At 62.8% G+C, this 56,582-nt stretch carries 52 protein-coding genes and 1 pseudogene (1 of these 53 running past the window's edge); 20 read left to right on the top strand and 33 right to left on the bottom strand.

Translation table 11 applies throughout. The annotated features are described in order from the left end of the window. The first annotated feature begins 11 nt into the window (after positions 1-11). Positions 12-1,523: an efflux transporter outer membrane subunit gene (locus DWV00_RS10375; protein ID WP_115533493.1), complete on the top strand. Its 1,512-nt coding sequence runs from the start codon at positions 12-14 to the stop codon at positions 1,521-1,523. A 76-nt stretch (positions 1,524-1,599) separates the two neighbouring features. Next, positions 1,600-2,013: a DUF2384 domain-containing protein gene (locus tag DWV00_RS10370; protein ID WP_425452755.1), complete on the top strand. Its 414-nt coding sequence runs from the start codon at positions 1,600-1,602 to the stop codon at positions 2,011-2,013. Positions 2,014-2,109: 96 nt separating this feature from the next. Here the strand turns inward: DWV00_RS10370 and DWV00_RS10365 are convergent, their stop codons facing one another. The 19 genes from DWV00_RS10365 to DWV00_RS10280 all read right to left on the bottom strand — a co-directional run bounded on the left by DWV00_RS10365 (position 2,110) and on the right by DWV00_RS10280 (position 18,806). Then, positions 2,110-3,024: a LysR family transcriptional regulator gene (locus DWV00_RS10365; RefSeq protein ID WP_115533492.1), complete on the bottom strand. Its 915-nt coding sequence runs from the start codon at positions 3,022-3,024 to the stop codon at positions 2,110-2,112. Continuing rightward, positions 3,021-3,821: a BPSS1780 family membrane protein gene (locus DWV00_RS10360; protein ID WP_115533491.1), complete on the bottom strand. Its 801-nt coding sequence runs from the start codon at positions 3,819-3,821 to the stop codon at positions 3,021-3,023. Before DWV00_RS10360 ends, DWV00_RS10365 begins: the two co-directional genes overlap by 4 nt. 146 nt (positions 3,822-3,967) lie before the next feature. Continuing rightward, a complete protein-coding gene (locus DWV00_RS10355) occupies positions 3,968-5,119 on the bottom strand; it encodes a DUF1700 domain-containing protein (RefSeq protein WP_115533490.1) in 1,152 nt (383 codons plus the stop codon). 16 nt (positions 5,120-5,135) lie between these two features. Further along, entirely contained in the window at positions 5,136-5,456 is a 321-nt protein-coding gene (locus DWV00_RS10350; RefSeq protein ID WP_115533489.1) for a PadR family transcriptional regulator, read from the bottom strand. A 210-nt stretch (positions 5,457-5,666) separates the two neighbouring features. Continuing rightward, positions 5,667-6,701 carry a hypothetical protein gene (locus tag DWV00_RS33990; RefSeq protein WP_181885419.1) on the bottom strand — a complete coding sequence of 345 codons (1,035 nt, stop codon included), beginning with the start codon at positions 6,699-6,701 and terminating at the stop codon, positions 5,667-5,669. Positions 6,702-6,813: 112 nt separating this feature from the next. Then, on the bottom strand, positions 6,814-7,875 hold the full coding sequence (locus DWV00_RS33630) for a hypothetical protein (RefSeq protein WP_147297867.1): 1,062 nt from the start codon (positions 7,873-7,875) through the stop codon (positions 6,814-6,816). A 302-nt stretch (positions 7,876-8,177) separates the two neighbouring features. Beyond that, the gene (locus tag DWV00_RS10340) at positions 8,178-8,726 is read right to left on the bottom strand and encodes an AidA/PixA family protein (protein WP_115533488.1); all 549 of its coding nucleotides are present in this window, start codon (positions 8,724-8,726) and stop codon (positions 8,178-8,180) included. 86 nt (positions 8,727-8,812) lie between these two features. Next, a complete protein-coding gene (locus DWV00_RS10335; protein WP_115533487.1) occupies positions 8,813-9,361 on the bottom strand; it encodes an AidA/PixA family protein in 549 nt (182 codons plus the stop codon). Between the two features lie 109 nt (positions 9,362-9,470). Further along, complete coding sequence (locus DWV00_RS10330; protein ID WP_115533486.1) at positions 9,471-10,040, bottom strand: AidA/PixA family protein; 570 nt, start codon at positions 10,038-10,040, stop codon at positions 9,471-9,473. Positions 10,041-10,088: 48 nt separating this feature from the next. After that, complete coding sequence (locus tag DWV00_RS10325) at positions 10,089-10,643, bottom strand: AidA/PixA family protein (RefSeq protein ID WP_115533485.1); 555 nt, start codon at positions 10,641-10,643, stop codon at positions 10,089-10,091. Between the two features lie 110 nt (positions 10,644-10,753). Next, complete coding sequence (locus tag DWV00_RS10320; protein ID WP_115533484.1) at positions 10,754-11,314, bottom strand: AidA/PixA family protein; 561 nt, start codon at positions 11,312-11,314, stop codon at positions 10,754-10,756. A 211-nt stretch (positions 11,315-11,525) separates the two neighbouring features. Continuing rightward, positions 11,526-12,728, bottom strand: a complete 1,203-nt coding sequence (locus tag DWV00_RS10315) for an ROK family transcriptional regulator (protein WP_115533483.1) — start codon at positions 12,726-12,728, stop codon at positions 11,526-11,528. Positions 12,729-12,849: 121 nt separating this feature from the next. Next, complete coding sequence (locus tag DWV00_RS10310; protein ID WP_115533482.1) at positions 12,850-13,644, bottom strand: ATP-binding cassette domain-containing protein; 795 nt, start codon at positions 13,642-13,644, stop codon at positions 12,850-12,852. A gap of 95 nt (positions 13,645-13,739) precedes the next feature. Then, positions 13,740-14,675 carry an ABC transporter permease gene (locus DWV00_RS10305; RefSeq protein ID WP_115533872.1) on the bottom strand — a complete coding sequence of 312 codons (936 nt, stop codon included), beginning with the start codon at positions 14,673-14,675 and terminating at the stop codon, positions 13,740-13,742. Positions 14,676-14,853: 178 nt separating this feature from the next. After that, positions 14,854-15,807: a sugar ABC transporter substrate-binding protein gene (locus DWV00_RS10300; RefSeq protein ID WP_425452754.1), complete on the bottom strand. Its 954-nt coding sequence runs from the start codon at positions 15,805-15,807 to the stop codon at positions 14,854-14,856. Between the two features lie 314 nt (positions 15,808-16,121). Continuing rightward, a complete protein-coding gene (locus tag DWV00_RS10295) occupies positions 16,122-17,063 on the bottom strand; it encodes a LysR family transcriptional regulator (RefSeq protein ID WP_115533480.1) in 942 nt (313 codons plus the stop codon). 12 nt (positions 17,064-17,075) lie between these two features. Further along, positions 17,076-17,639, bottom strand: coding sequence for a flagellar transcriptional regulator FlhC (gene flhC, locus DWV00_RS10290; RefSeq protein WP_115533479.1), 564 nt, complete (start codon positions 17,637-17,639; stop codon positions 17,076-17,078). 17 nt (positions 17,640-17,656) lie between these two features. Further along, a complete protein-coding gene (flhD, locus tag DWV00_RS10285) occupies positions 17,657-17,974 on the bottom strand; it encodes a flagellar transcriptional regulator FlhD (protein WP_115533478.1) in 318 nt (105 codons plus the stop codon). A gap of 394 nt (positions 17,975-18,368) precedes the next feature. Continuing rightward, positions 18,369-18,806 (bottom strand): diacylglycerol kinase, encoded by a 438-nt coding sequence (locus DWV00_RS10280; protein ID WP_115533477.1) that lies wholly within the window; start codon positions 18,804-18,806, stop codon positions 18,369-18,371. 453 nt (positions 18,807-19,259) lie between these two features. Between DWV00_RS10280 and bcsB the strand changes: the two genes are divergently transcribed. The 9 genes from bcsB to DWV00_RS10235 all read left to right on the top strand — a co-directional run bounded on the left by bcsB (position 19,260) and on the right by DWV00_RS10235 (position 34,086). Next, the gene (bcsB, locus tag DWV00_RS10275; RefSeq protein ID WP_115533476.1) at positions 19,260-21,527 is read left to right on the top strand and encodes a cellulose biosynthesis cyclic di-GMP-binding regulatory protein BcsB; all 2,268 of its coding nucleotides are present in this window, start codon (positions 19,260-19,262) and stop codon (positions 21,525-21,527) included. A 63-nt stretch (positions 21,528-21,590) separates the two neighbouring features. After that, on the top strand, positions 21,591-22,766 hold the full coding sequence (gene bcsZ / locus DWV00_RS10270) for a cellulose synthase complex periplasmic endoglucanase BcsZ (RefSeq protein WP_425452753.1): 1,176 nt from the start codon (positions 21,591-21,593) through the stop codon (positions 22,764-22,766). Further along, positions 22,763-26,662, top strand: coding sequence for a cellulose synthase subunit BcsC-related outer membrane protein (locus DWV00_RS10265; RefSeq protein ID WP_115533871.1), 3,900 nt, complete (start codon positions 22,763-22,765; stop codon positions 26,660-26,662). Before bcsZ ends, DWV00_RS10265 begins: the two co-directional genes overlap by 4 nt. A 7-nt stretch (positions 26,663-26,669) precedes the next feature. Continuing rightward, complete coding sequence (gene bcsE / locus DWV00_RS10260; RefSeq protein WP_115533474.1) at positions 26,670-28,709, top strand: cellulose biosynthesis protein BcsE; 2,040 nt, start codon at positions 26,670-26,672, stop codon at positions 28,707-28,709. Continuing rightward, a complete protein-coding gene (locus tag DWV00_RS10255; RefSeq protein WP_115533473.1) occupies positions 28,706-28,939 on the top strand; it encodes a hypothetical protein in 234 nt (77 codons plus the stop codon). The genes bcsE and DWV00_RS10255 overlap by 4 nt, the downstream gene beginning before the upstream one ends. Continuing rightward, positions 28,936-29,715: a cellulose biosynthesis protein BcsQ gene (gene bcsQ / locus DWV00_RS10250; protein ID WP_115533472.1), complete on the top strand. Its 780-nt coding sequence runs from the start codon at positions 28,936-28,938 to the stop codon at positions 29,713-29,715. The genes DWV00_RS10255 and bcsQ overlap by 4 nt, the downstream gene beginning before the upstream one ends. Continuing rightward, on the top strand, positions 29,712-32,255 hold the full coding sequence (gene bcsA / locus DWV00_RS10245) for a UDP-forming cellulose synthase catalytic subunit (RefSeq protein ID WP_115533870.1): 2,544 nt from the start codon (positions 29,712-29,714) through the stop codon (positions 32,253-32,255). Before bcsQ ends, bcsA begins: the two co-directional genes overlap by 4 nt. Before the next feature lie 29 nt (positions 32,256-32,284). Beyond that, positions 32,285-33,838: a cellulose biosynthesis protein BcsG gene (bcsG, locus tag DWV00_RS10240; protein WP_115533869.1), complete on the top strand. Its 1,554-nt coding sequence runs from the start codon at positions 32,285-32,287 to the stop codon at positions 33,836-33,838. Next, positions 33,820-34,086: a hypothetical protein gene (locus DWV00_RS10235; protein WP_245964814.1), complete on the top strand. Its 267-nt coding sequence runs from the start codon at positions 33,820-33,822 to the stop codon at positions 34,084-34,086. The genes bcsG and DWV00_RS10235 overlap by 19 nt, the downstream gene beginning before the upstream one ends. Positions 34,087-34,120: 34 nt before the next feature. Here DWV00_RS10235 and DWV00_RS33985 read toward each other — a convergent pair whose 3' ends face one another. From DWV00_RS33985 to DWV00_RS10205, 7 genes and pseudogenes are all read right to left on the bottom strand, one after another. Beyond that, on the bottom strand, positions 34,121-34,273 hold the full coding sequence (locus tag DWV00_RS33985) for a hypothetical protein (protein ID WP_181885418.1): 153 nt from the start codon (positions 34,271-34,273) through the stop codon (positions 34,121-34,123). After that, the gene (gene cydB, locus DWV00_RS10230; RefSeq protein WP_115533471.1) at positions 34,251-35,252 is read right to left on the bottom strand and encodes a cytochrome d ubiquinol oxidase subunit II; all 1,002 of its coding nucleotides are present in this window, start codon (positions 35,250-35,252) and stop codon (positions 34,251-34,253) included. The genes DWV00_RS33985 and cydB overlap by 23 nt, the downstream gene beginning before the upstream one ends. Positions 35,253-35,338: 86 nt before the next feature. Further along, complete coding sequence (locus DWV00_RS10225; RefSeq protein WP_115533470.1) at positions 35,339-36,730, bottom strand: cytochrome ubiquinol oxidase subunit I; 1,392 nt, start codon at positions 36,728-36,730, stop codon at positions 35,339-35,341. A gap of 342 nt (positions 36,731-37,072) precedes the next feature. Next, positions 37,073-37,351: a BrnA antitoxin family protein gene (locus tag DWV00_RS10220; protein ID WP_115533469.1), complete on the bottom strand. Its 279-nt coding sequence runs from the start codon at positions 37,349-37,351 to the stop codon at positions 37,073-37,075. After that, positions 37,314-37,610 (bottom strand): BrnT family toxin, encoded by a 297-nt coding sequence (locus DWV00_RS10215; RefSeq protein ID WP_115533468.1) that lies wholly within the window; start codon positions 37,608-37,610, stop codon positions 37,314-37,316. The genes DWV00_RS10220 and DWV00_RS10215 overlap by 38 nt, the downstream gene beginning before the upstream one ends. Positions 37,611-37,876: 266 nt before the next feature. Continuing rightward, a pseudogene (locus DWV00_RS10210) lies at positions 37,877-38,089 on the bottom strand (trehalase family glycosidase); the annotation flags it as partial. Positions 38,090-38,507: 418 nt separating this feature from the next. Beyond that, a complete protein-coding gene (locus DWV00_RS10205; protein WP_115533466.1) occupies positions 38,508-38,708 on the bottom strand; it encodes a DUF3562 domain-containing protein in 201 nt (66 codons plus the stop codon). A 908-nt stretch (positions 38,709-39,616) separates the two neighbouring features. On the opposite strand from DWV00_RS10205, the gene DWV00_RS10200 reads away from it, so the two are divergent. Further along, entirely contained in the window at positions 39,617-40,078 is a 462-nt protein-coding gene (locus DWV00_RS10200; protein ID WP_147297866.1) for an energy transducer TonB, read from the top strand. A 71-nt stretch (positions 40,079-40,149) separates the two neighbouring features. On the opposite strand, the gene DWV00_RS10195 is transcribed toward DWV00_RS10200, so the two are convergent. Further along, positions 40,150-41,484: a glutamine synthetase family protein gene (locus tag DWV00_RS10195; protein ID WP_115533464.1), complete on the bottom strand. Its 1,335-nt coding sequence runs from the start codon at positions 41,482-41,484 to the stop codon at positions 40,150-40,152. 766 nt (positions 41,485-42,250) lie between these two features. Here DWV00_RS10195 and DWV00_RS10185 point away from each other — a divergent pair. Continuing rightward, positions 42,251-42,661: a response regulator gene (locus DWV00_RS10185; RefSeq protein ID WP_115533462.1), complete on the top strand. Its 411-nt coding sequence runs from the start codon at positions 42,251-42,253 to the stop codon at positions 42,659-42,661. Positions 42,662-42,915: 254 nt separating this feature from the next. Next, entirely contained in the window at positions 42,916-44,505 is a 1,590-nt protein-coding gene (locus tag DWV00_RS10180; protein ID WP_181885417.1) for a PAS domain-containing hybrid sensor histidine kinase/response regulator, read from the top strand. 99 nt (positions 44,506-44,604) lie between these two features. On the opposite strand, the gene DWV00_RS10175 is transcribed toward DWV00_RS10180, so the two are convergent. Then, complete coding sequence (locus DWV00_RS10175) at positions 44,605-45,231, bottom strand: glutathione S-transferase family protein (RefSeq protein WP_115533460.1); 627 nt, start codon at positions 45,229-45,231, stop codon at positions 44,605-44,607. Positions 45,232-45,338: 107 nt separating this feature from the next. On the opposite strand from DWV00_RS10175, the gene DWV00_RS10170 reads away from it, so the two are divergent. Continuing rightward, positions 45,339-46,991, top strand: a complete 1,653-nt coding sequence (locus tag DWV00_RS10170) for an ATP-binding domain-containing protein (protein ID WP_115533459.1) — start codon at positions 45,339-45,341, stop codon at positions 46,989-46,991. A gap of 647 nt (positions 46,992-47,638) precedes the next feature. Further along, complete coding sequence (locus DWV00_RS10165; protein ID WP_115533458.1) at positions 47,639-47,950, top strand: YodC family protein; 312 nt, start codon at positions 47,639-47,641, stop codon at positions 47,948-47,950. 25 nt (positions 47,951-47,975) lie between these two features. Here DWV00_RS10165 and DWV00_RS10160 read toward each other — a convergent pair whose 3' ends face one another. Then, a complete protein-coding gene (locus DWV00_RS10160) occupies positions 47,976-48,287 on the bottom strand; it encodes a superinfection immunity protein (RefSeq protein ID WP_115533457.1) in 312 nt (103 codons plus the stop codon). Positions 48,288-48,473: 186 nt separating this feature from the next. Here DWV00_RS10160 and DWV00_RS10155 point away from each other — a divergent pair, with 186 nt between their 5' ends. Next, positions 48,474-49,934, top strand: coding sequence for a M20 family metallopeptidase (locus DWV00_RS10155; protein WP_115533456.1), 1,461 nt, complete (start codon positions 48,474-48,476; stop codon positions 49,932-49,934). A 112-nt stretch (positions 49,935-50,046) separates the two neighbouring features. Beyond that, entirely contained in the window at positions 50,047-50,625 is a 579-nt protein-coding gene (locus DWV00_RS10150; protein WP_115533455.1) for an NnrU family protein, read from the top strand. Positions 50,626-50,740: 115 nt separating this feature from the next. Here the strand turns inward: DWV00_RS10150 and DWV00_RS10145 are convergent, their stop codons facing one another. Both DWV00_RS10145 and DWV00_RS10140 read right to left on the bottom strand, forming a co-directional pair. After that, a complete protein-coding gene (locus DWV00_RS10145) occupies positions 50,741-51,436 on the bottom strand; it encodes a DUF2968 domain-containing protein (protein WP_181885416.1) in 696 nt (231 codons plus the stop codon). A 136-nt stretch (positions 51,437-51,572) separates the two neighbouring features. Next, positions 51,573-52,784, bottom strand: a complete 1,212-nt coding sequence (locus DWV00_RS10140; RefSeq protein ID WP_115533453.1) for a winged helix-turn-helix domain-containing protein — start codon at positions 52,782-52,784, stop codon at positions 51,573-51,575. A 282-nt stretch (positions 52,785-53,066) separates the two neighbouring features. On the opposite strand from DWV00_RS10140, the gene DWV00_RS34530 reads away from it, so the two are divergent. Further along, positions 53,067-53,552, top strand: a complete 486-nt coding sequence (locus tag DWV00_RS34530; RefSeq protein WP_245964813.1) for an HVO_A0114 family putative DNA-binding protein — start codon at positions 53,067-53,069, stop codon at positions 53,550-53,552. A gap of 53 nt (positions 53,553-53,605) precedes the next feature. On the opposite strand, the gene DWV00_RS10125 is transcribed toward DWV00_RS34530, so the two are convergent. After that, positions 53,606-54,868 carry an MFS transporter gene (locus DWV00_RS10125; RefSeq protein WP_115533867.1) on the bottom strand — a complete coding sequence of 421 codons (1,263 nt, stop codon included), beginning with the start codon at positions 54,866-54,868 and terminating at the stop codon, positions 53,606-53,608. 111 nt (positions 54,869-54,979) lie between these two features. Here DWV00_RS10125 and DWV00_RS10120 point away from each other — a divergent pair, with 111 nt between their 5' ends. After that, the gene (locus tag DWV00_RS10120) at positions 54,980-55,909 is read left to right on the top strand and encodes a LysR substrate-binding domain-containing protein (RefSeq protein ID WP_115533451.1); all 930 of its coding nucleotides are present in this window, start codon (positions 54,980-54,982) and stop codon (positions 55,907-55,909) included. A gap of 119 nt (positions 55,910-56,028) precedes the next feature. On the opposite strand, the gene DWV00_RS10115 is transcribed toward DWV00_RS10120, so the two are convergent. After that, positions 56,029-56,582: the 3' portion of an MFS transporter gene (locus tag DWV00_RS10115; protein ID WP_115533866.1), read on the bottom strand. 844 nt of this gene lie beyond the right edge of the window; 554 of the gene's 1,398 nt are visible here — the last part of the coding sequence; its start codon lies beyond the right edge, outside the window; the stop codon is at positions 56,029-56,031.

Genomic DNA, 56,582 nt, shown 5'->3' with positions numbered 1-56,582 from the left:
AGAAACATAAGATGAAACGGTTTGATTCGATTGGCGGTAGTTCGCGCCTTGCATTGCGGGCATTGGCGGGCGGCCTGTTGATGGCACTCGTCGCAGCCTGCTCGACGGGCCCGACCTATAAGCGGCCCGACGTCGATACGCCCACCGCGTTCAAGGAAGCGCCGCTGCCGGCTTCCGAGGCGGGCACGTGGAAGAGCGCTCAGCCTTCGGAAGCGCTCCAGCGCGGCCAATGGTGGACGGTCTTCGGCGATGACACGTTGAACAAGCTCGAAGACGAAGCGCTGGCTCAGAACCAGAACTTGAAGGCGGCTGCCGCACGGGTGCGCGAATCGCGTGCCTCGCTCAATGCCGCGCGTTCGGCCTGGTTCCCCGAGATCGACGCCGGCTTTGGCCCGACACGCGAACGTGTCTCGCCCGCTTCGCAGGGCCTGCCGGAAAACGCGTATCTGCCGCCGCAGACGATTTGGCGCGCGCAGACGACGGCATCGTATGAAGCTCCGTTGTTCGGGCGCGTCAGCGACAACGTCGCGGCTTCGCGTGCCGATTCGCAGCAGCAGGAAGCGCTGTTCCGTTCGGTCCAGCTCGCGCTGCAGGCCGACGTGGCGGCAAACTACTTCGCGCTGCGCGAACTCGATACGGAGCTGGACTTGTATCGCAAGACGGTGGCGTCGCGCGAAGATGGGCTCAAGCTAGTCAAGAGCCGCTACAACGCGGGCGAAGTCAGCGAACTCGATCTGCAGCAGGCGACGAACGCGCTCGCGTCGGCGCGCGCCGATGCAGCCGGTGTCGAACGGCAGCGCGCGGCATCCGAGCATGCGCTTGCCGTGCTGCTCGGCAAGCCGCCCGCGGACTTCACGTTCCCGCAAACGCCGCTTGTGCCGGTGGTGGCACGTGTGCCGGCCGGCTTGCCCTCCGCGCTGCTCGAACGCCGTCCGGACGTTTCGGCCGCCGAGCAGGCGATGGCCGCCGCGAATGCGCGTGTCGGGCTGGCGAAATCGGCGTTCTTCCCGCAGCTCGATATCACGGGTGCGTTCGGATACGAGTCGGTGGGTTTGGCTCAGTTGTTCAAATGGTCGAGCCGGACGTTCCTGCTCGGGCCGTTGGCCGGCACGGCGCTCACGCTGCCGCTGTTCGACGGCGGCCGGCGCAAGGCTGACCTGGCGCAGGCCCGGGCGCAATACGACGAGCAGGTCGCGAACTATCGGTCGCAAGTGCTGACTGCGTTCCGCGAAGTCGAAGATAGCCTGTCCGATTTGCGCTTGCTCGACGATCAGATCCGTGCGCAGACCGATGCGGTAAACGCGGCTGCGCGCGCGGAGCATCTGTCGGACGACCAGTATCGCGAAGGGCAGGTCAACTATCTCGACGTGCTCGACAGCCAGCGCACGGTGCTGCAAGCGCAGCGTCAGGCGAGCCAGTTGGCCGGTGCGCAGGCGGTGGCGACGGTCAACCTCATCCGCGCATTGGGTGGCGGCTGGGGCGACATGAAGGCGGGCGATACGCAGCAAGTGGCCAAGCAGTAACGGAGTGCGCCGCCTCGGATCCTCGGATCGCAGGGGCGGCGCGTCGCGGATGCACGAAGGATGCGAGGTGGTGAACATGATGAACTCGACGGCGATCGCCGACGACATCGCGCAAGGCGAAAGCTTTGAACAATTCATGAATTCGCTGCGGGATCCGGCTTTCGCGGCGCCGATCGTCTCGGCGCGGCGTTATTCGGAAGCGCTGCACATCGATATGCAGACGTTAGCTAAGCAAGCGGGTGTCCATCGCAACACGCTGAGCCGGACGCCGGCGTCGGAAAGCGTTCAGCGCTTTCTGCGCGAGGCGCTGCGCGTCATTCGCGCGGCGACGGATGCGAACGGCTGCGTGCAGCATGCGCTGTTCTGGTACCGGAACGAGCCGCTGTCGGAATTCGAGTACAAGACGGCGGAGCAGCTCGTTTCAGGTGGGCGGACCGAGGATGTGTTGCGGTATATCGTTTCGGTCGAAACGCGGGCGGCGGCCGCGTGATAGGTCGCGCTCGATCGCGCTAGCGTTTTCGGATCGAGCGCAGCGGGGCGGTCAAGCAAGTGAGAGGTACTTCTTAGTACTTCTTAGTGCTTCTTGTTACTTAGCCGTCCGATCCGCGAGATACGCCTCCGTCCTCGCCTGCAGGAAATCCCGTAGGTGCCCGAGCGCCGGAGTCAGTGCGAGCCGATGCGTGCTGACGAGATTGACCGGCGCGTGCTCGCCTTGCCAATCTTCCAAGGCCGCTTCAAGGCGTCCGGCGCGCAAATCGGCCAGTACATCCAGCCTCGATTTGTACGCGAGCCCGTGTCCGGCGAGCGCCCAGCGTCGCACGAGTTCGCCGTCGTCGGCAATTCGGTTGCCGGTTACCTTGACGACCTGCTCGTCGTCCCCCTTCTTGAACGTCCAGCGATCGTGCATCGTTTCGCTGAGCGCCAGTCTCAAGCAGTTATGTCGATGTAGCTCGTCGGGCGAAGCGGGTTTGCCGTGATGCGCGAAGTAGGCCGGCGACGCGCACAGCACCCGCCGATTGCCGGGCGCGAGCGGTGCCGCGACGAGCGTCGAATCGTCGGGCACGCCGTAGCGAATGGCCGCATCGACGGGTTGGCGGAACATATCGACGCGCGTATCCCCGATTCGCACATTGAGCGCCAGTGCCGGGTGGCGCGACATGAATTCGTCGAACCAATCGACGAGCACGCTTCGACCCAGGTCCGACGGAATCGAAAGCGTCAGTGTCCCGTGCAGTTCGTCGCGTTCCTGCATCAAGGCATCTTGCCCTGCCCGCAACTCGGACAGCGCGTTGCGGGCGAATTCGACGTACCGGGCGCCGTCGGATGTCAGCCTTAAACTGCGCGTCGAGCGAGCGAACAGCCGTACGCCCAGTTCGCTCTCGAGCCGTTTGATCGCGGCGCTTGCGACGGCGGGCGCGATGTTGAGCAACCGTGCGGCGGCCGATAGGCTGCCGTTGTCGGCGGCGAGAACGAAGACCGTGAGATCGTCGAATCGAATCATCGTGCGGCGTGGCAGCGAGGGGTGGCGAACAGATCGCGATAGCCTCCGTAGATCGACAGCAGCATCAACGGCAGCAGCGCAAGCGAAGAGAATAACAGCGGAATCCGGCGCGCGAGCAACACGGCATCGGCTACCGCCACCACGTAGATCAGCGTGGTGCGCCAATTGCGAACGGCGCCGTGCAGGCTGGCGGCCATCGCGTCGAGCGGACCGGCATCGCGCAGGATGACGAGTGCGGGAGCGAACCAGGCGGCAGCCAGCGCGAGCGTGAAGATCGGCAGCGCGACGAGCGTGGCGATCGTTCCGCGCGGGCCCCGGCCGCCGTAGGTAATCGACAGGTGATGTACGCCGCTCGTCACGAACGATTTCAATACCGAGGCATCCACGACCATCGCGGACAGCACGTACCCGACGACGATCAGCGCCGCGCTGGCCAGACCGATCGCGAGCAGGGCGTAGTAGTGCTGCGCGACGGCGGCGGCGATATCGCCCGGTCGCGCGGGCCGGCCGATCCTCACGCGTTCTTGCGCCACCATCAGCGCGCCGACGACGAGCGGCGCGGTCAGCACGACGGCCGGACGCAGTAGCGGTACGAACTTGCAGGCGACGGTGAACGCCACGCAGGCAAGCAGCGTTCCGAGCCACAGCAGCGGTTGCGTGCGCGCCGCACGCCAGCCCGTTTCGAGCCAGTCGAGGATGAACATGGCGTCGAGCTGAAAGCCCTCCAGGTGCGCGGGCGTCGGGGCAGGCCGCTTGTGGGCGGCTTTGGAAACATCGGTGAGATAGTTCAGGCTCATGGCGATTCCTTTCTTTCGATGCTGCATGAATGTCAGTGATAAGGACTGCTAATCAATATATCTAGTGGTCTCGGCGATGCGATGACCCGGTGCCACTGAATGAAGGCGCTTCAGGTGCTTAGTGCGATGAAAACGCCGAGGGTGCGTTACGACGGTTGTTCGTGCTCATGTTCGTCGAGCCGTGCCGAGATCGCGTCGATTTGGCGATGAACATAGCGGGACAGCGCGCGCCACGTGAGACGAGTCAGCCAGATGCAGACAATGAGGCCGAGCACGCCGCCGATCAGCATCATCAGCGCGTAGCGGAACGTCATGGCACCCAGGGACCATCCCATCGGCGCGACGATGCGCACGACGTTGTCGTCGTCATCGTTCAGGGTGATGCCTTTATTCGCATCGATGACGACCGAATCGGTACCGCTGCGTAGAGAGAGGCGGGGCGTCTTGCCGTTTGCGTCTTGCTCGAACTGAACGTGCTCGGCGTCGGACCCGTCGTCGTCGCGGATGTCCCAGACGAGTGTCGAGTCGTTGCCGCCCGCATGCTTGACCTTGACGGACTTGCCGTCGTCGTCCTTCACGACCATGGTCGTCACGTCCTTGGTCGCGATGCGGTACGTGTGGTCGTCGGCCGGCGTGAGCAGCTTGTCGGCACCGCTGCCGAGTGCGACCATTTTCGTTTCACCGTCCTCGTTCTTGAGCACAACGAGACCGGCACGCGTGGTGATCAATGCCTTGTCGCCGTCGTCGAGCTTCAATACGAAGTGATCGCCGTCTACCTTGACGTCGCCGAAGTCCGGGGCTTCGTCGCTCGCGTTTTTAGCGGTGGTGGAGATGCCCGACGCCGCACGGTTCGACTTGGTGCTGATATGAATGGACGGCTGTTCCGTGGGCGGCCATCCGAACGCGTGGTGGCTGCACAGCGAGACGACCGTGACTAGGCCGCCGATCGCGAAGGCGCCCGACACCAAGTAGCCTGCCGTCAGCAGCAACAGATAGATCAGGAACGGCAAGAGCAGGATGAGGTTCAGCAGCCCGAGCCCGGCGACCGAGGCGACGACGCGCGCGAGATTGCCGAACGAGCGGCGCGCCTGCCACTGGCGATAGGTGGCCTGAGCCTTGATCTCGCGAGCGAGCTTGGCGGGATCTCCGAGCGCGGCGACGACTTCTTCTTCGTTGCGGCCGGCGGCGATCGCATCGCCAATGTACTCGCGGTAATCGGCGACGATCTCTTCCACTTCCTGCTTGGGCAGACTGGCTAGGCCTTGCCGCAGCTGCTGAATGAATGCGTCCTGCTTCATCGAGGTTCCCCTTTTCTTATTTGATGCCGGGCCAGCCGAGCACGCTGTTCACTTCGTCGACAAACCCGCGCCATTCCACTTGCATTGCCTCCAGACTTCGACGGCCCAAGTCCGTCAACGTGTAGTACTTGCGGGGCGGGCCGGAACTCGATTCGACCAGATACGTCGAGACCCAGGCTTCGGCCTGTAGCCGGCGCATGAGCGGATAAATCGTGCCTTCGCTGATTTCCATCGTTTCCGACAATGTCGACACGAGTTCGTAGGCGTAGCTGTCGCCGCGGGCGAGCACGGCTAGGACACACATATCAAGCGTGCCTTTCTTCAGTTGAGTCTTCATGCTGCGCGGCGGTGTCCTGGGTGCTCTGTCCTATGCATCGCAAGGTACTTGGTATGACATGGTTCGAACTGTAGCAGCCGGTAGTGTTTTATGCAAGGTACTGGTTTAAGCAAGGGAGAGGGGAAAGGAGCGGTGGGATGGTGCGGACAACGGCCGAAGCAGGTCCCGGGCGAGGTTCGTCCGGGACTGCGTGTGTAGATGCTGGTGCTGTCAGCTATTGGTGGGGGTGTCGGGCTGGTGCTTGGGAGCCTGGCATCCGCAGCCGTGATGCTTGTGCTTGTGGCCGCCCCAGCCGGCGCATCCGTCGGGATAAGGCTGGGTGGGCCACGAGGACTGCGGGTAGCAAGCGTCGAGCGCCTTGTGCATCAGGACGGTCAAACTGCAGATCGTCTTCATGATGTTGGGTAACTCGTCGCACAGCGGGTTGGGCGAGAGGATGGGGTCCGGGCCGTGGTGACCATGGTGGCCGTGATGATGGTGGTGATGGTGGTGAACCGGGGGCGGCGGGGGCGGAACCATTGAAGCTTCCACCCGCGTCGCGGCGTCTATCGTCCAATCGACTTGCCAGCCTTGCCACATGTGCTTCAGGGGCGTGAAGATTTGGCTGTCGATGAACGTGCACTGATAGGTGTTGTCGTTCGTGTTGCCGTCCGGGCGCATGTCCTTGACCAGCATTGCTGGCGTTAGCTGCCCCGTCCCTCCCGGAATGCTCGTTGGCCAGAAAACGTGTGAGGCGGCAACTTCCGCGTGCCCGGGAATTTGCTTCCAGCCTTGATCTTGTTGGATGGGCGTCGGGCCGCCAAGGTTGGTGGGGGTTACCTGGTCCGTAAGGTCTCCCGGAGACCCCGTCATGTACTCCAAATTGTCGCCGGAGTACGCGTGCAATCGAAGTGGAGGTTTTCCAACGGAACTGTCAAAGTACCCGTCAAACGACCCGCAGATACGTATGCCATCAAGGCCACCGTCTTGGTTTTGAATTATGTTAAAAAATTTCGTGAAGAGACCATTCGCCCATGTGCTTCTTCGGAAGTTATTGACCGCGCATTGAGCCCCCTTGAAAAAGATGAATTGACCGTTGTTATCGTCGCGACACACGGCGTCGAGATTGCTGCTCATCTCATCCGGCAGCCCCGGCCAGATCGTCTTGATTGGTATGGTTTGTTGAACTTGCTGATTGAAATCATCGACGATGATGCAATCGCTTCCGCTAAATATGCACAGCAGTGTGCCGTCGGAGGTTGCCATTTCCGTTTCCTAGATGCGATGTCCGAGGCCACGGCGGCCAATGGCTTCGAAGTCTTCGGCGGCCTCACATCGTCAGTTTGTCGGCGATCTCTGGGGAAGGCGTGCATCCGTGCTATTGCACGGGACCATTTCCCAGAGGCCCTACAGGTCCTCCCGCCGGCTCTCCTCCGTAAGACGTTCCCCCGGGTTGGCCCTTGCATCCGCACGGATGACGCTTATGGCCCGAACTCGAGCAACCGTCGGGATACGGTTGCGTCGGCCACGAGGAAGGCGGATAGCACGCGTCGATGGCTTTATGCATCAAGAGGGTCAAGCTGCAGACCGACTTCATGATGTTGCCGAGTTCGTCGCACAGCGGGTTCGGAGTGAGCACAGGGCCAGGGCCTTGGTACGGGTAGGGGGTGGGTACGGGGACTGGAAGCGGCTTGGCATTGGCGACAATCGAAGCATCTACGCGCGTCGCGGCTTGGATCGGAAATTCATTGTCGCTATATTGCGGCCACAGTTCCGTTAGCCGCATTACGCCTTTAACGGGGGTAAAGCCGGGAACACCATTTTGTTCGAATGTAAATTTGTAATGACCATCGCTGGTATCGTGAACAATGAGGCAGCGCTCCAGCTTTCCATCACCTTGGGCACCGTATGCGGTTAGTTCTGCCACGAGGGTGGAAGCGACCAAGTCCTGGTTGCTGCTCAGATTCCAGCCATTGCTGACTATATCGGATGGCCCTTGACTTAAATTAACTTTGGTGACTTGAAATGGATCTTGATTGGCGATCGGGCCGTTAATGAAATTTCTTCCGCTGTAAAACGCATAATTAACATGGTTCACCCCCGTGCTGGCGGCGGTGAGGTTGCTGTAAAAAGTTTCACCTGTCGAAGTCGGCGCGGAGAAATGGTCGCTTATTTTTCCCTGAAGCCATTTGTTTGATCCGTAATTGTAAATTGCACATTGATCAGCCTTAAAAAATGCAATTTGCGTATATTCCGGACAATAATATGCGGCATCCAAATTGTTGCCCATATTAACAGAGGGTGCTGTGTTGTATGTGGCGAGATTAGGCCAGACGTCTGTGATTTTGTATATTCCTTTTAATTCGCGATAAAAATCGTCAATTAAAAGTAATTTTTCATTACTGAAAAGGCATAGCAATGTACCGTCGGGGGCTGGCATTTTGATTTTCCTATAAAAATTATTGATGATTAAAACAATTATTTGGTGATGTTTTTTACTTTTTGAGGATTGGCTGTTTCGTATCAAATCGCAAGGCCGAGGGGTGCGATGTGATGTTCTCGCGGTTTCAATTTAACGATAGTTGAAATTTCGTCGACAATGCTGATGTTTTTGTGTGATCCTTGCCGAGAAAGATGGTTGGCCATCGTGTAATTCAATATTTGATTATTATTCGATAAATTTGTAAATAAATTCCGAGTGCACTCGCATCGATCGACCATCAAGCTGATGGAACAATCGACTTACCCCACGGCGTATCTGCTTGTTCCGGGGATCTCGATATTTGGGTCAAGCGTGAGTATTGCGATGCGTACGCCCGTGCTGTCGAATACAGAAAATGACACTCTATACGACACATGCCCGGGCCCCGTGACCTGGGCTTCCAAGTGATAGTCGTCGATCTGTTTCACAACGACCTTGCCCGCCTGGTCCCGGACAGCCACGAGCCTGCTGCTCGCCACCGGCTTGGCATCCGACACGATGCGTGAATCGCTAAACGAAAAGGGGTGTATGAAGCACTGATATTCAAATCCTAGTGAGAGGCCTATTGCCCGGAAGTGAATGCAGTCGCCGGCTGCGGCCTTGATGTCTATCCAGCAACTGCCCTCGTCGGCGCTTTTGCCGGCGGAACGTACGCCATAGGGCCCCCCGAAATTCACATCGCTCCAATCGGTCACGAAAAAAATGTATTTTTCGAAGCCCTCGATGCAGGTATCGGTCGACCCGCTCACGGGGTAGTTGCGAAGGATCCCGATGATATCTACGAACATGGTTACATTAATGATGCTCATTAATGTCTCCTTCGAAAGATGAGGCGCATTTTACAGAGCGTTGTCTTGCGGTGCCGCTGTGCACAGGTGATGGTGAAGGCGCTTATTTACTGAATGGAGTACGGGGATTCACCTGGCCAATTCACGTAGAGATAGGTGAAGAATCCTCCTATGCGAGTGGCATTGCTGTCGAATATGGAGAAATTGATCGTGCATTGCTCATATCCGAGCTTGTCGCCGACGGTAAGTTCCCAGTAATCGTCGAAAACCTGGGTCACGGCCACTGCGCCGGTTGTTGTCCTAGATGTGGCGGGAATGGCCTCGCATTTGTGAGCGCTTGCCGTGATGCTTTTTTCGTAAAGAGCGATGGATTGAATGAAGCATTGATACTTGAATCCAGCCGTCAACGAATTTGTGCGCAGTCTGACTTTATCGTTGGGCTGAACCCGGATGTTCAAGTTGACTCCGCCTTGATTGTTGCTGGCCGTGTTTGGATATCCGGGCCAATATGGTCCGGCGTTTTCATTGCTTGATCGGGTTAATCCAAAAACTAAACCCTGGCCCGCGACGGATGCGTTGTAATAAGAAGTTGCGCTAAAAAGCGAGCTTTGGAAGATTCCTTCTAGATTCGGAATATAGGTTACGTCGATGTTCATATGTAGCCTCTTCGATTGAGGTAACGACGGCGCCGGAGTCAAGAAATGCTCGGTGCATGTGGCCGCAACGCCGTGCGCAAGCGGAGCGGAAGCGCTTGGCCGAACCCTGTTACGGCTGCACCATATACCAGATCGTGCAGACGAAATTCCCTCGAAGCACTGCCTTGTCGTCGTAAATCCGAAACTTCATGTTGGCGGCCGCCAACCCTGCCTGGGTGGCCGTAAACTCCCAGCAACTATCGATAATATCCGTGGGTTTCACTTGATCCAGAGTGGACACCGAGGCGTCCACCATCGTCGAAACCGATGCACGTTGTTGTAGTGTCGGTTCGGTGATGCATTGCGCTCCACTGGCAATATCGATTTGCTCCACAAAGCATTGATGATCGCAACGTAGGGCTAAGCTGGCTACTCGAAAACGAAGAGTATCGGCAACTTTGGCGATGATTCGCAAATCATTGCTGGCCTCCAGGGCGTCCTGACTGCTCGTGGTCGCGACGTTAGCGGAGGGGGCCAGGAAGAATACATAGGAACGGCCGCTGTATTTGAGTGGAATCCAGCTATCGGTCGAGCTGGTGCCGGATGAGACCGAATGCGGCAATTGCGCGGAAGGCGAGGTGTGATCTTGAAGAATCTTTACCGGGTCAAACACTGCAGCGCAGTCAATGACGTTTGGCATGATGGCTCCATTTGAGTGACGTGATTGCGATATCGATTGACGCACAGTTCACGTGATATAAGGATCGTGCGAGAAGATTCCTCTGTTCGAGCCGTTATTGTCGACGATCGTGTATAGCAGGTTGTAAGGTTGCCGATTCGAATTTTGAACGGTGGACTCCCACCAATAATCGTTGGCTGGTACTATCGTCATCCCGCCGGACGGGGGCGCACCCGGAGTCGCGACTGTGTAGGCGAGAGGTTTTGTTTTGGATTGAGGTGCCGTGATATTCGACCAGCTACCGTACTCTAGGCCTTTGAGATAGCACCGATACTGAAATGGCGATGTCAAAGAAACCGCTCGCCACTGAACGATGTCGCCAGCTTTTGCTCTGACGTTTAATGAGTAGCCGCCTTCTTCTTGATCTTGCTCGTTTACCCAGCCGCTTTTAAACGTGGTGGTGCCTTGATATTGATCGGTATCCGACCATTCGGTTAGCAGATATGCATAGCCCTTTCCTGCGTTCTTGAGCGGAACCGGTTGGGATCCATTGGGCGTATGGTCTCGAAGGATTCGTTCCGCATCGATTACCACTAATATTTTGATGATTTCAGAATTCGGCATTATGGTTCCTTCGATAAGATAAAGGGTAACCAATGGAGTGATGTCAGTTCGCGTAGTCGCGGTATTGAAATATATAGCGTATGTACACCCGGTATGAGGTGGGCGGGGGATTAGGCTTCGACTTTTATTTGAGATCGAAGGCTGTATCCGCCCAATCTCCGCAATTTATCGTCGTAAATGGAGAAGTTGACGGTGAATTTCGCCGTTCCGGAGCAAATCGTCGTCGCTTCGTGGTAATGGTCGACTTCGGAAGCGAGGGTATATTGTGTAAATAACGTTGCCGTTGGATCAAGCTCGGTGCTGCTTACGGACCGACAAATTTTGGTGGGCGATGTGATGATCTTATTGCCAGGCGTATCAAAGACAATTTTGTCGATGAAGCATTGATGATCGCTTCGCCATCCCAACGGCAGAGAGCGAAAGCGGGCAACATCGCCGACATTGATGATGAGCTCCGCTTGGTCCCCACCTTCCTCTTGCTGGTGGTCTTGCGCTTGCTGCGCGTCTACTTCGCTTTGATCCGTACTCTGCGCAACATCTGAGAAAGGCGCCACTGCGAATACGTAGCCGAGGCCTTCGTTATTCAGTGGCTTATAACCATCGTTGGTCCCGTGGTCTGTCAGAATCTTGGTGGGATCGAGGACAAACAATGCATCGGTGACTTTCGGCATTCTGTTCTCCCAGCATAGATGGAGCTTGCTGACGATTCACAGCGTTAGTGTCACCGAAATTGTCTTGCCGGACGCGTCTAGAAATCACACGCCGCTAGTGGGAGAGGTGCGGATCTCAAATGCTGACGATTTTGATTGATTTGATGAATTCGAGACCGCGGGGCGGCGGCGAGCCGGAAGTGGAGGTCTCCCTTGCTCGCGTCGCGTCGCCCTAATCCTTCAAAAACAACTCATGCATCGGCGCAAAATGCGCGTAGAGCGGCAGAATCGCCCCGCCCATCGCTCTTGCATCCGCCCCGATCGTCCCTTCGATCAGTTGCGGCCTGACCATCCCTTCCCATTCGATGCGATCGAGCGCACCTTGCGTGCGTCGAATGAGTTCGCGCATGAGTTGCCGATCGACTTCTCCGTCGATGACGACGGCCTCAAGATCGAGCAGCGCCGTCGAACCGGCGATCGTCATTGCAATGGCGGGACACGCTTCGTCGAGCCACCGCTCGGTAACCGCCCAGACGTCGGCCCCGAGCGCTCGATGATCGTGCGCGGCGGCTGCCGGCACGCCTGCGGCGACGAAGCGCTGCTCGAGAACGAACCCCGATGCGGTATGCAGCAATTGTCGTGGCGCGCGCCCATCGCCGATCGAGAGGGGCATCGAGCCCACTGCACCCGCGTTGCCGTGCGGCCCGCCGTGCAAGCGGCCGTCGATGACCAACCCGCCGCCGATGAATGTCCCGACGAACAGGTAAAGAAACGAGCGAATGCCGCGCCCTTGTCCCATCACGAGTTCGGCCGCGCACGCGGCAGTCGTGTCCTTGGCGAACTCGACGGGGAGTCCCGTCATCGTGGCGATGCGCGTGCGAATGTCGATGGCGTTCCACGATTCCAACGCGGCGGGCGGCGCACCCAAAAAGTCTCGCCATCCGCCCAGCCATAGCGGCGCGGCGACACCGACTCCGACGACCTTGTCGGCGTGCGCCCCCAAAGAATCGATCACCCGGGCGATCTTGCTTTCCAACGCAGGAAACAAGATGTCGGGATCGGGATACGCATACTCGAGGACATCGCGCGTGCAGACGTGCCCGGTGAAATCCATCGCGAGTACGTCGAGACTGCGACGCCCGACCTTGATGCCGATCGTGTACGCCCCTTCGGGCTTCAGCGCAATGGGCACCGACGGTTGCCCAATGCGGCCCCTCACACGCGCCTGCTTGGCGAGCAGCCCATCGTCGATGAGCCGGTCAACGATCATCGATACGCTTTGCATGCTGAGCCGCGTGAGCCGAGCAACGTCGGCTTTGGGCAGTGGCCCATGCAAGCGGATCGCCTGCAGCACGATCCGCTCGTTGAATTGCCGCATGCCGACTTGATTCGAGCCGACCGTTCTCGTCGCATGCGGATGCGTTCGCGCGTTCATTTCAGTAGATCCTCATGCGTCCGCATTCCATCCGCTTCGCGAGCAACGTGCGAACGCAACACAACGCGGCACGGCACGATACGACACGGCGCGACGTGACGGCAACGCCACACGCCGGTCATCACGCAATGGCCCGAACATCCGCCTGCTTGGCACCCGTCATGATCGCCACCGCGTCGGACATATGAATGTCCTTCGTATTGACGAGCGCGGCGCGTTTCCCTAGCCGCTGAATATGAATGCGGTCGGCGATCTCGAACACGTGCGGCATGTTGTGGCTGATGAGAATGACCGGCAATCCACGATCGCGCACGCGCCGGATCATCTCCAGCACCATGTTGCCTTCCTTCACGCCGAGCGCGGCGGTCGGCTCGTCGAGAATGACGACATGCCGCGCGAATGCCGCGCTGCGCGCGACAGCAACGCCTTGGCGTTGTCCTCCCGATAGCGTCTCGACCGCCTGGCGCATCGATCGAATCCCGATCTGCAGATCCTTCATGTGCGAGGTGGCTTCGTCGAGCATGCGGCGTTTGTCGATCATCCTGAGCACCGAGCCGCGCCAGCCGGGCAAACGGCGCTCACGCCCGAGAAACAGATTCTCGGCGATCGTCATGGCCGGGGCGACAGCCAACTCCTGATAAACGGTCTCGATGCCTTTCTCCCGCGCGTCGAGCGGGCTGCGAAATTTCACGGGTGCGCCGTCGAGCAGGATGTCGCCTTCGTCGGGGACGGTCGCGCCGGAGAGCGCCTTGATCAGCGAGGATTTACCGGCGCCGTTGTCGCCGATGACGGCGAGAATCTCGCCGGGCATGACTTCGAAATCACAGCCGTCCAGCGCGGTCACTTGTCCATAGCGCTTCACGAGGCCGCGCGCCTGGAGCACGGGCTGTGTTGAGCGGGAGCTTGAAGTCGACATGGCGTTTCCTTGGCGAATGCGAATACGAATGCGAATACGATTGCGCAGATAAACCGAACCTACGCATACGAAGAGGGGCGGCGAAGTCCGATGCCTCAGCCGCGACGGTGCGAAAGCTTGTCGGCCGCCACCGCGAGAATCACGAGAATGCCGGTGATCAGCACTTGATAGACCGACGAGACGCCGATCAACGTCAGGCCGTTGCGGAACACGCCGACGATCAATGCGCCGAGCAATGTGCCGACAACCGATCCTCTCCCGCCGAACAGGCTGGTGCCGCCGAGCACCACGGCCGTGATGCTGTCGAGGTTGTCGCTCTGGCCGGCCTGCGGATCGCCCACGCCGGTGCGCGAGACGAGCAGCAGGGCCGCGATGCCGTAGATCGCCCCCGACAGGGAGTAGACGGTCAGCAAGATCTTCTCCGACGACAAGCCCATCAAGCGCGCGGCCTCGGGGTTGTTGCCGAGCGCGTACAGATGCCGGCCGGGAACGGTATTTCGGAGTACGAACCAAGTGACGAGATACAGAAGCAGCGCGAGCACGGTGCCGTAGGTCACTTCGGCCGGCCCGACTCGGAACGTGTTGCCGAGGAACATGATCGCGTCGGGCAGGTTCGATACCGTCTCGGCATTCGAATAGAGCTGCGTCAACGCGAACGCGATGTTGAGCGTGCCCAGCGTCACGATGAACGAAGGCAGCTTCACGCGCGTCACGAGCACGCCGTTCAGGAGTCCGAACAATGCGCTGGCGGCGATGCCGCACAGGATGGCCAAGATCGGCGGCACGCCCAGCACGACGGCAAACTTCGTCATGATGATCGAGCCGAACGCCATGACCATGCCGCACGACAGATCGATGCCGGCGGTTAGCACGATCAGCGTCTGTCCGATCGCGATGACGGCGACGACGATCGTTTGCTGAAGGATCAGCGACAAATTCTGAAACGACAGAAAGCGATGGCTCTGCGAGATGAAGAAGGCGCACGCGGCGATGAGGGCGATCAGCGGGCCGGCCTCTGCGATGCTCGGCATGCGAAGGGCGCGCGAGCGAGGAACGGGGGCCGGCGCTACCGGCCCGGCGGATTGAGTCGTCATGATGCGTCTTCTCCTACGATCGAAACGAAATGACTGGTAGTGACAGCGACAGTGCCGGCGCGGCAATGAAGCGTGAAGCTAAGTCAAGCTATGGGCGATGCCGCGCCGTGCTCCGTTATTGGCCCCAGCAGTTCTGCAAGCCGAAGGCCGTGTCCTTGCTGTCGACGCCGGACATCGGCTTGTCGGTGATCAGCGTGACGCCCGTGTCCGTGTAGCCGCTCACTTTCTTACCGGTCTTCGCGTAGTTGACGCCGGCATCGACGCCCATCGCGGCCATCTTGAGCGGGTATTGCTGCGCCGTCGCCGCGATCTCGCCGGCCTTGACGTTGCGCACGCCTTCGCAGCCGCCGTCGATCGATACGATCAGCACGTTCTTTTCCTTGCCTGCGGTTTGCAGCGCGCGATAGGCGCCGGCCGCCGCGGGCTCGTTGATCGTGTAGACGACGTTGATGTCGGGGGATTTCTGCAAGCAGTTTTCCATCGCCGCCTGCCCCTTCGACTGATCGCCGCGCGTGTCTTGGCTGCAGACGATGCTCGGGTCGCCCGCCTTGATGCCGAAGCCCTTCAGGAAGCCGTCGTGACGCAGGATGCCGACCGAGATGCCCGGTGCGAGATCGAGCGTGGCGATCTTCGCAGGCTTGCCGCCGAGCGCTTTCTTGGCGTAGGCGCCGATCAGCTCGCCGGCCTTGAAGTTATTGGTCGCGAACAGCCCGTCGGTGGCGGTTTGCGGGTCCGTCGGCGTATCGAGCGCGATCACCATGACGCCGGCTTTACGCGCTTTCTCGATCGACGGCACGATGGCCTTCGTATCGCTCGGCGTGATCAGGATCGCCTTGGCGCCCGCCGTCGTCATGTTCTCGAGGGCCGTCACCTGCGATGAATTGTCTCCGTCGTACCTGCCCGCGGCCGTCAGCAGCTTGGCGCCGTCTTTCTGCGCGGCGGCTTCGGCGCCTTGCTTCATCTTCACGAAGAAGGGGTTGGTATCGGTCTTCGTGATGAGGCCGACGATGGGCTGATCGGCGAACGCTGCACCGGCACACAACGCCGAGGCCGCAGCCGCGCCGAGCATCACATGCTTGGCGGCGGCCAGGTAGGGACGGGTCTTCATCGAATGCTCCTCCTCCGGGTGGTTGACAACGAATTGGCAGCGCGTCGCATCGGCTGCTCGACTAAATCAACTGCATGGATTTAGTACAGCAGCAGCGTCGAAAGGAGTCAAGCAGATGGATTCAATGCAATGCGGCAAAGACAGATTTGTCTAATTGCGTGAGAAGTTTGTCAAATGGGAGTTAGCGGAGATTATTGCGATGCAGCAATAAAGAGGGCGATCTCAGGGAATATCCTGAGTCGAAAGTCGGTGTAGGAAGCGTTTAATTCGCCGATTTAGCGCGATGGCTTGGCGGACTTTGCGGCTTGGACGCCCTGGTCCCATGGCGGATCGTCGCCGAACGTTTCGACGAGACAGTCGACGAAGCGGCGCACGCGCAGCGGGATGAGGCGCGTGCTCGGATAGACCGCTTGGAGGTCGAGATCGGCCGCGCGGTAGCGCGGCAGCACGGCGACGAGATCGCCCCGCGCGAGCAACTCGCCGAACGCGAACGACGGCCCGTAAGCGATGCCGCTGCCGGCGAGCGCCGCGGCGACGAGCATCTGCATGTTGTTCGCGACGAGCCGGCAGGGGCCGCCGATCGTATGGGCGCGCCCTTTGGTATCGAGCAGCGTCCAATCGCCGGGGGAGACGGCGTCGCTGAACGCCAGGCGGGCGACACGCTGGAGTGCGGCCGGGTTGCGCGGCGTGCCGTTGCGCTGCAAGAACGCCGGCGAGGCGCAGAGCACCATGCGGCATGGCGCAATGCGCCGCGTGACGAGTGCCGGATCGCTCAGCTTGCCGATGCGCAGCGCGACGTCCACGCCGGCCTCGAGCAAGTCGACATAGCGGTCGCTCAGCACGGTTTCGACGTTGACTTCGGGATGCGCGTTCAGGAAGCGCGCCACGACGCCGCCGAGATGCAGCGCGCCGAACGTGACGGGCGCCGCCACGCGCAGCACGCCGCGGACGGTGCCGTGCGCGGCGCTGGCCTCTCGGTTGGCTTCGTCGACCGATTCGAGGATCGCCTTGCACCGCGGGTAGTAGCCGTGGCCGATGTCGGTGAGCGTCAGGCGACGGGTGGTGCGCTGGAGGAGGCGGGCGCCGATCTGCGCTTCGAGCGCGGCGACATATTTGCCGGCCATCGCGGCCGACATGCCGAAGCGGCGCGCCGCGGCCGCGAGGCTGCCCTCGTCGACCGCGGCGACAAACAGCCCCATGCCGGTCAGGCGATCCATTTCAGGCCGAACTCAGGCGGCGGCTTGCGCGGCTTCGAGGTTATGCTTGGCGGCGCTGGCGCGTTTGGTTTTGCCCGCGCGCGAAGGCGGCTGGCAGGCGCCGCACACGATGTTGTTCTGCAGATCGTGCTTGTGCGCAACGAACTTGCCGCTGCAACGGCAGCACGACGTCAGCTGCAGAATGTCGGCGTCGAAAAAGCGCACGAGCGTCCAAGCGCGCGTCAGGTCGAGCACGGGCTCGGCGTCGCTGTGCTTGCAATGCTCAAGGTACAGGCGGTAGCCCTTCGTCAGCGCGTCGAGATGCGAGCACCCGGCTTCATGCTTCAGGAAGACGTAGGTGTTGTAGAACAGGGAGGCGTGAATGTTCGCGAGCCATGTCATGTACCAATCGGCCGAGAACGGCAGCATGCCCTTCGGCGGCGATACACCCTTGATCTCGCGATACAGGCGGATCATGCGGTCGCGCGAGAGCGTCAGTTCGCTCTCGAGCACCTGCATGCGTGCACCGAGTTCGATCAGCGCGATGGCGCGGAATACCTCTTGGGCATCTTCCGTGAGGCTCTTCTTCTGGACCATGGCGCGGCCTCCTCGATTTACGCGAACTGCTCGGCCGGTTGGCTTGCGAGCAGGATCGCGGTGTGCGTGGCGGCGACGTCGGTGTTCTTGGCCGTCTGCGTCAGAGCCGAGAGCATCGCGTGGTCGTTGAAGCGGAAGAAGCACAACAACTGATCGGAGGAGGCAAGCTTCACGCTCTGCGCGAGCGAAAGTCCGGCCAGCAGATCGGCCAACTCCGACGACAAGCCCAGACGGAACATCCCGATGGCCTTGTCCTCGCGCAGCATGCGCTGCGCGAGCATGATGTACGACAAATTAATTTCGCGGATAGAGTCCAGCGTCTCGCTGCGGTCCATTTCTCACGTTTCCGAAGCCCCGTTGACCCGGCCGGTATTTAATACCGTGTATTTTTTTCGCTCGCGGGGACGTTATCGTTTGCGTGACCCCGGTGCATCGATTGATACAGGTGGTTACAACTTGTAACACCATGGGGGCCATTCTAAGAACGGCTTTTACCGAAAGCAATCCCTTCCCAATAAAAAGTAGGAAAAAAGCACGTATTAGACTTTCGGCAATTTTTTCATGTTTCTGTAACAAGAAAAGTTGACCGGATTCAATCAGGGGTTTGCCGGATGTCGCGTAGAAGGAGAGGTGACCCTTGTTGTTTTGAAGGCTTTGAGTAAGAATGTGGTCGTACGGTTGTAATAATTCCAAACCCTACCGTTCGGCCGGCGAGTGCTGCCGGGGGCATCACCCGTGCCCATGGAGCCATTGCTTCGCAAGTGGCCACAGCACGGTGGCCCACGTCATCGCGCAGATGATCAGCGCGATGAGCACGGCCGCGCTGCCGCAATCCTTGGCTCGACGCGAGAGTTCGTGCCGATCGAGCGAGATGCGATCGACGACGGCCTCGACCGCCGAGTTGAGCAGCTCGACGAGCAAGACGAGCAGCACGGAGCCGATCAGCATGACCCGTTCGACGGGCGTGACTGGCAGCAGCAGTGCGCAGGGGATGAGCACGATCGCCAGCGCGGTCTCTTGGCGAAAGGCGCTTTCCGAGCGGAACGTGGTGAGCAGCCCATCGTAGGAGTGCTTGAGTGCGAACAAGGCGCGCAAAAGACCGGTCCGCTTCGGCGGTAGGGAGGACGGCGTGCGCGAGGTAGACGAGGAGTTGGTCGAGCGGCCCATCGTGTGTCTTTGAGTATCGGCGTATGTGTATGTATTGACCGGTAACGGACGAGGTGCCGTTGCGGCTGAAAAACGACAAGTTTGTCACACTTCTCTGCTATTCTTACCCGCTTCGCGAAGCGATGTCGTATTTAATCGGAGGTATGCTGCGGGTGCTCCATGGGAGTCGGCCGTGTCCCTTGCTGGACAAGGCTGAGGGGCGAACGCAGGTATGTTGTGATTTCGTCTTCGCACCGGGAGGCCATTCGATTTGATCGAGGCAGGATGAATCTAAACAATTGTCCTCGATCAAAGTTCAGGCTATAAAACGCTGTATATGAATGAGCCGAAATCGGCGCGCATCGTGCTAGCGAGCAGCAACCGCACGATGCGCGGTGGCGCGAAGGTCGCGTTTCCGATATAAGAGGGGCCGCTCGTGCGGTGCACCATCGTTCGGCATGAACCGGGCCGTCAATGAAGAAACTAGCTCTATCGACTTGCGTTTTCTCGGCAGCGTTAGCCGGCTGGCTGTTTACTCCTTTGTCAATTGCTGCGCCCGAGGCCGCCGCTTCGGCGCCGAGCGCAGCGTCCATGCCCACGTCCGCCGCAAGCGCGGCGCAGCCGGCCTCGTCTACGACATTCACGTTTGCGACGCTCGGCGCTTACGAGCCGCTTCATCTGCGCGGCCCCGACGATACGCGCACGATCAACGTCGGCGTGAGGCTCGATCGCGTCGCCACCGCGGCGACGCTGCGGCTGCGCTACACCTATTCGCCGGCGCTGGTCTTTTCGCTTTCTCATTTGAAGGTATCGATCAACGGCGAGGCGATCGCGACCGTGCCGTTCGACAAGGAGCACGCGGGTCAGATGATCACGAGCGACATCCCGCTCGATCCGCGCTTCCTGACCGACTACAACCAGTTGAACGTGCAGTTGATCGCGCATTACACGCTCGATCATTGCGAGGATCCGGAGAACTCGGCGCTCTGGGCGGACATCAGCCCCACGAGCGAAGTCCTGCTGGATACGGTGCCGCTCAAGCTGCCCAACGACCTGAGCTTGCTGCCCGCGCCGTTTTTCGATCGGCGCGATCCGCTGCAGTTGCAGTTGCCGTTCGTGCTGCCCGCTTCGGCCGACGATTCGACGCTCGAGAGCGCCGGTATCCTCGCTTCGTGGTTCGGCGAACTCGCGGATTACCGGCAAGCGCGGTTCACGGCGTCGACGGCGTTGCCGACCGACTCGCACGCGGTCGTCGTCGGCACGCGCGCGCAATTGCCGGCCGGCCTCACGCTGCCCACCGTCGACGGTCCCATGCTGATCATGGCCGACAACCCGGTCGCGCCCAACAAGAAGCTCTTGATCGTCACGGGGCGGACCGACGCCGAGGTCAAGCAAGCCGCGGATGCGCTCGTGCTCGGCAAGGCGGCGTTGTCGGGTTCCGAAGCGACGGTGGAACACGTCGACATCGGGCCCGTGCGCCAGCCCTACGATGCGCCGAACTGGCTGCCGATCGGGCATGCGATTGCGTTCAAGCAGCTCGTCGACGACCCGAAACAGCTGCAAGTCTCGGGCAGCCGGCCCGACGCGATTCGCCTGAATCTGCACGTGCCCGCCGATCTGTATTCGTGGAGCGGGCAGGGTGTGCCGATCGACTTGAGATACCGCTACACGGCGCCGACGGTCCAGAACAATTCGGCCCTCTCGATTTCGATCAACGACTTGCTCGTGAAGTCGCTGCGGCTGCCGCCTGCCAAGGACGAGGACGGCAAGGGCCGGCTGCAGTTGCCGATCCTGGGCGGCGCCGATGCGCGCGCGGCCGATCTGCTCGATATCCCGGCCTTCCGCGTCGGCAGCTCGAACCAGCTTCAGCTGAAGTTCGATCTCGACTCGCAAAAGACGGGGCTGTGCCAGGGCGTCGCGCAAAACCCGGTGCGCGCCGCCGTCGATCCCGATTCGACGGTCGATTTCTCGCACTTCGTTCACTACGCGCGGATGCCGAACCTCGCGTATTTCGCCAACAGCGGCTTTCCGTTTACGCGCTATGCCGACCTCTCTCAGACGGCCGTGGTCGTGCCCGATCGGCTGGGGCCGGAAGACCTCGATACGCTGTTGACGACGCTGGGCCACATGGGGCAGTGGACGGGCTTCCCCGCGCTGCGCGTGCAAGTGGTCCGCGCGGGGCAAGCGCAACAGGTGCAAAACAAGGATTTGCTCTTGATCGGCGATAGCGCGTCGGGCGTGCTGCCGCCTTCATGGCGAGCCGCATTGCCGCTTTCGATCACCTCGGACGCGAACGGCCAGATCACGCGCACGGCTTTCTCGGTCAAGGAATATTGGCGCGACGGCGTGCACGTGCCCGAAGGCAGCGCGCGGCTCGGCGAGAGCGGTCCGATTGCCGCGCTCCTCGGCTTCGAGGTACCCGGCAGCCACGGGCGCAGCGTCGTCGCGATGACGGGCACTTCGCCGGCACGGCTCACCGATTTGCTCGACGTGCTCGAGAAGCCCGATCGCGTCGCTCAGGTTCAAGGCGACGTCGCGCTCGTTCGCGACGGGCGTGTGGAGAGCATGCGCGTCGGCGATACCTACGTCGTCGGCTACGTGCCGTGGTACGCGCAGATCTGGGGGCGCGCGATTCGCCACCCCGTCCTGCTCGGCGTGCTGGGCGCGCTCGGCGGGCTGTTGCTCGCTATCGCCGCGTTCACCGCGTTGCAAGAGCTGTCGGCTCGGCGCCGGGGGATTTGACGGATGGCGTGCACCGACAAGCGGGGTTCGCTGAAGAAAGTGACGCGGTGGGCGCTCGGCGGCATGGCCGCCGGCCTCGTGGCGGCTTCCGCCTGCGCTTCGGGACGCGTTGCAGCCAGTGCGGCCGCGGCCTCCGGACCTGCCGCTTCTTCCGCTTCTTCCGCGTGCACACCCGCATGGCCGCGCTGGGAGCAATTCAAGCACGGCTTTTTGTCGTCCGACGGACGCGTGATCGACGTCGGCTCGGCCGACGATCGCACCGTATCGGAAGGGCAAGCGTATGCGCTGTTCTTCGCTCTCGTCGCGAACGATCGCGCGACGTTCGACGAAGTCTTGCGCTGGACCGAGAACAACCTGGCGAGCGGCGATCTCACGAGCCACTTGCCGTCTTGGCTCTGGGGCAAAGACAAGGACGGCAACTGGCATGTGCTCGATGCGAACCCGGCATCGGACGCCGATCTCTGGATCGCCTACACACTCCTGCAGGCGGGCGAACTCTGGCACGAGCGCAGCTATACGGCGCGCGGCACGGTGCTCGCGCGGCATATCGCCGAGCAAGAAACCGCGACGCTGCCGGGCCTTGGCCTGACGCTGCTGCCGGGCCCCCAGGGATTCCATCCGGCGCCCGACGAGTGGCGCGTCAACCCGAGCTACGCGCCGTTGCAGGTGCTGCGAGGGCTCGCCGAGCAATTGCCGGGCGATGCGCGTTGGAAAAGTCTGACGGAATCGGCGTCGACGGTGTTGCTCGATACCGCACCGCAAGGCTTCGCGCCCGATTGGGCGCGCTATCACGCGGGACAGGGCTTTCTGCCCGACACCGATACGAAGGCCAAGGGCAGCTACGACGCCATCCGTGTCTATCTTTGGGCCGGCATGCTCGATCCGGCTCAGCCCGGCGCGAAAAAGCTGCTCGCGCGCTTGACGCCGTTCGCCGATTACATCGTCCGGCATGGCGCGCCCTACGAGTCCGTCGATACGACGAACGGGCAAACGACCAATGAAGGCAATGCGGGCTTTTCCGCCGCCGCCGTGCCGTTTCTCATGGCGCTCGGCCAGTCGGCAGCGGCCGACGCTCAAGCCGCGCGCGTTCAGTCGCTCGACGCGCGCGATCCGCCGGGGTATTACACCAGCGTGCTGACGCTGTTCGGGCTTGGTTGGCGCGACGGGCTCTATCGTTTCAAGGCCGACGGCACCCTCAACGTGCGATGGGGGGCGGCGTGCTCGGGCCCGTCGCGATGAAAGGTCGCGCGCGCGATAGCGCTGCCGCTTTCGTTCGATGCGCGGTGCTGACGGCGTTGGCTTGGACGCCGGGCGCCTGGGGTGCGGGCGCATCGGATGCCGCCAACGCCGCCAATCCCGGCCATGCCGCGGATTCGGCCGCCCCGGCCCAGCCGATTACCCCCGAGGCCCGCCTGCTCGCCACCGCGCGGCTGTGGGCGGCCAAGCATCGCGACGACCTCGCTTTGCAAGCGGTGCAAAAAGCGCGGCTGGTCGCGCCCGACGACGCCGTGCTGCTGAGCGAGGAGGTTCGCATCGATTTGCGGCTCGGCAAAGCGCGCGATGCGGCGGCGCTGCTGGATCGACTCAAGGCGCGGCAGCCCAACGCCGCGGTGACGCTGGAGCTCGAAGACGAATACCGCGCGGTCACGAGCGGCCGCGACGAGCTGGCGACGATTCGCCTGCTGGCTCGCAGCGGGCAAAGCGAAGCGGCCACGCGGCGGCTGCTGGTCCTGTTTCCGCATGGTGCCCCGCCCGGTGAGCTCGGCGCGGAATACTACCGGATCCTGTCGGGCACCCCGGCCGGATACGCGCAAGCCGTTGCGGCCCTGCGCCAGCGCGTGGCCGGCGATCCGACGGATTCGGCGGCGGCGCTCGCGCTCGTCGGCCTGCTCAACGAAAAGAGCGCGACGCGGGCCGAAGCGAACCGGCTCGCGTGGTCGCTGGCGAAGCGCCAGGAGGTCGATCACACCGCGGCGATGAACGCATGGCGAAGCGTGCTGCAGTCGGCCGGGACGGATCCGGCCTATCGCGATGCCATCGACGCGTACTTGGTGTTCGAGCCCAACGATTCCGAGTTCAAGGATCGGGCATCGACGCTCGACGCCGAGCGTCAAGCGCAGTTAACGCTCGAGCGCAATCCCGATTACATCGCCGAGCATCAAGGGCTGCGCGCGCTCGCGCACGGCGATCTGCCCGCCGCGGACACGCTGCTCACGCGTGCGGCCAAGGCGCGTGCGAGCGATGCGGACGCCGTCGGCGGCTTGGGCCTCGTGCGATTGCGCGAAGGGCGCCAGGACGAGGCGCACGCGCTGTTCCTGCGCGCCGCGGCGCTCGCCCCTGACGATCGCGCCAAGTGGGACGGTCTTGCACGCACGGCGCTTGTCTGGGGCATGATTGCGAAGGCTCGCGAGGCCGCGGCGGCGGGGCGCGCGCAAGATGCGCAGCACGACGCGCAAGCCGCGCTGGCCCTCGATCCGACGAACGCGCAGGCCAAGCAGCAGCTCGCCGACGCGTGGCTCGCGCAGCGCGATTGGGTCGCCGCCGAGCCGTTGCTGCGCGAGTTGCTGGCGAACCGTGAACTGAATATGGGCGCCGTCGAAAGCATGCAGACCCTGCTGCGCGAGTCGGGCCGGGAAAACGAAATTCCGGGGCTGCTCGACGCGCTGGCTCAACGTTTCCGCGATCAGTCCGATCGCAAGGACCTCGCCGGGCTGCGTGCCGACGTCCTGATCCTGCAGGCGCAGCGCTTGGTCGCGACGGGCAAGATCGGGCCCGCGGCCGAGGACTATGAAAAAGCGCTGCGCTTGGCGCCCGATGTGCCGTGGACGCGCTTCGCGCTGGCCCGCATTTACCGCGACCTAGGCTTGCCTCAACTAGGCCGCGCGGTCATGGACGATGGCCTAGCAACGGACGCGTCGCCGGAAATGCGCTATGCCGCCGCGCTCTACCGCAACTCCATCGACGATTTGTCCGGTGCGCAGACCGTGCTCGCCGGTGTCGCCCCCAATGCGCGCACGGAAGGCATGCGCTCGCTGGCGAGCCGGATCGATGCGCAACTGGCGTTGCGCCAAGCGCGCACCGCGTTCGCGAGCGGCGATCGGGAAGCGGCGGCGCGGGCGTTGGACGTTGCAAGGACGAAGGGCGGCGACGACCCGTACGTCACGGCTTCGGTCGGTGCGCTGCTCATCGACGAAGGCCAACCGGACCAAGGGCTGGCGCTCATGCGCGATTGGATGGCGAACCATCCGACCCAGACCGATGTCGACGTCGAACTGCGCTACGGCGATCTGCTCGGCAGCGCCGAACGCAACGACGCGTTGGCCGATTGGCTCGCGCGGCTGCGCGGCGAACCGAATTTGACCGTGCAGCAGAGCGCGCGGCTCGAGGATCAATCGCTGCGTCTGGTCTTGCGCGAAACCGACGCCGCGCTCGAACAGCTCGACTACGCGCGCGCGCGGCGCCTCTTGGCTCAGGCCAGCCCCGCGGGCAAACGCGACAAGCGCTATGCGCTCGAGCTGGCCGATCTCGAGCGCGCGCAGGGGCACTACGACGCCGCCCGGGCGGCGCTGGCGCCGGTGCTCGCGAAATCGCCCGAAGACGCCGACGCGCGTCTGGCGCTCGCCCGGGTTGAGGAAGACAGCGGCCATCGCGCGGACGCGTTGCGTATCGTGCGCGAGGTGCTCGAGGCGGCGCCGCCCGACGACGTCGATACGCGTCTGTCGGCCGCGCGGCGGCTGACCGCGCTGCGCCGCACGCAAGAGGCCGAGCAGTTGACCGATGCGCTGCAGCAGGCCTATCCCGCACGTTCCGACGTGACGGTCCAGGCGGGGCGCGTGGCCGAAGAACTCGGCGAGTACGACAAGGCGGCGGCGCTGTACCGCCGCTCGATGGCGCAGGAGCGCGCAGCGGGCGAGGTGTCGCGCTCGCCGGACGGCACGCCGGGGCAAGCGGCGCTGGCCGATCTCGAACAGCGCCGCGATCCCGAGATCGAAGCGGCCTGGATGCCAGCGTTCAAGTCGGGCGATGCGGGCATTTCCGACTACCACGCGCAGCAGGTTCCGATTTACGTCCAGATGCCGTATCGCTACGAGGGGCATTTCTTCCTGCACCTCGATGCCGTGCACCTCGACGCGGGCACGCTGTCGATCGCGAATCCGGCTCCGTATGCGCAGACGACGTTCGGGACTTACTCGGCGTTTCAATCCGGCGACGTCCCCACCAACACTTACGTCTTGCATCAGCACGCGGACGGCGTCGCGCTCGGCACGGGATTCACGTCCGATGCATGGCGTTTCGACGTTGGCACGACGCCGCTCGGCTTTCCGATTCATTACCTCGTCGGCGGCGTGCGCTATCGCTTCGATGCGGGCCCCGCGAGTTTTTCGGTCAGTGCCTCGAGACGGCCCGAGACGAGCAGCGAGCTTTCGTACGCCGGCCTGCGCGACCCCTGGACCAATGCCCTCTGGGGCGGCGTCCGCCGCGATGGAATCGACTGGCATGCGGGGATCGACATCGGCCGGACGAGCCTGTTTTCGGAGCTCGGCGCGGGCGTATTGACCGGCGTCCACGTCGCATCGAATCAGGAAATGACGCTGCGCACGGGCTTCACGACGCCCGTCTACGAGGGCCAGAACATGCGCGTCAACACGGGCGTCGTCGGGAACTATTGGCACTACACGAACAACCTGCGCTTTTATACCTACGGCCAGGGCGGCTACTACAGCCCGCAGCGATATTTGTCGTTTGGCGTGCCGATCGAATGGACCGGCCGCCGCGGCGGGTTCAAGTGGGATCTGACCGCGACCGTGGGCGCATCGAATTCCTACGAAAAGAATTCGCCGTATTACCCTGACGGTCTGCCTGGCGCACCGAACATGCTGCCGACGCAGACTCTGGCCGGCACCCAAGTCTTTACGGGCGGATCGACGCGCGGGCTCAGTTTCTCCTACGGCGTGAGCGGGGTGGTGGAGTATCGGTTCAATCCTCGCCTGGTGGCGGGCTTGAGCGTGGACATCGATCATGCTCACGATTACGCGCCGAGTTCGGGAATGGTTTACGTGCGATATTCGTTCGACGCGCGCAAGCCGGACACGAGCCTGTCGCCGCGGCCGGTCAGCCTTTATTCGAGTTACTAACTAACCCATGGACGAACGCAAGGAACCCGCATTCGAGCGTGACGAGACGAGCCGGCCCGATGAGGCGGGCGGCGTCGGCGCGGACGCCGCGGGCGAGGGCACGGGTGCCAAACGCTTCGGCGGCCTGGTGCGCGATGCGTTCGCCGCAGCCGCGCCGGCGGGCAGTCGGCTCGCGATCGACGCGTTGCCCGACGAGGTCGCCCAACTGACGCCGGGCAAGTTCTACGCGATTTACGCGAAGCCGCGTACCACCGCATGCGACGCGTTGATCTGGGGCACGGCGAAGGCGGCGCACACGCGCCACGTCACGGTCGTGCTGTCGCGCACGCGCGCGCAAGCGGCGGCGCGCATGCGCGAACTCGGGTTCGGCGAGGGCAGCCCCGCGCGCGGTTGGCCGCGCAATCTAAACGTGCTCGCGATGCTCGGAGCCACGGAGGGCGGCGAGTTCGACGGGGGCACGCAGCCCGGCGCACGCGTCGCGTTCGCGCGTTTGTTCGGCGGGCTGCGCGCGCTCAAGCGGTTCGGTTTCCGTGCGAACGCGTTGTATTTGGTCGAAGGTGCCGAGCGCTGGCTGACCTGGGGCGATCCCGATGCGCTCGCGCGCGAGGGCAGCTTGCTTGCGAACTGGTGCGCGGCGCGGCGGATCGCGCTCGTGCTGCTCCTCGATCCGTCCAAGATGGGCAGCGGCGAGCAGGAAGAGACCGAGGACCCGAACGCTGACAGTTTCATGAGCGACGAACTCACGCAGAAGGCCGGTTATCTCGAGTTCCACGGCGTTTGCGGCGGCGTTGCACGGATGGGGCGTACCCACGGCGAGCTACTGTGGCACGTCGATTTCTGGCGCTTTGGGCGCGCGTTGGCAACCGGGGAAACGCGCGCACTGCGCTTCACCGATGCCGGCGGCTTGAGCGTCGCGCCCGACATGGCTGCGAGTCAGGCGCAAACGGCGCTGCGTCTGGCGCGAGACGAGGCGCGCGTCGTGGCGACGCGCGCCATCGTGGGCGGCGAGAACTGGGTGCCGCCGGAATGGGAGATCGTGGACGACCAGCAGGCCGCCGTGGCCGCGTGCATCGGTGCGCAGGCCGTCACGGTGCTGCTCGACTACCGCGACCGCTCGACGCTCGAACCGCTTTGCGCGGCGGTGCATACGCTTCGGCGCGAGTGCGGACGAGCGTTGAAGATCGTCGTCGTCGAGCGCCGCGAGGCGCTCCGTCATCAATACGAGCTGCTGCTGCTGAGTCTCGGCGCGAACCTCATCGTCGGACGCGAGCTGCCGTTCTCGCGCGTTCAGTCGCTGCTTCGCTCGCTGCAGGGCCAGCTCGATACACGGCCCGTCGCGGCGGATTACCAAGCGGCGCTGGCAGCCGCACTGACCGACGACGTGCGCGGCTATCTGCCTGTCGCGGCGTTTTGCGAGCGTATCGAGGGCGTCCTCGCACGTGGCGCCGTGCTCGATTTGCCGCACGTGCTGGCCAAGATCTCGCTGCTGCCCGATATCGCGCATACGCAGGCGCTCGAGTATTGCGCGCCGCGCCGCGCGGGCGACGTAGCGACGGTCGACTCGGCGCACCTTTACGTGTTCTTGTTCGCATGCCGGCTGCCCGATGCCGACATCGCGCTCAAGCATGTTTTCACGGTGCCGGTCGACCATCTGTCGGACCGGGTCGTCTATTTGGCCGAAGCGAGTATCGAGCGTGAGGTGAAGGCGTTGGCCGAGGCGAATCGGCGCGCGCCGATCGCCGACTACAGCGATCTGTTTCGTGTGGCGCCGGTGCGCGAGCCGCAGCGCGCGAGCGCGACGGCGCAGGCGCCGAGCGTGTCCTCGCCGTCATCCGGGGATGCGGCCGCTCAGCTCGAAGCCGTCGAAAGCATGCTGGAAAAAATGAACGGAGGCGGTTCCGCCTCGCGCCGCTCGCCGGAGGGTTCAGCGCCGGACGCCACGGCTGCCGTCGCATCGGCAAAACGCTCGCCGCCGCGCGCCCCCGCCTACCGGCGCGGTGCCGAACCTTGGCCGATGCCGGTGCGCGGCGAAGGAGGTGCGAAATGATTCCGTTCTTGATCCTCTGTGTGGGGGCCGGCATCGTGTTCGCGATTCCGGTCTGGATCGTGTCGCAGCGTTTCGGCGCGAGGCGCGGGTTGCAGGCCGCGCGCCGCTTCAATCCGGACGACGCGGTACCGTGCGTGATCGAACCCGTCGCGCTCAGGGGGCGCTTGATGCCCGACCTCGATCGCGTCGAGGACGACGGCGAACGTAGCGAACCCGGAGGCGCGCAATGAAGACGGTGGCGCTCGTGTCGACCGCCGGCGGTGCCGGCCGGACCACCTTGGCGGCTGCGATGTCGGTCCTGCTCGCACGCCGCGGCCGTCCGGTGGCGGCGGTGGATCTCGATCCGCAAAACATGCTCGGCGCGCATCTGGGCTTGGACACGTTCGCGCAAGCCGGCTTTGCCCACGCGATGGCGGGACGTGCGGAGCCCTGGCGCGGCAATACGTGGCGCAATGCGGAAGGCGTGCTGTTCGCCCCGCATGGAGAGATGACGCTCGCCGAACGAGCTGTGTACGAGGCCAGGCTCGCGGAGAAGCCGCATTGGTTGGCCGATGCGCTCGCTCAAATCGATTTTCCGCCGCGCGGCGTGGTCCTCGTCGATACGGCGCGCTTCCCGTCGCAGCAGGCGGCTCAGGCCGTGCGGGCGGCCGATCTCGTACTGTGCGTGACCCCACCCGAGCCGGCGGCCTGTGCAACGCTGGCGCGCCGCTTCCCGAGCCTGCGCGAGACGGACGCCACCGTCAAAGTCGTCGTCAACCGGCTCAACCCCGCACGCGAAATGCAACGCGACGCGCTGGCATTGCTGCGTGCCGCCGTCGGCGACGCGCTCGAACTCGCGCATCGCGTGCATTTCGACGCGGCCGTGCCCGAATCGCTGGCCCGCGGCGGATGGATCTTCGACGACGTCCCGCATTCGCAGGCGTCGCATGACTTGCACGGCCTCGCGAACTGGCTCGACGCATGGTTGGGCGCGGCGGCCGGCGCCGGCTCGGAGCGAGCGCGATGAGAGCGCGGATCGCCGGCGCGGTGCGCCATGCTCGTACGCGGCTGATCGAATGGATCGCCGTGGGCCTTGGCCTGCCGGAGTCGCGCACGCCGCTCGATTGGTTCGTTCGCCTCTTGTTCATGCCGCCGCGGGCCGGCAAACCCGATCTGCCGCGACGCTGGGCACGCGCTGCGTTTCTCGGACTCGCCGCGCGCTGGGGCGTGCTCGACGCGCGCAGCTTTCGTTCGTGGCTATGGCGCGCGCTCGTGCGGCCGCCGCGGCCGCGCGCGCGGCCCGATGTCTCGCGCGCACGCGAGGCGTTCGATCACATCGAGCGCTGGCTGTTGCCGACGGCGCTCTTCGTGCGCGGCATCTGGCGGCGGCTCGAAGCGCTCGTCGATCTATTGCCGTGGCAGCGTTGGAGCGATGCGATGGAGCGGGGCACCGAGCGCATCGGCCACGTGCGCTGGCTTCTGCCGCTGGTGACGTTTTTCGGCGCGCTGCTATGGATGGGCGTGGGCGCTTCCCCGCTGCAGGCCGGCGGGCAAGTGCAGTTCTTCGCATTTACGATCGCTGCCGCGCTGATCGTGCGCCGCTTTCCCGGGCGCCTGCCCGTGTTGATTCTCGCGACGCTTTCGCTGCTCGCGATGGCGCGCTACATTCTCTGGCGCGTGACCGAAACGCTGACGTTCCGCACGCCGATGGAGGCGATCGTCGGCTATGCGTTGTTCTCGGCCGAGATGTACACGTGGCTCATCATGACGTTCGGTCTGATCCAGACGGCATGGCCGCTGAACCGTACGATCGCGCGGCTGCCGAGCGATCCGTCCACCTGGCCGACGGTCGACATCTACATTCCGACTTACAACGAGCCGCTCGCCGTCGTGCGTCCCGCCGTCTTCGCGGCGCAAGGTGTCGATTGGCCGTCGTCGAAGCTGCGCGTGTATTTGCTCGACGACGGGCGCCGCCCCGAGTTCGAAGCGTTCGCGCGCGAGGCCGGCATCGAGTATGTGACGCGTACCGACAACCGCAACGCCAAAGCAGGCAACATCAATGCGGCGCTCAAGCGCACGCACGGCGAATACATCGCGATTTTCGATTGCGATCACGTGCCTACGCGCTCGTTCTTGCAGACGACGATGGGCACGTTCCTGCGCGATCCGAAATGCGCGATGGTGCAGACGCCTCATCACTTCTTCTCGCCCGATCCGTTCGAGCGCAACCTGGGCACGTTCAACAGGGTGCCGAACGAGGGCAAGCTCTTCTACGGCCTCGTGCAAGCCGGCAACGATCTATGGAACGCGTCGTTCTTCTGCGGCTCGTGCGCGATCATCAGCCGCGAAGCGCTCGAAGCGGTGGGCGGCGTGGCCGTCGAGACCGTGACGGAGGACGCGCATACGGCGCTGCGGCTGCACCGCAAGGGCTATACGACGGCGTATCTGCCCACGGTGCAGGCGGCGGGCCTCGCGACCGAAAGCTTGGCGGGACACATCAAACAGCGCACACGCTGGGCGCGCGGCATGGCGCAGATCTTCCGCATCGACAATCCGTTTCTCGGGCGCGGCCTCGGCCTGTTCCAGCGGCTGTGCTACGGCAACGCGATGATGCACTTCTTCTACGGCGTGCCGCGCTTGATCTTTCTCGTCATGCCGATGGCGTACCTGTTCTTTCAGCTCTACTTCATCAACGCCGCGGCGACGACGATCGCGAGCTACGTGCTGCCGTACATCTTCCTCTCGAACATCGCCAACTCGCGCATGCAAGGCCAATACCGTCACTCGTTCTGGGCCGAAGTCTACGAATCGGTGCTGGCCTGGTACATCGCGTTGCCGACGACATTCGCGTTCTTCAGCCCGAAGCACGGCAAATTCAATGTGACGGAGAAAGGCGGGCGGGTGGACGAAGGCTACTTCGACTGGGCCGTGTCGAAGCCCTATCTCGTGCTGCTCGGCATGAATGTCGCGGCGTTCACGGCCGGTGCCTTCCGCCTCACGTTCAATCCGAACGGCGAGGGGGCAACGATCATCATGAACATGGTTTGGACCATCTATAACCTCGCGCTGCTGGGCGCGGCGGTGAGCGTGGCCAGCGAGGCGAAGCAGGTACGCGTCACGCACCGCATTTCCATGCGTGTGCCGGCCACGCTGCTGCTGGCCGACGGCACCACCGTCGCCTGCATGACGAGCGATTATTCGACCGGCGGGCTCGGGCTGGAGTTGCCCGTCGAGGACATCGAACTGGACCGCGGGCTGGCGGTGCACGTCACGTTGAGCCGTGGCGACCGCATCTTCCACTTCCCGGCTCGCGTCACGCGTCTTGCCGGCCGCCATTTGGGGCTGCAGTTCGAAGCGCTGACGCTCGACCAGGAGCGCCAGTTCGTGCAGTGCACGTTCGGCCGCGCCGATGCCTGGCTCAGCGGCGACGAAAAGCCGGTGGACGATATGCCGCTGGCCGGGTTCAAGGAAGTGATGTTGATGGGTGTCGAAGGGTATGCTCGATTGGCCCAAGGGGCGATGCGCTCGGTGCGCTCGCTGCTCGCGCTCGATCGAGCTCGCTATTGAGCGGGAAGCGGGAAGCCGGGAAAAATTTCATGAGTTTTTGGAATCTCTATTTCATCCTTAAGTTGTACCTGTTCGAAGCGGGGCATCTGAAACCGGTCTGGATCGCCAATATCGCGTTCATTGCCGCGCTCGCGCTGTCGAGCCCGATCCGGCAGCGCGGCTGGCGCTTCGTTCGGTTCGTCGTGGGGCTCGGCATCGGCCTGCCGCTGCTCTATTACGAAGCCATCGTGCCGCCGTTCTCGCGCGTGATCGAGGAGGCAGGGGCGCTCGCATCGTTCACGCCCGGCTACTGGCTCGAGCTGGCGGGGCGCTTCATTCCGCCGATGCTGATCGCCGTGGCCCTTGCTGTGATCGTCGGCCACTGGCTCGTCAACCGTTGGCTGCGCGTGACGACGCTCGTCGTCGTCGCGCTCGTCGCGTTACCGATATGGCATACCGCCAGCCTTGCGATCACGGCCGCGCAGACCGCGCGTGCGAGCAGCGGTCCCAATACCGCCGTGGTCGAGCAGCCGCTCGATCACAACGCCGCGCTGGCCGCGTTCCGCACCTCGGAGTCGCAACGCCAAGTCACGTTCGGCAAGCTCAGCAGCAATCCCAGCGAGCAGTTCGACGTCATCATCATTCATATCTGCTCGCTGTCGTGGGACGATCTCGACTACGTCAAGGCCCGCAACAATCCGATGCTGAGCCACTTCGACTATTTGCTGACGAACTTCAGCACGGCGGCGAGCTACAGCGGTCCCGCCGCGGTTCGCGTGCTGCGTGCAAGCTGCGGGCAAGAGGCGCACGCGGATCTCTACAAGCCGGCGCCGCAGCAGTGCTACCTGATGAGCGATCTCGCCCGCGCCGGCTTCACGCCGCAGATCTTGTTGAATCACGACGGGCACTTCGACAACTTCCTGGACCTGGTCAAAACCAACTCGAACATTCCCAATATCACCGTCGAGTCGAATGACAATGCGACCGTCTCGCAGCATGCGTTCGATGGATCGAATGTCCATGACGATTATTCGACGTGGGCGAACTGGTACGCGAAGCGCGCGCAAACGCCGGGGCCCGTCGCGCTTTACTACAACACCATCAGCCTGCATGACGGCGCCCGCGTCATCGGCAAGGAGCAGTTGTCGAGCCTCGAGTCCTATCCGTATCGCGTCAACACGTTGATGAACGAAGTCGATCAACTGTCCGACTTGATCGCGAAATCGGGCCGGCGCGCCGTTATCGTCTTCGTACCCGAGCATGGCGCGGCGTTGCGTGGCGATGCGAACCAGGTCTCGGGCCTGCGTGAAATTCCGACCCCGCACATCATTCACGGGCCGGTGGGTGTGCGGCTCGTGGGGTTCCTTGGCACGCATGGTCCGACCACCGTCATCGATAAGCCGACGAGTTTCCTCGCGCTGGCGCAATTGCTGTCGAACTTGGTGTCGAATAGTCCTTTCAAGCCTGGCGTGTCGCTGTCGCAGTACGCGGCCGGGTTGCCCGAGACGCAGATGGTCGGCGAAAACGAGGGTACCGTGACGATGAAGACCGCCAGCGGTTATGCTGTGAAGACGCCCGACGGCGTATGGGTGGATCAGAAATGACGATCGACGAGTCCGGCGGCCCCGGCTGGCCCATCAACGATATCGGCGGTCTCGCGCGCCACGTGCCCGAGGTCGATCCACGCCAGTACTTCGACGAGCAGGCGCGTCTCGCCTACGAGGACGCGCTCGTCAAATGGCCGGTGCTTGCGCGGCTGATGGGGCTCGTCGATGAATCCGGCGAGCCGCAAACGAGCGAGCAGGGCACCCGCTCCACAGAGATGCCGTTGCCGTCGGCATCGGCGCGCTGAAGCATGCCCTCCGCGGACGAATCCTCGTCCGCCCTCACTTCGAGACGGCGAACAGTGTCGCGTTCATCAATAGCTTGAACGCTTCGCCGAGCAGCACGGCGCTGCCGACACCGACGCACCAGAGCGCGATGAACCACACCCAGCGCGGCAAGGCGCCGCGCCGCTTAATGATAGTGATGCTCGCCATGGCGCACCTTCCCGCGGAAAACCCAGTAACCGAGCATCGTGTAGGCCATGATGATCGGCAAGATGATGACGGCGCCCGTCAGGGTGAACGTGAGGCTGTGCTCCGGCGCGGCCGCTTGCCAGAGCGTGACGGACGAGGGAATCGCGTACGGCCATAACGTCGCCAGCAGTCCCGCATAGCCGAGCACGACGAAGCTCATCGCCAGGATGAACGGGCGCGTGTGGTGACGATCATGCGCCGCGCGCCGCATCAGATAGGCGCAGATCGCGACGAGGAAAGGCGCAGGCAGCATGCGGTGGAACCATTGGGCGCTGAACCAGCGTGCGGCCACCTCGGGTTCTTGCAGCGGCGTCCAAATGCTGACGGCGACGATGAAGGCGATCAGCAGGAGCGTGAGCGGCCATACGAGCCGATGCAGGCGGCGTTGCAAATCGTCTTCGGTCTTCGCGACGAGCCAGCAGCATCCGAGCAGTGCATAGGTGGCGACCACACCCAGGCCCGTGAGCAGCGTGAACGGCGTGAGCCAGCCGAATGCGTCGCCCGCGAACTCGCCGTTGGCGAGTGGAATGCCCTGCACGAATGCGCCGAGCGAGATGCCTTGAAAGAACGCCGCGCCGCTGGAGCCGCCGATGAACGCGAGGTCCCACAAGTGCTTCGTGCGTGAGGCCTTGCCGCGAATCTCGAACGAAACGCCGCGCAAGATCAAGCACGCGAGCATCGCGACGAGCGGCAGATAGAGCGCCGACAGCACGGTGGCGTAGACGAGCGGAAACGCGCCGAACAATGCGGCGCCGCCGAGCACGAGCCAGGTTTCGTTGCCGTCCCAGACCGGGGCGACGGTACTCATCATGAGATCGCGTTCGCGCGTGTCGGGAAAGAGCGGGAAGACGATTCCGATGCCGAGATCGAAGCCGTCGAGCACGACGTAAAACAGCAGGCCGAGCGCGATGATCGCGGCCCAGACGACGGTGACATCCATGGTAAATCCTCGAATGGCGAAAATTCGGTGTTCAGATTTCGACGCGTGGCGTTGGCATTGGCATTGGCGCTCTCTCGGGCGTCACATCAGGCCGTGAAGGCGAGCGCTCGCCGTTCGCCCGGGTGGGCTTCGCGTGTGTCGTCGTCGCCGTCCCGGGTGATGTGCGGGCCCGCATGCATGAGCTTGAGCATGTAGTAGATGCCGGTGCCGAACACGAGGAAGTACACGACGACGAACGTCATGAGCGAGAGGCCCACTTGCTGCGCCGAGAGCGGCGAGATGGCCTGCGACGTGCGCATGACGCCGTAGACGACCCAAGGCTGGCGGCCGACTTCGGTCGTGACCCAGCCGGCCAGCAGCGTGACGAAGCCGCTCGGACCCATTAGGAGTGCGAAACGATGAAACCATCGCGTTTCGTAGAGCCGGCCGCGTCGTTCGAGGCGCCAAGCCGCTACGGCCAGCGCGATCATCAGCATGCCCAGGCCGACCATCACGCGGAAGCTCCAGAAGACGACGGTGGAGTTCGGGCGCTCTTCGCGCGGGAACGACTTCAAGCCGCGAATCTCGCCGTCCCACGTATGCGTGAGCAGCAGCGAACCCAGATGCGGCACGGGCAGCGCATAGCGGGTCGTTTCGGCTTGCATGTCGGGCACGCCGAATAGGTTGAGCGCGGTGCCGTTCGTTTCGGTGTTCCACAGGCCTTCGATCGCGGCGATTTTGGCCGGCTGATAGCGCAGCGTGTTCAGACCGTGCTGGTCGCCGACGAATGCCTGCAGCGGGGCAAGCGCGAGCAGCAGCCATAGGGCCATCGAGAACATCTTCTTGACCGCGGGATCGCGGCGGCCCTTCAACAAATGCCACGCTCCGGTTGCGGCAACGGCCAGCGCGGCCACGAGGAATGCAGCCAGCGTCATATGCACGAGGCGGTAGGGGAACGACGGGTTGAAGACGATCTTGAACCAATCGACGGGGACGACGTGACCGTCGGCGATCGTGAAGCCTTGAGGCGTCTGCATCCAACTGTTCGACGCGAGAATCCAGAACGCCGACATCAGCGTGCCGATGGCGACGGTCAGCGTGGCGGCGAAGTGCGCGCGCGGTCCCACGCGATTCCAGCCGAAGAGCATGATGCCGAGGAAGCCCGCCTCGAGAAAGAAGGCGGTCATGACCTCGTAGGTCAGCAGTGCGCCGGTGATCGGCCCCGCGAACTTCGAGAAGCCGGCCCAATTCGTGCCGAACTCATAGGCCATGACCACGCCCGATACGACGCCCATGCCGAATGCGACGGCGAAGATCTTCGACCAGAACAGGCACAAGTCCTTGTAATAGGCTTTGCCGGTTTTGAGCCAGCGCCATTCGAGCACGGCGATAAAACTCGCCAGGCCGATGCTGAGTGCGGGGAAGACGATATGAAACGAAATGGTGAAAGCGAACTGGATGCGCGCGAGGTCGAGGGCGCTGAACGATGACGATTCCATGGCGAAATACCGTTGACAAGACGAGCGACGCGCGCCGGCTCTTGTCGACGCGCACTGCATGAGCAGCTAGCCGCAAGCGTAGATCAGCGAGGGAGAAAATGCTGCACCGCGCGAGAGGGGCCGCGCGGGCGAAAGGTGCGGCAATTTACCGTATCGACACGTGTTAACGCGCTGACGGCAAAGCGAAAAATCGATGCGCTGCAGCACGAGGCCGATGCGGCAAGTTCGTCGAACTGCGGCAATACACCGCGCGGGTGTGCGCGGCTTGCTTGATGGAGATCGGCTGCGGCTGAGCGGGCCGAGTGCTAGTTACTCGTAACCCGCTTGCCGATTGACATCGCATTACGCGGGGCTGTGCGTATCGAGCCATTCGCGCAGGGCGTTGTTCATCCGAGTTTGCCAGCCTTCGCCGGTCGTTCTGAACCGCTCGATGATGTCGGCGTCGTAACGGACAGTCATCGCTATCTTCGGATGTTCGAGCTTGGGCCTTCCGCCGCGTCGCTTCATTTGCGCGAACTGCGCATCCGACGGTACGAATGTGTCCGGATCGGCGTCGATGCCGCGCTGGATCGCAGCGTCTTCTTCAGGCGTCGGTATGTGCAGCTTCGGTTTGTTCGACATAGCGTTTGACCTCTCGCGAATTTGCCCTGCGCAGGCTAATGACTCGGAATGTGTTGCCGCGCTGCGTAAACACGGTGCAGTACAGATAACCTTCGATTTGCGCATAGCCGACCTCGCGCAGCTCGCCGTAATCGCGCCGGCCGCCCGGTGCGGACCAGACCTCCGACCAGTCGATCGATGCCGCAAGCCTGAGCGATACGCCGTGCTTTCGCCAGTTGGCCTCGCTTTTGGCGGGATCGAAGGTCGTTTCGTAGGTTATTGTAGTTACAAAAAAATAGAGCGCAACCTATATTTGTAGTTACAAGAACGGGTGGTTCGCACACGCGCCAACGGTTGCGATTCGCGGCTGAGCGTCGGACTGAGCGATTTGAAGCTGGGAGGCGAGGATACGAAACCACCGCGCTCGAGCATAGATATCGCTTTTTTCTCGAGGGGCGGTCGCGCGGAAATATCAGTCGGGATTACTGTGACGCCACGACCCGCTAGGGCGGCTCGCACCGACGTGGCGATGAAGTTGCGCGGCTACTTCTGATAGGCACGCTCGCCTTCGGCGTTGGCCGCGACCTGAACCATGAGGGCGAAGAACGGCGGCTGCGAGCGGCTGAGATAGTCGGTGCGGTTGCCGTTGGGGATGTGCCCGAATGGGTCGACCTCGTAGGCGAAGTCGTCGACGAGATCCTCATGCTTCGATTCCTGCAGGCCCAGCATCGTGAAATACGTGTCCTAGTAGTAGCCCTCGTGGCGGTTCGGCGATTTTGCCCTTGGAGAAATGAAAAGAAATCGGAGGGAAGTGCCGATGCGATGAAAATCGGGCGGTTTAGGTTTGCTTGACTCAAAAATAAAACAGACCGTTCAGTCTATTTCGATGTCGTATTCATTGAATCTATTCGAGAAGAGGCTGATGTAGCGATTGAAGCCGGAATGCAGTGCAAGTCTTGAAGCAGACGTTCGAGCGTAGATAAGCAGGACACGGCACGTATCGATGCCGTATCGGCAGGTGGGACGCCGCGCTACGAGGAAGCACTACGCCGCTCTACGGCTACGGCGCGCGAGCAGCACGTTGCACGCGGGGCATGAAAAGCACGAAGGCGTGCGCCGGAGCGGCACGCCTTCGCATGATTAGGTCTGAAGAATCGAATCTTAGCCGTTCCGCCGGCTAGTGGCGGTTCCGCCGGCTTTGATTGAGCAGGTCTTCGCGCACGCGTTTGGTGACGAGCACGGCGAGGTAGTCGGTGATCTGAGCGCCATCGCTGAACGCTTGCCAGATCTGCGAAACCATTGCCGATACGGTTTCGCGCGGGGCGCCGGTGTCATTCGCGATCGATTGCACCAGGTCGTCCACGTTCGGTTGCGTCATATCAATCTCCGAGGGGAGGGGCGCGGAGATGAGGTGTGCCGCGCGCGCCTCTCGCTATTTAAGACGATGTTGGCTGCGATGCCAATTGAAATGCCCTATCGCGCTTGCGGCGGTTCGTAGCGGGCCGGCCGCCGCAGGTCGCGCGCACACCGCTTCGGTGCCGCATCGAAGGCGTTCAAGACTCTCGCATCGATGCCGTTAAAAGCACGTATGCGTGTCGGCCGCCGATACATCGAGCGCACGTCGATTAAGCCTAAATCAATCAAGAGAATATGAAAAAGACAGCGTGCATCATCGGATCACTGATTCTCGCGGGCTGCGCCAGCGCGGGCCGCATTGGTGATTTGCCCAAAATCGCGGACGGCACCGCATCCTCGACATTGGTCGTTGTGAGACCCACCAATGTGATCGGTATGGCGAACAGCGATTATGTTGCATTCGACGGCAAGGACGTCTTCAGCATCCGCTCGGGAGAAAACACGCGCTTCCCGATCCCGGCTGGACAGCACACAGTTACCGTGAAATGTTTCGGTGGTTGGTCCCCCACCTGGAAGGAGGACACCAAATCGTTTGTCGCCGAAAAGAATCAGGCCGATTACTTTTCCATTTCTCCGGGCCTCACTTGCTCGAAGATCGAGCAAGTGAGCGAGGCGGAAGGAAAGTCGCAGCTCGAAAGGACGACGTTCATCGATCCCGCTATCTCTTCGAATCGAGATATTCAGTCTTCGGAATCGACGAGACCTAATAGGAGTGTTCGGTCTTCTGAGCCGGCCAGTCCCAACAATACCGTTCAATCATCCGAATCGGCGAGCACCGGCGAAAGCGTTCAACCCTCTCCTGTAGGGTCCAGCCAGTGCCCCATCGAACTGCGGCACGGCGTACGCGAGGCCGTTTGCGCATCGCTGGCCATGTCTCCTCCGCTTGCGCCTTCGCATGCGCAAACGGCCCCGGCCACAGTTGCTCAGACAGCGCCTTCGCTTGCCGCACCGGCAACACCTGGGACACCCGCAACGCCCGTTGCACCCGCCGCGACGCCGCCCCACACGCGAGTGGTCACGAAGACCGTAGGGGGCCAGCAGATCACCTGCGATATCCCGCTTCCGAAATATCCGAGCGAAGCGCGGAAGCTTCATCAGACAGGCACGGTCATCGTTCGCATCACCATCTGGCCGCCGAACATCGTCAAGCAATTGACGGTGATGGAGTCGAGCGGAAACACCACGTTCGATGCGGCGGCGATGAGGGCGGCCGAAGGAACGGTTTGCACGAGCACCGAGCGACGCTTCCAGTTGTTCCAGTCTTTTGAATTCGATTTGCGGAACGATTCCGATGCACAAGCTGGTGAGAACGAGGACGCGTTCGCGCAATAGAGCGAGTTAGGCGTTGGGCCGTCGATCTACCGCGGGCGCGCACGCCGATGCGCACCCATCGCCCCTCGAACTCAAACATTGAGCAGCAGATGCTTGCGCTCCCATGAGCTGATGACGCGGAAGAATGCTTCGTATTCGGTTTCCTTCAACACTAGGTAGGCCTTCACGAACGGATGGCCGAATAGCTCGGCGAGCGGCTCGCAGGCGCCCATCAGTGTCAGGGCTTCCTCGAGGTTGCGCGGCAGCTGGTAGGGCAGTGCATAACCGTCGGAGCTCAATGGCTCGGTCGGTGCCAGGTTTTTCGTCATCCCCAGATAGCCTGCCGCGAGCGTGGCCGCGATCGCGAGGTACGGGTTGCAATCGACGCCGGGGATGCGGTTCTCCACACGCCTCATTGCGGCGGCCGAATGCGGAATGCGGAACCCTACCGTGCGATTGTCATAACCCCATTGCACGTTGATCGGTGCGGCCATGAAGCGCGACAGGCGCCGATACGAGTTGATGTACGGCGCAAAGATCGGCATCAGTGCCGGGGTGTACTTCTGCAAGCCGGCAATGTACGAATGAAACAGCGGTGACGGCGAGCCGTCGGCCGCGGTGAACAGATTGCGGTTCGTTGCGATGTCGCTCAGGCTTTGATGAATGTGCATGGCCGAACCGGGTTCGTGTTCCATCGGTTTGGCCATGAACGTCGCGTACATTTGATGGCGCAGCGCCGTTTCGCGCACCGTGCGCTTGAACAAGAAGACGCGATCGGCGAGTTCGAGCGGATCGCCGTGCAGAAAGTTGATTTCCATTTGCCCTGCGCCCACCTCATGAATCAGCGTGTCGACTTCGAGGCCTTGTACGTCGCAGTACTCGTAGATGTCTTCGAACAGCGGGTCGAATTCGTTGACGGCTTCGATCGAATAAGCCTGCCGTCCCGTTTCGGCGCGGCCCGTGCGGCCCACGGGAGGACGTAGCGGGAGATCGGGGTCTTTGTTCATATCGACGAGATAGAACTCGAGTTCCGGCGCCACGATGGGCCGCCAGCCGCGTGCGCGATACTGCTCGAGAATGCGCCGTAGCACGTAGCGTGGCGAGATCTGCACCGGCGTGCCGTCGAAATGCACGCAATCGTGAATGACTTGCGCGGTGGGATCGACGGCCCAGGGAATGAGACGCATCGTCGAAGCATCCGGGACGCAGATCATGTCCGGGTCGGTGACGCCCGTGAGGCTGCCATCCGATGGATACTCGCCGGTGACGGTCTGAACCATCACCGCTTGCGGTAGGCGCATCGATTCGCCCGATTCGAACTTGCTGCGCGGAATGATCTTGCCGCGCGCGATGCCGGCCATGTCGGGAATGATCGCTTCGATCTCGGTAATGTTGTGATGTCTAAGAAATTCGTCGATCTCTTGCATGACGCTCTCCCTGTGTAAGGCCGGACCGCGGCTGCGACATCGACGATCGGCTTTACTTTTTTCTAATTTATTTCGGATTCCTAATGATTTGGACGTGCTCGAAGCACACACGATGTGCCGGGCGGTGCATCGTTCGTGCGACGAAACGGCAAGGGGCGATACCGGGCGGGAGGCGCTAGGGCAACAGCGACGCGACGTCGTCGCGTTGTGCGGCAAGATGGGCGCGCGTGGCGGGGAGATTGCGCCGGCGTATGCAACGGTACGACAAATGGCCTTGGACTTTCACGATGACACTCGATTGGCGACGTGAACGTGTGGGCTGCACCGCGCGCGGATGAAACGATGCGCGCATGCAAACGCCACGAGGCCTTGCTTGCGTCTTACCGGTTTGCTTTCACGGCATGCAAACATCTGCATTGCACGCAAGACGCGCAAAGCCGTGTTTTCAGCATATACGAGCCGCGAGCGGCGTCAATCCCTTGCTTTTTGCGCGGCCGGGGCGGCGAGGGGGGAATGGCGAGCCGGCGCCACGGCCATCTCGGACAATTCACCACCCATACGCGCCATCCGCGTCGGTTCGGGTGCCGGCGACTCGCATCGCGATCGTCATCGTCGTAACTTAACGGCGTGGTATCGTCCGCCCCGTCTCCGGTTCTTGCATGTCGAACGATGTGCACCGGTAGCGTTTGACGGCTCGCATGCAACTTCTGCGAGGGTGAAACGGTCCGAGGGGCTGGCGTATGTATCGATAGCGACAACAACGGGTATGAACGGACTGATGAGACTCGAACAAGTGACCGTGGTCGTCGTCGAAGACGACCCGTCCAGCAGAGAGTCGCTTGCAATGATGCTCGAAGCGGAGGGCGCGCGCGTCGTGGCCGCCGCCGATGCCGAGGAAGGCGTGGAAGCCGTGCTGCAATTGGCGCCCGATGCCGTCGTGTGCGACCTGGACTTGCCGGCCATGGACGGTTTTTACCTGATCCAGCGGCTAAGGGACGACGAAATCCGCAACGATCGATCGCCCGCGGTGGCGCTCGCGCTGACGGGGCATGCCGACGACGCCTACCGCCTGCGCAGTATCGGCGAGGGCTTTCACCACTTCATGAGAAAGCCTGCGGAGCCGGAGCAGATCGTGTCGCTGCTCGCGGACGCCGTGGCGGCGCGGGCCATCGGCTAGCGGTGAGGCGCGTCCCGGGCGCGCGGCAGTTTTTGCAAAAGCCACTGTCAAAGTTGCTCTCGCAACGATAGGCAGTGGTGCGATGCTTCGCTCGAATGAGTTAAGTCGACGGCGCCCGCTTCGCGCGGCCTGCGCCGGTGAAGCCCCGCGCTCGCTCGCGCGGGCGTTTCGATGCGGTAGGCATGCGTTGTGCTTTGGTGGGTTTCCAGCGGCAATCCTCTGTCGCATTTTTCCAAAGAACATACGCCGCCGTCATGCGTCCGGATAGCTTCGCCAGCGACAGTCACACTTTCTCGCCGCCGCCCCCCGAACCGGTGGTCACGTCTGAAGAACGGCTCCGCATCCTGCTCGAGTCGGTTCAGGACTACGCCATTTACTTGCTCGATACCGACGGCTGCATCATCAGCTGGAACAGCGGTGCCGAGAAGATCAAGGGTTACGCCGCGCAAGAGGTGCTCGGGCAGCACTTCTCGATGTTCTATCCCCCTGACGACGTCGCCAAGGGCACGCCCGAGGCCGAACTCGCCACGGCCGCGCGAACGGGCCGCGTCGAGGACGAGGGCTGGCGCGTGCGCAAGGACGGCACGATGTTCTGGGCCAACGTCGTGATCACGGCCGTCTACGCATCGGGCGACGACGGCCGGCGGCTGCGCGGCTTCGCGAAAGTCACGCGCGACATGACGGAGCGTAAGCGGCTACGCGAACTCGAAGCCGCGAGCCAGCACATGAACGAGTTCTTGGCGACCCTCGCTCACGAGTTGCGCAACCCGCTGGCGCCTGTCAGCAATGCGCTCAGCGTGATGATGCTGGAGCCGCTCGTCAGCCCGACGCTGCGGCAGTGCCGCGACATGATCGATCGCCAGATTTCCCATTTGACGCGTCTCGTCGACGATTTGCTCGACGCCGGCCGCGTCACCACTAGAAAAGTGGCGCTGCGCCTCGAGCCCGTGGAGCTGTCGGATATCGTCGTGCGCGCGATCGAGATGATTCGTCCGCATGTGGTTTCGCGCCAGCAAGCGATCGAAGTGCATGTGCCGCAGACGGGCATCGTCGTGAACGGCGACGGAACGCGGCTCGTGCAAGTCGTGCAGGGTCTGCTCAACAATGCATCGAAGTTCTCCGAGCACGGCGGGCGGATCGGCATCGAAATCGACAAGGTCGGCACATTCGCGCGCGTGCGCGTATCGGACGACGGCTGCGGCATCGATGCCGTGGCCATCGATTCGATCTTCGATCTGTTCGTGCAGGCCGACAACCGGTTCGAGCGCAAGGAGAGCGGCCTTGGAATCGGCCTTACGCTGTGCCGCTGGCTCGTGGAGATGCACGGCGGCTCGGTCGAGGCGTCGAGCGAAGGCCTCGGGCGCGGGGCGACGTTCACGGTGAGGCTGCCGCTGTTCGCGGTGCAAGACGCCGCGAACGACGAAGGCATGACCGGGCAAACGCGCGAGCGTAACGATCTCGGAACGCTCGCGGTGCTCGTGGTCGACGACAACTGCGACTCCGCCGACAGCATGGCGATGCTGCTGCGCATGAAGGGGCATCGCGTGCAGGTGGCCTACAGCGGCGCGCAGGCGCTCGATGCCGCCGAACGCGCCGAACGGATCGACGTTGCCCTCATCGATATCGCGATGCCGGGTGCCGACGGCTTCGCCGTACTGCGTCAGTTGAAGCGAACGAAGGCGCTGAGCGGCGCCTGCTTTGCGGCGATGACGGGGTTCGGTCAGGAAAGCGATGTTGCGCGCTCGCTCGGCGAGGGCTTCGACCAGCATCTGACCAAGCCCGTGCAATTGCAACTGCTCGACACGTTGCTCGCGCGCGCCGAAGAGCGCCGCAGGCAGTCGTGATCTCCGGGTTGCGCCGTTGACCGCTGAGCACCGAGCGTTGCGCAACGGTCAGTGTCCGTCGCCCGCCGCCCGATCTACGCTCTACGGCTGCCCGTGTCCTCAGGTCAGCGGCAGATCGATGTGCTTCTTGAACGCGGCCCGCTGCGTCAACCGCTGATACCAGCGCTCGAGGCTGGGCATGGGCGGGCGATCGATCCCTTCCACGCCGAACCAGCGTTTCGCGAATGCGCCGAGGACGATGTCGGCGATCGTGAAACGATCTCCCTCCGGGTGGAAGCGTCCCTGCAAGTGCCCGTCGACGATCTTCCAGCGCGCGATCAGCGTCTTCACGTTGGCGGCGAGCGCCTCCATGTCGCGCTGCTCGGGCGGCGTGCGCACGAGCGTCAGGAACACCGGGCGTTCCGCGGGGACCAGCGACGAAATCGACCAATCGAGCCAGCGGTCGATGCTTGCGCGCAGTTTCGGTTCGGCCGGGTAGAGCGAACTCGACGCGCCGTACTGCATCGCGAGATAGCGCAGGATCGAATTCGATTCCCACAAGACGAACGTGCCGTCCACGAGCGTGGGGATTTGGCCGTTCGGATTGAGTTCCCGATAGTCCGGGTCGTTGACCCGGCCGAACTGCAGGCCGGCATCGACGCGGTCGAACGGCAGGCTCAGCTCGTCGCAGCACCAGAGCAGCTTTTGTACGTTGACCGAGTTGGCTCTGCCCCAAATCTTCAGCATTTGATCGTTCCTCCAGAAGAATGCGGCATCAATCTCTACATGAGCGTGGGCCGCGCGGTTTGTACAATACGCCGAATTAAAAACGTCAAAGCGAGGATCAGCCCGCCATGGCACGCCTTATTCCCGACGATTGGAAGAATCTAGCCGCAACCGGCGCCGCCGAGCGCGAACGCGAAACGCTCGCGTTGCTCGAGGCGGCGCTGCCCGATGACTACACCGTGTATCACGGCGTGCATTGGACACGCCTGAATCGGGCTTTCTCCGTATTCGGCGAAGCGGACTTCGTCATCGTGAGCCCGGCGGGCCGTGTCATGCTCGTCGAGCAAAAGGCGGGCTTCCTGCGCGAGACCCCGAAAGGCCTCGTCAAGGTGTACCTGCAGACCGAGCGCAACGTTTCGGTTCAACTGGCGCGGACGCTCGAAAATCTGCATCGGCGATTCACGGCGGCGTTCGGCGCGGGCACGTACTGTATCGAAGCGCTGCTGTTTTGTCCCGATTACATTGTCAAAAACGCCGCGATTGCCGGCGTGCCGTCCGAAAGCATCGTCGATGCGACCCGCAAGGACCGCCTCGCGTCCGTCATCCTAGGGGCATTGCCGGCCGACGAGCCGAAGCAGCCTTGCTCGGCGAAGATCCATCATTTTCTGGCCGACGAATTGGCTTTGACGCCCGACACGAGCGCGCTCGTCGGGCAGGCGGGCACGCTCGTCACGCGGCTCTCGGGCGGATTGGCGACCTGGGCGCGCCGGCTCGAGTTCAAGCCGTTTCGGCTGCGGGTGATCGGCACCGCCGGTTCGGGCAAGACCCAGCTGGCCGTGCAGGTGATGAAAGACGCCGCGGCAAAGGGCAAGCGCGCGCTGTACGTCTGCTTCAATCGGCCGCTCGCCGACCATATCTCGCGCGTCGCGCCGGAGGGCGCGCGCATCGCGAACTACCACCAGCTCTGCGATTCGGTCGCGCGCGACGTCGGCGCGGTGCAGGATTTTCGCGCCACCGATGTCTTCGGCCGCCTCGAGGCGGCATTCGCGAGCGCGCCGATCGGAGAGCGATGGAAGTTCGACGTGTTGATCGTCGACGAAGGGCAGGATTTTCAGGAGGCGTGGGTGGAGGCCCTCGCGCGTCTCGTGAAGCCTGATGGCGCCTGGTGGTGGCTCGAGGATCCGCTGCAAAACCTCTACATGCGAGAACCCGTCGCGCTGCCGGGATGGACGGTGCTGACGGAGACGACGAACTATCGCAGCCCGCGCGACATCCTCGAGTTCGTGCGCGAGAAGGTCGGCGCGGCCGTGCCCCGCGCGTCCGGGCTTACGGCAGGCAGCCCCTTCGACGGATCGCAGATATCCTTCACTTCCTATGACGGAGCGCACGAAGAGGCCGTCGTCGATGCCACCAAGCGCGCGATCACCCAGGCGCTCTCGCTGGGGTTTCGCAAGCAAGACATCGCCGTGCTCTCGTTTCGGGGGCGCGAAGGCTCGCTACTGACGGCGCTCGAGCACTTGGGGCCACATCGGCTGCGCAGCTTCACGGGCAAGTACGATCTATTCGGCAATCCGGAATATCGGGAAGGGGACGTCCTGCTCGAGTCGATCTATCGCTTCAAGGGGCAGTCGGCACCGTGCGTGGTGCTCACCGAGGTCGATTTCGACGAATTCGACGAGCGCGCGGCCCGCAAGCTGTTCGTGGGCGCTACGCGCGCGACGATGAAGCTGATCGTCGTGGGCTCGCGCCGTGCCTGCGCCGCGCTTGAAGCCCAAGACTGAAAACCGATCGGCCGCCCGGTGCGCCGCGACTATCTTACCGAAGTGGTCGTGGCGATTTAGAGGTGAACCGGTAATTTAAGGATGAATGAAGGGCCGGGTGAAGGGTCTATGAATAGAAAACGATTTCATTTTCCCGGAGTGATTTTATCGGCTTGTGGTTATACGAATCCGATAATGATGCAATGCGGAATTGATCTCGATCAAAAAGAATGAACGGCTTGCGCTATATCGCTGTCATACCGTTCGTATGAGGAGGGCCAAGGAGGGCCAAGGAGGGCCACGAGCCGCTCGCCCTTGCCTTCGTGAAGCCCAGCATGAGCGGGCGCCGGGGCGCATGCCCGTGAATTTGAAAAGTAAGATTGTTGCATTTTAATGTAGTTCTGGCCCTAAAAACTTGGAAGTCGATTTCCCGTGGCCGGGATAGGGTTGATTCACCCGATCTCGGTGGTTGGATTTAATATTCTTTCTCCATGTTTTCCCTAAAATCACTTGTAGAATAAAAATTCTATTGTTAGTCTCTCTCTGACCTCTGCGTTATTGCGAGGTAATGAATGAGCGAGTGGTTTCGGTGTTTCCGTTCCGTTCGCTACCGCACAATTGGATTGCCACCCGTTTTTGACGGTTTGATGCTTTGCGACGGAGTACATATGGCGACCGCTACTCGTGACCCGGTTGAGCAGTTTTGCGTAGGCGATGTCGTGACGCTGAAGATGGGCGGCTCACGTATGACGGTCACGGCCGTCACGGGCGGTGGCGTGTTATGTCAATGGTTCGACGAATACGGCGAGTTCCGGCAAGAGATGTTCGAGCGCGAGGCGCTCGGGAGCGAGCCGCGTTCGATTTCACCGGGTCTCGCGCATGTCCGCCGCTATGCCGCTGCGATGGCCGGGACGGTTGCCGGTTCGGTGGCCGCGGGCGTGCCGTTCGTCCAGAGCGTGCTGAAGCCCACTACCGCTTGAGCTTTAATCCCTTTCAGGCACCGCGCTAGCGGTGCGCTTCGCGGTGTTTGGCGGCGCGCTGGTTGACGCGGGCCATCAAGCCCGTGGAAAAAGCCGTCATACGCAGCAGCTTGCGCTTTGCCGTGACGTCGCGCGCAAGGTGCGCCGGCGGATTCGGCAGGTGCGCCCAGTACAGCGCCATGAGCCAACCCACGATCGTCCAGCCCATCAACGCGTTGAACAGTGCGAGGACGAGGATGTCCTGGCGTTTGCGATGATCGGCGATGATCGCCGGCAAAAAGTAGATCGCCAGCGCAAACACCACCTCGACGACCTGTAAGGCAATTCGATCCAACATGATGCGAACCTCTAGGGTGCTGACCTCTAGGGAGGGGTGTGACAGATTGTCGCGCGTTCTGCGATTCTTTGCTTGGCAGCCTACGAACCGCTTGCGCTTGCCTGTTTTTTCGGCCGTGCCCGCCCGGTTCTTGATTGGGACTAATCAGGACTATCATGTGCGCTTTGACTGCCAGAGCCGACCGCCATGACCGCACTTGATGCGCAGCAGCAAAATGCCTCGATCGACCGCGCCGCCTTGACCGAATTCGTCGAGCGCAAATGGAACGATGAGATCGTCCCCGCGCTGACCGACTACATTGCCGTTCCCGCCAAGAGCCCCGCTTTCGACGCCGATTGGGAAAAGCACGGATACCTCGAGCGTGTCGTTGCCGATGCGGCAACGTGGGCACAAGCGCAGCGCGTGCAAGGGCTCAAGCTCGAGATCGTCCGTTTGCCCGGGCGTACGCCCGTCATCTTCTTCGAAACGCCGGCAACCCGCTCGGGCAGCACCGACACGGTGGTGCTCTACGGCCACCTCGACAAGCAGCCCGAGTTCGACGGATGGCGCCGCGATCTAGGGCCGTGGACGCCCAAGTTCGAGGACGGCAAGCTGTACGGCCGCGGCGGAGCGGACGACGGCTATGCCATCTACGCGAGCCTCACCGCGCTGGCGGCGCTCGATGCGCAAGGTATCGAACGGCCGCGCTGCGTGGGGATCATCGAAACCTGCGAAGAATCGGGCAGCTACGATTTGCTCCCCTATGTCGATGCGCTGCGCGAGCGGCTCGGCAACGTCGGCCTCGTCGTGTGCCTCGATTCGGGCGCCGGCAACTACGATCAGCTTTGGCTGACCACTTCGCTACGGGGTCTCGTAGGCGGGTCGCTGGAAGTGCACGTGCTCGACGAGGGCGTTCACTCGGGCGGTTTCGGCGGCATCGTGCCGTCCAGCTTCCGCATCATGCGTCAGTTGTTCGAACGGCTGGAGGACTCGGCCACGGGTAACTTGCTGCCGTCGAGTTTTCATTGCGACATTCCGCCGAGCCGCTTGGTCGAGGCGCGTGCGACGGCGGGAATTCTGGGCGACGAGGTATGGAAGGGTTCGCCTTGGGCATGCGGGCAAGACGGCAAGCCCGTATTGCCGGTCACCACCGATCCCTATGAGGCCTTGCTCAATGGGACGTGGCGGCCTTCGCTGTCGGTCACGGGGGCGGAAGGGCTGCCTCCGCTCGCGAGCGCGGGCAACGTGCTGCGTCCGCGGACGGCGTTCAAATTGTCGCTGCGCATTCCCGCGCTCGTCGACGCGGCGCGCGCCGTTGCCGATCTGAAAGCCTTGCTCGAACTCGATCCGCCCTATAACGCGAAGGTGACGTTCAAGCCGGATGCCGCCGCCTCCGGGTGGAACGCGCCCGAGCTTGCACCGTGGCTGGGAGCGGCGGTCAACGAGGCCTCGCGCGACTACTTCGGCGCCGACTGCGCGTTCATCGGGCAAGGCGGCACGATTCCGTTGATGAACGTATTGCAGGAAGGTTTTCCGAAGTCGCAATTCGTCGTCTGCGGCGTGCTCGGCCCGAAATCGAACGCGCACGGCCCGAACGAGTTCTTGCATGTGCCCTATGCCAAGAAGTTGACGGCGGCTATGGCGCAGGTGATCGCGGCGGCGCCATGATGGCCATCATGTTGACGCGCTTCGACGCGTGAAAGCATAGCGGGCGCCGCGCGGCGCCCGCGGAATCTCTCTGCGGCACGGAACGACAGTAGTCAATAACAAGGAGTTCTACGTGGCGATACTGATTCTGGGCTTGGTGATTTTCATCGGCGTGCACTCGATACGGCTCGTGTCGCCGTCGTGGCGCGATGCGCAGGTCGCGCGGCTCGGGGAGCAGGGCTGGAAGGGCCTTTATTCCATTGCCTCGATCGTCGGTTTCGTTCTGATCGTCTGGGGCTACGGTGTGGCGAGGCGTACGCCGATGGTGCTGTGGATGCCGCCTCTGGGCATTCGGCACCTGACGGCATTGCTGGTTCTCATCTCATTCGTGCTGATCGCCGCGGCTTACGTGCCCGGCAATCGGATCAAGCGCATGATCGGGCACCCGATGATGGTGGGCGTCGCGATTTGGGCGCTCGGGCATCTGCTGGCGAACGGGACGCTCAATGCGATTGTGCTGTTCGGGGTCTTTCTCGTCTGGGGCGCCGTCGGCGCGATCGTTTCGCGCAGCCGCGATCGAGCGGCCGGGGTGCAATATCCGACGGGCACGGTTTCGGGCGATGCGAAGGTCGTCATCGTCGGCTTGATCGCCTGGGCGATCTTCGCTTTCGCGCTGCATCGCTGGCTGATCGGAGTGAGTCCGCTCGCTTGATCGGCTCTTTTTGCGCTTAGCCGAGCTTTCGCCGTTGCGACCGTTGCACCGGCACCGGCGGATTGGACTCGATCCGCCAGCAATGGGCAATCTTTCGAACGGCGTCGAAGCCCGCCTAGCTCTCCGAGCGGCGGCAGGTCAGATGCGGGATACGTTCGTTGCTTGTGACAGACAGTTGGTGAAGCTGTCGCATCGCCTTGTTCAACCGTGCCTGTGATGCCACGCGCTGCATCTCCAGTTGCTGGATGTCCTTCCGCGCCAACTGCTGACGGCTGTTGACGAGCTGAGTCTGCTCCGCATGGCGCTCGAGATCCTGGCGTAACTGCTCCGCTTGCGCTTCCGAGGCCGCGATCATGGCCTCGGCGCGCTCGTTTTGCGCTTCCAGCTGCTGGTGCCTCAATTCCACGTCGGCGAGCCGTACCGCCTGGTCCTCGAAATTCCGAAATGCGGATTCCGCCGCATCGAGTTCGGTCGCATGCAGCGCGCGCCACAGTGTTCCTTCCTGAGACAGCGTGATGTAGTAGGACACGTCCGAGCGGCAAAACAGCAGGTTCACCGAGTACGAGAACGTCTGCAACGTTCTTAGACAGGACAACGCCTGCCGCTCGCCTAACGCTTCCACCGCAGTGACTTCCGCGGTCTGCACCGCTCGTGCGTTACCTGTCGGCATCACTGCGTTCATGGGACGTAGCGGCGACACCGTCGGCGCAGGCGGAGCGCCTTTGTCCGGCGGCGCGACGTCCAACGACTCAGTGCCGACGATCTCGTCGACCAGGGTCTCCTTGACCGCCTCGGCGGCGTACCTGTTCATGTGCAATCTCATGCTCGACCTCCCGCGTGCAGATAGCCCGGTTTCCCGGTTCCCGATGGAAGCTTGCAGTGGTGCGGGAGCATGTAGCGTTCCTGCGCTGCGCTGCGCTGCGCTGCGCTGCGCGGTTCGGGGCCGGTCACTGTACGGCCAACAGCGCTTCGGCAATCTCCCGCGGTGCCGATCCGATCGCCAATTGCGGCGTGCCGTGCCAATCGGCACAGCGCGCGAGCGCGCGGCGTAAATCTGCAAGCAGCGATGCGCTTACGCGCACGCCCGGCTCCAGATGGAGCGATTTCAATTCGAACACGCCTTGTGCGCGATGGGCTTTCGCATCGACGCGTCCGATCAATCGCCCTCGATGCAGAATAGGTAAACAGAAATAACCGTACTTGCGCTTGGCCGCCGGCGTATAGCATTCGATCGCGTAATCGAAGTCGAATAGCACGGTCGCGCGCTTGCGGTCCCATACCACCGGATCGAACGGGGAGAGCACCGTCGTGACCGTGGAGCGCAAGCGGCCTTGCGCGGCATCGTCGATCAAGGGTGCCAACTCGATCGGCACGAACACGTCTTCTTTCCATCCTTCGACGCGGACTGGGATCACCTCGCCGAGATCGGCTAATGCATGGAGTTCAGCCGTGTATTTGCGCCGCTCGATCCGGTAGTAATCGGCGATCCAATCGCCGCGCGCGACGCCCAGCGCCCGGCAGGTGCGCGCCACGAGAATAGGCAGCACCGTGTCGGCGGCGGGTAGATCGCGCATGTCGCTCCAATTCGGCAGCACGCGCTCGGCGACGTCATAGACGCGATGAAAATTGCGCCGCTCGGCCACCATCAAATGTCCAAGCGTGAACAGGACTTCGAGGTGGCGCTTTTCGGGTTTCCAATCCCACCACCCGTTGCCTGTCCCCGCCTCGCGCTCGAAGTCCGCCGCGCGCACGGGTCCGTTATCGCGAACGTGTTCGAGTAGCAGATCGATATCCGCTTTGTGGCGCTGGTGCCAGTCGGCCGCGTATTTCCAGCCCATCTTGCTGGGATCGAGCATCCGGTGGCGCATGAGCCCGTAGTCTTCGATCGGAACGAAGCAGGCTTCGTGCGACCAGTACTCGAATAGGCGGCCTTCCGCCAAGTGCTCGTCGAGCCATTGCGGCGTGTAAGGGCCGATCCGGCTGAAGAGGACCAGATACGGGCTGCGCGCGACGACATGGATCGTGTCGATCTGTAATTGCGCCATGCGCTGGATCGCGGCCAGCACGTCTTCCTTCGTGGCCTTGCGGCGCGGAGGAGCAAGGAGCCCTTGGGCGGCAAGATGGAGCGTGCGGGCAGCGGCGAGCGGGAGCGGCGTCATCGGGTGGGTTAGGGTGCTTTTGTTTTTATAACTCTATGCGGAAGCGTACACCGGCTCGGTACAGGGGACATCGAGCGTCGCGAAACGATGACAGCTGCCTAATGGGAGCGATGGTCTCTGTCCGAGTGCGGTCGCGCCTGCACTTGCTGCGGTGCGATAAGCGTTACTTGGTCCTATATCGGAAGCAAAGCGCCAAGGTGTTCTCCGGTGACCCCAATATGTGCGGCTCGTGCCAGCGTGATAGTTGGAGACAAAGCCTCTTGTGTGAGATGGGAGAGTGAAATGGTCGAAAGACCGACGATCCACGATATTGAGAAAATCGCAATGGCCATCGAGGCTGACGCTGGCGAACCGATACCGGCTCTGCGCCGGGCACTCGCAGAGGCCACAGCGTGCATCGGTCGCGTGACGACCCCCGAGCAGATAGGCAAGTTGAATGTCCACGTGGGTAGTAATAGGGACATGGGGCGGCGCTTCTCGGCCGCTTTCGAGCGGGCAATGGCGGGCGAGGATTTCGAGGAGCGGCACGTAACGTTTCTTTCGTTGGAAGAGATGATGACGGCACTGACGCCGAAGCGACTGGAGTTGCTACGCTACCTGCACCGTGCAGGTGCGGATAGCGTCAAGGCGTTGGCGCGCGAACTCGATCGCGATTACAAGCATGTACACGAAGACGTCGCGATCCTAGAGGGGGCGGGACTCATTGTTCGAGAAGACGGGCGTTTGACTGCGCCGCGGGAAGCGGTCACGGCAGAAGTTTCCCTGTAGTCGGGAGGGGCTGCGGAGTGCGGTTAGCGTGATCACACTCCATGCCGGCCCTATCATCGCGCCCGCGGAAACAGCGGATAAACGCCGAGCGCGACAAAGCCCGCCACGAGCCAAACGACCGCCCACGAACTTGCTGCCAGCAGATGGGGCAGCAAAAGCGGCACGAGGAACAGCCCGACATAGACGATGGTGTTGGCCATGCCGAGCGCAGTACCGGCACGTGCCGGGCCGGCCAGCGTCGCAAGTTCAGCGTACGCCACACCGTGCCATGCAGAGACGCAGATGCCGGCGAACACGATCAATCCGATGATCGCAGCGATCGACATGCTGTGCCCCAGCCCGACCGCCCCGGCAAGCGCTGCGAACGAGGCGGCCGCGACGATCGTCGAGCCGCGCATGTAGCCGCGCCGGTTGCCGCGGCGGTCCGTATGACGTCCGCTCCACACCCGCATGACCATTGCGCCGACCTGCACGGCGGCCATCGTCGCGCTGATGCCTGCGGTGCCCAGGCGGCCGAAGTCGTGAAGGAACACGGTCGCGAAAGTCAGGATGGCGAACTGCGGCATGCAAAGCACACCGATCCCGAGCGCGACGCGCCAGATTTGAACGTCGCCGAGCGGGCTGCGTTGTACCGCGGCAGCGGGCTTCGCCACCGAGCCGGAGCCTGAGCCGGAAGCGGTGGTGACCGCAAACGGCGGCTCGCGCAGCCAGCGCATGGCGAAGGCTGCCGGCACCGCGCACAGCAGCGCAAGCGCGCTATAAACCGCGGCGAAGCCGTGCGTCGAAGCCAGCCACGGCAGCAGCGAGGCCCCGATCCCGCCGCCGAGCGGAACGGCGGTCTGCCGGATGCTCATGGCGATCCCGCGTTCCCCTTCCTTGAACCAGCTCATGATGGCGCGCCCGCTGGAGCCGTTGACGCTGCCGCCGAGCAAACCGACCAAGGCCATCGCGGCGGCGAGCAGGGGCAAGGCCGGGATCGAGGCGGCCGAAGGCACGACGAACAGCGCCATCGACAGCAGCGCGAGCGCGGTTCCGAGCAGCCCGGCGATGAGCACGGGCCGGTCGCCGAAGCGGTCGGTTGCGAGGCCCCACGGCAGTTCCGACAGTGCGATGCCGAGACCGGTCGCGCCCAGTGCCATGCCGAGCTGCGCGTTGTCGAAGTGGTAGCCCGTGCGCATCCAAATGGCAGTTGTCGGAATCCCGGCGGCCGCCGCCGAAAAACCGGCATTCGCGGCAACGCCGACAGCAAGCACCTTCCACCGATGCGAGGCGCCGAGCGCCTTCCTGGGCGCCTTGACGACATATTGCGTGTCCATGGGTTGCTCCGTATGAAGTTTGACGGAAGCAGTCTCGCATCCTATGATCATCCTGAAAATCAGATTATTTAGAATTGATCGTTCGAAAATTCAGGATGATTGGAGCGGGCAATGAGTCAAACGAACTTCGACGTGGCGGCGTTGCGCAGTTTCGTCACGGGCATGGACCTGGGCAGTTTCGCCAAAGCCGCGGACCGCGTCGGGCGCTCGACCTCGGCGGTCAGTGCGCAAATCAGAAAGCTCGAGGAGCAGGTGGGCGCGCCGCTCTTCCGTAAAGCGGGCCGAGGCCTGGGGTTGACCGATGCCGGCGAAGTCATGCTCCGCTACGCGCGGCGTCTCGTGGAACTTAACGACGAGGCTGTCGTCGCGGCGCGCGGCACGGATCTCGAAGGCTGGGTGCGTCTCGGATTGCAGGAGGATTTCGGGGAGTCGCTGCTTCCGGGCGTACTGGGCCGATTCGCCCGCGCGCATCCGAAGGTCCGCATCGAAGCGCGGGTCGCGCGCAACGCCGATTTGACCGAGCGGCTCGATGCGGGCGAACTCGACCTCGCGCTGGTCTGGGACGATCTCAATCTTTCGCTGCAGGCGCGGCGCGCGGCCGGCGCCAGCATCGAAGTGGCGAAGCCGCCGCTGCATTGGATCGGATCGGATGCCCTGCAATGGTCGCCCGATTCTGGCGAGCCGCTGCCGCTCGTGCTGTTCGACGGGGGCTGCATGCTGTGCTCGCTCGCGACGGACGCGCTCGATCGCGCGGGCATCGCGTGGCGCGTGGCGTTGACGAGCCCAAGCCTCGCCGGTTTATGGGCTGCCGCAGCGGCGGGACTCGGGATGACCGTGCGTACGCCGTACGGTCTGCCTTCCACCGTCCGAACGCTCGATCCGGCCGACTACGGCTTGCCGCCGCTGCCGTCGCTGGGGCTTTCGCTGCTGCGCGCCTCGAGCGCCGCCACGGCGCCGGTCGAGCAGCTGGCGACGATCGTCGTCGAAGCGGTGCGCGGCTATGCGGGCGTGGGCGCTGAAGGTGCGAGCATCGCGGCCTGAGTGACGCGGACTATAGGCAAGAAGTGGCAAGCGGGTAGGCGTGTTGGCACTGCGGGCCGGCTAGGGGGAGATCGGCGCGGGCCGGTGCCGGGTACTGCCCGCGCGAACCGGGCTTGGCGCTATCCGCGCGAACCGCGGGCGATTTCGTCGCCGGCATCGGGCGCCAGCCGGCGCGTGATCGGAATCGAGCCGAGCGAGAACAGGCCCACCACGACGAAAGACGGCCAGAAGTCGGACCACAGCGCGTGCGCATGGCCGTGCAGGTCGCGTGAGATCTGAAGCACGATTCCGCCCACGGTCACGCCGAGCCCGAGCGACATCTGCTGCACCACGCTGCCGAGGCTCGTTGCGCGGCCGACGTCCTGGCTCCCGATTTCCGCGTAGATCATCGAGTTCAGACTCGTAAACTGCAGCGCGGGGAAGAATCCGCCGAGCAGCACGACGACCCACATCACCCAGATCGGCGTGCCGGGAAAGAACGCGCCGTAGGCGGCGATGGCAATGCCCGAAAACACGGCGTTGTACATGAGCACGGTGCGAAAGCCGAACTTGCGCAGCACGGACGACGTCATCGAGCGCATGAACATGCTGCCGAACGCCGAGGCGCAGGTGATGGCGCCCGATTGAAACGCGGACATGCCGAGCCCTTCCTGCAGCGCGAGCGGCAGCAGGA

It is taken from the genome of Trinickia dinghuensis, assembly GCF_003367175.1.
Taxonomy (GTDB): Bacteria; Pseudomonadota; Gammaproteobacteria; order Burkholderiales; family Burkholderiaceae; genus Trinickia; species Trinickia dinghuensis.
This window is presented reverse-complemented; position numbering and strand designations above follow the sequence as displayed.

Bases quoted from the DNA above. Each gene is read 5' to 3' on its own strand.
- DWV00_RS10305 (WP_115533872.1), bottom strand. From the start codon at position 14,675: ATGCCGAGCATCGCAGAGGCCGGCCCGCTGATCGCCCTCATCGCCGCG.
- DWV00_RS10175 (WP_115533460.1), bottom strand. From the start codon at position 45,231: ATGCTGAAGATTTGGGGCAGAGCCAACTCGGTCAACGTACAAAAGCTG.
- bcsE (WP_115533474.1), top strand. From the start codon at position 26,670: ATGGACGAACGCAAGGAACCCGCATTCGAGCGTGACGAGACGAGCCGG.
- DWV00_RS33630 (WP_147297867.1), bottom strand. From the start codon at position 7,875: ATGCCAGCCCCCGACGGTACATTGCTATGCCTTTTCAGTAATGAAAAA.
- DWV00_RS10180 (WP_181885417.1), top strand. From the start codon at position 42,916: ATGCGTCCGGATAGCTTCGCCAGCGACAGTCACACTTTCTCGCCGCCG.
- DWV00_RS10315 (WP_115533483.1), bottom strand. From the start codon at position 12,728: ATGAACGCGCGAACGCATCCGCATGCGACGAGAACGGTCGGCTCGAAT.
- DWV00_RS10195 (WP_115533464.1), bottom strand. From the start codon at position 41,484: ATGCAAGAGATCGACGAATTTCTTAGACATCACAACATTACCGAGATC.
- DWV00_RS10300 (WP_425452754.1), bottom strand. From the start codon at position 15,807: ATGCTCGGCGCGGCTGCGGCCTCGGCGTTGTGTGCCGGTGCAGCGTTC.
- DWV00_RS10340 (WP_115533488.1), bottom strand. From the start codon at position 8,726: ATGAGCATCATTAATGTAACCATGTTCGTAGATATCATCGGGATCCTT.
- DWV00_RS10200 (WP_147297866.1), top strand. From the start codon at position 39,617: ATGTCTCCTCCGCTTGCGCCTTCGCATGCGCAAACGGCCCCGGCCACA.
- DWV00_RS10265 (WP_115533871.1), top strand. From the start codon at position 22,763: ATGAAAGGTCGCGCGCGCGATAGCGCTGCCGCTTTCGTTCGATGCGCG.
- DWV00_RS10280 (WP_115533477.1), bottom strand. From the start codon at position 18,806: ATGGGCCGCTCGACCAACTCCTCGTCTACCTCGCGCACGCCGTCCTCC.
- bcsA (WP_115533870.1), top strand. From the start codon at position 29,712: ATGAGAGCGCGGATCGCCGGCGCGGTGCGCCATGCTCGTACGCGGCTG.
- DWV00_RS10350 (WP_115533489.1), bottom strand. From the start codon at position 5,456: ATGAAGACTCAACTGAAGAAAGGCACGCTTGATATGTGTGTCCTAGCC.
- DWV00_RS10125 (WP_115533867.1), bottom strand. From the start codon at position 54,868: ATGGACACGCAATATGTCGTCAAGGCGCCCAGGAAGGCGCTCGGCGCC.
- DWV00_RS10255 (WP_115533473.1), top strand. From the start codon at position 28,706: ATGATTCCGTTCTTGATCCTCTGTGTGGGGGCCGGCATCGTGTTCGCG.
- DWV00_RS10320 (WP_115533484.1), bottom strand. From the start codon at position 11,314: ATGCCGAAAGTCACCGATGCATTGTTTGTCCTCGATCCCACCAAGATT.
- DWV00_RS10335 (WP_115533487.1), bottom strand. From the start codon at position 9,361: ATGAACATCGACGTAACCTATATTCCGAATCTAGAAGGAATCTTCCAA.
- flhC (WP_115533479.1), bottom strand. From the start codon at position 17,639: ATGGTCCAGAAGAAGAGCCTCACGGAAGATGCCCAAGAGGTATTCCGC.
- DWV00_RS10365 (WP_115533492.1), bottom strand. From the start codon at position 3,024: ATGATTCGATTCGACGATCTCACGGTCTTCGTTCTCGCCGCCGACAAC.
- DWV00_RS10120 (WP_115533451.1), top strand. From the start codon at position 54,980: ATGAGTCAAACGAACTTCGACGTGGCGGCGTTGCGCAGTTTCGTCACG.
- DWV00_RS10370 (WP_425452755.1), top strand. From the start codon at position 1,600: ATGATGAACTCGACGGCGATCGCCGACGACATCGCGCAAGGCGAAAGC.
- DWV00_RS10140 (WP_115533453.1), bottom strand. From the start codon at position 52,784: ATGACGCCGCTCCCGCTCGCCGCTGCCCGCACGCTCCATCTTGCCGCC.
- flhD (WP_115533478.1), bottom strand. From the start codon at position 17,974: ATGGACCGCAGCGAGACGCTGGACTCTATCCGCGAAATTAATTTGTCG.
- DWV00_RS10205 (WP_115533466.1), bottom strand. From the start codon at position 38,708: ATGACGCAACCGAACGTGGACGACCTGGTGCAATCGATCGCGAATGAC.
- DWV00_RS10235 (WP_245964814.1), top strand. From the start codon at position 33,820: ATGGGTGGATCAGAAATGACGATCGACGAGTCCGGCGGCCCCGGCTGG.
- bcsZ (WP_425452753.1), top strand. From the start codon at position 21,591: ATGGCCGCCGGCCTCGTGGCGGCTTCCGCCTGCGCTTCGGGACGCGTT.
- DWV00_RS10325 (WP_115533485.1), bottom strand. From the start codon at position 10,643: ATGCCGAATTCTGAAATCATCAAAATATTAGTGGTAATCGATGCGGAA.
- DWV00_RS10225 (WP_115533470.1), bottom strand. From the start codon at position 36,730: ATGGAATCGTCATCGTTCAGCGCCCTCGACCTCGCGCGCATCCAGTTC.
- DWV00_RS10165 (WP_115533458.1), top strand. From the start codon at position 47,639: ATGGCGACCGCTACTCGTGACCCGGTTGAGCAGTTTTGCGTAGGCGAT.
- bcsG (WP_115533869.1), top strand. From the start codon at position 32,285: ATGAGTTTTTGGAATCTCTATTTCATCCTTAAGTTGTACCTGTTCGAA.
- DWV00_RS10295 (WP_115533480.1), bottom strand. From the start codon at position 17,063: ATGGATCGCCTGACCGGCATGGGGCTGTTTGTCGCCGCGGTCGACGAG.
- DWV00_RS10375 (WP_115533493.1), top strand. From the start codon at position 12: ATGAAACGGTTTGATTCGATTGGCGGTAGTTCGCGCCTTGCATTGCGG.
- DWV00_RS10310 (WP_115533482.1), bottom strand. From the start codon at position 13,644: ATGTCGACTTCAAGCTCCCGCTCAACACAGCCCGTGCTCCAGGCGCGC.
- DWV00_RS10155 (WP_115533456.1), top strand. From the start codon at position 48,474: ATGACCGCACTTGATGCGCAGCAGCAAAATGCCTCGATCGACCGCGCC.
- DWV00_RS10170 (WP_115533459.1), top strand. From the start codon at position 45,339: ATGGCACGCCTTATTCCCGACGATTGGAAGAATCTAGCCGCAACCGGC.
- bcsQ (WP_115533472.1), top strand. From the start codon at position 28,936: ATGAAGACGGTGGCGCTCGTGTCGACCGCCGGCGGTGCCGGCCGGACC.
- DWV00_RS33990 (WP_181885419.1), bottom strand. From the start codon at position 6,701: ATGGCAACCTCCGACGGCACACTGCTGTGCATATTTAGCGGAAGCGAT.
- bcsB (WP_115533476.1), top strand. From the start codon at position 19,260: ATGAAGAAACTAGCTCTATCGACTTGCGTTTTCTCGGCAGCGTTAGCC.
- DWV00_RS10160 (WP_115533457.1), bottom strand. From the start codon at position 48,287: ATGTTGGATCGAATTGCCTTACAGGTCGTCGAGGTGGTGTTTGCGCTG.
- DWV00_RS34530 (WP_245964813.1), top strand. From the start codon at position 53,067: ATGGTCGAAAGACCGACGATCCACGATATTGAGAAAATCGCAATGGCC.
- DWV00_RS10185 (WP_115533462.1), top strand. From the start codon at position 42,251: ATGAACGGACTGATGAGACTCGAACAAGTGACCGTGGTCGTCGTCGAA.
- DWV00_RS10360 (WP_115533491.1), bottom strand. From the start codon at position 3,821: ATGAGCCTGAACTATCTCACCGATGTTTCCAAAGCCGCCCACAAGCGG.
- DWV00_RS10220 (WP_115533469.1), bottom strand. From the start codon at position 37,351: ATGTCGAACAAACCGAAGCTGCACATACCGACGCCTGAAGAAGACGCT.
- DWV00_RS10145 (WP_181885416.1), bottom strand. From the start codon at position 51,436: ATGAACAGGTACGCCGCCGAGGCGGTCAAGGAGACCCTGGTCGACGAG.
- cydB (WP_115533471.1), bottom strand. From the start codon at position 35,252: ATGGATGTCACCGTCGTCTGGGCCGCGATCATCGCGCTCGGCCTGCTG.
- DWV00_RS33985 (WP_181885418.1), bottom strand. From the start codon at position 34,273: ATGGCGAGCATCACTATCATTAAGCGGCGCGGCGCCTTGCCGCGCTGG.
- DWV00_RS10355 (WP_115533490.1), bottom strand. From the start codon at position 5,119: ATGAAGCAGGACGCATTCATTCAGCAGCTGCGGCAAGGCCTAGCCAGT.
- DWV00_RS10330 (WP_115533486.1), bottom strand. From the start codon at position 10,040: ATGCCAAACGTCATTGACTGCGCTGCAGTGTTTGACCCGGTAAAGATT.